The organism is Actinosynnema sp. ALI-1.44 (genome assembly GCF_001984155.1).
In the GTDB taxonomy this organism is placed as follows: domain Bacteria; phylum Actinomycetota; class Actinomycetes; order Mycobacteriales; family Pseudonocardiaceae; genus Kibdelosporangium.
The window spans coordinates 56128-104643 of the sequence record NZ_MTQO01000028.1; the positions used below are offsets into that span (position 1 = coordinate 56128).

44 protein-coding genes and 2 pseudogenes (1 of these 46 only partly in view) are annotated in these 48516 nt (G+C 68.9%); 10 read left to right on the forward strand and 36 right to left on the reverse strand.

Annotated elements, in window-relative coordinates:
• Together ALI144C_RS58625 and ALI144C_RS04050 are read right to left on the reverse strand one after the other, a co-directional pair.
• Positions 1 to 56, reverse strand: partial view of a ThuA domain-containing protein gene (locus ALI144C_RS58625; RefSeq protein WP_143230388.1) — the start only. It extends 1117 nt beyond the left edge of the window; 56 of the gene's 1173 nt are visible here — the first part of the coding sequence; the start codon lies at positions 54 to 56; its stop codon lies beyond the left edge, outside the window.
• Positions 49 to 2913 carry a PQQ-dependent sugar dehydrogenase gene (locus tag ALI144C_RS04050; RefSeq protein WP_076985633.1) on the reverse strand — a complete coding sequence of 955 codons (2865 nt, stop codon included), beginning with the start codon at positions 2911 to 2913 and terminating at the stop codon, positions 49 to 51. The genes ALI144C_RS58625 and ALI144C_RS04050 overlap by 8 nt, the downstream gene beginning before the upstream one ends.
• Before the next feature lie 345 nt (positions 2914 to 3258).
• Between ALI144C_RS04050 and ALI144C_RS04055 the strand changes: the two genes are divergently transcribed.
• Positions 3259 to 4455 carry a GGDEF domain-containing protein gene (locus ALI144C_RS04055; RefSeq protein ID WP_076985634.1) on the forward strand — a complete coding sequence of 399 codons (1197 nt, stop codon included), beginning with the start codon at positions 3259 to 3261 and terminating at the stop codon, positions 4453 to 4455.
• Here the strand turns inward: ALI144C_RS04055 and ALI144C_RS58885 are convergent.
• The 8 genes and pseudogenes from ALI144C_RS58885 to ALI144C_RS04085 form a co-directional block, all read right to left on the reverse strand.
• Complete coding sequence (locus ALI144C_RS58885; protein ID WP_202818845.1) at positions 4397 to 4576, reverse strand: MGMT family protein; 180 nt, start codon at positions 4574 to 4576, stop codon at positions 4397 to 4399. The genes ALI144C_RS04055 and ALI144C_RS58885 overlap by 59 nt on opposite strands.
• Before the next feature lie 149 nt (positions 4577 to 4725).
• A pseudogene (locus ALI144C_RS58890) lies at positions 4726 to 4905 on the reverse strand (hypothetical protein); the annotation flags it as partial.
• A gap of 40 nt (positions 4906 to 4945) precedes the next feature.
• Positions 4946 to 5071, reverse strand: a pseudogene (locus ALI144C_RS58630) (VOC family protein); the annotation flags it as partial.
• A 48-nt stretch (positions 5072 to 5119) separates the two neighbouring features.
• On the reverse strand, positions 5120 to 5920 hold the full coding sequence (locus ALI144C_RS04065) for a helix-turn-helix domain-containing protein (RefSeq protein ID WP_143230389.1): 801 nt from the start codon (positions 5918 to 5920) through the stop codon (positions 5120 to 5122).
• A gap of 49 nt (positions 5921 to 5969) precedes the next feature.
• Positions 5970 to 6161: a hypothetical protein gene (locus tag ALI144C_RS04070; protein ID WP_076985636.1), complete on the reverse strand. Its 192-nt coding sequence runs from the start codon at positions 6159 to 6161 to the stop codon at positions 5970 to 5972.
• Positions 6162 to 6480: 319 nt separating this feature from the next.
• The gene (locus ALI144C_RS04075) at positions 6481 to 6780 is read right to left on the reverse strand and encodes an iron-sulfur cluster biosynthesis family protein (RefSeq protein ID WP_076985637.1); all 300 of its coding nucleotides are present in this window, start codon (positions 6778 to 6780) and stop codon (positions 6481 to 6483) included.
• Positions 6781 to 6859: 79 nt separating this feature from the next.
• Entirely contained in the window at positions 6860 to 8713 is a 1854-nt protein-coding gene (locus ALI144C_RS04080; protein ID WP_143230390.1) for a SpoIIE family protein phosphatase, read from the reverse strand.
• A 149-nt stretch (positions 8714 to 8862) separates the two neighbouring features.
• On the reverse strand, positions 8863 to 10248 hold the full coding sequence (locus tag ALI144C_RS04085) for an LVIVD repeat-containing protein (protein ID WP_237773966.1): 1386 nt from the start codon (positions 10246 to 10248) through the stop codon (positions 8863 to 8865).
• An 81-nt stretch (positions 10249 to 10329) separates the two neighbouring features.
• Here ALI144C_RS04085 and ALI144C_RS04090 point away from each other — a divergent pair, with 81 nt between their 5' ends.
• The 3 genes from ALI144C_RS04090 (at position 10330) to ALI144C_RS04100 (ending at position 13194) form a co-directional block, all read left to right on the forward strand.
• Positions 10330 to 11655 (forward strand): peptide ABC transporter substrate-binding protein, encoded by a 1326-nt coding sequence (locus ALI144C_RS04090; RefSeq protein WP_076985640.1) that lies wholly within the window; start codon positions 10330 to 10332, stop codon positions 11653 to 11655.
• Positions 11656 to 11797: 142 nt separating this feature from the next.
• Entirely contained in the window at positions 11798 to 12445 is a 648-nt protein-coding gene (locus ALI144C_RS04095; RefSeq protein WP_330359564.1) for a TetR/AcrR family transcriptional regulator, read from the forward strand.
• Complete coding sequence (locus ALI144C_RS04100; protein WP_143230391.1) at positions 12442 to 13194, forward strand: thioesterase II family protein; 753 nt, start codon at positions 12442 to 12444, stop codon at positions 13192 to 13194. Before ALI144C_RS04095 ends, ALI144C_RS04100 begins: the two co-directional genes overlap by 4 nt.
• On the opposite strand, the gene ALI144C_RS04105 is transcribed toward ALI144C_RS04100, so the two are convergent.
• Positions 13176 to 13748, reverse strand: coding sequence for a hypothetical protein (locus ALI144C_RS04105; protein ID WP_237773967.1), 573 nt, complete (start codon positions 13746 to 13748; stop codon positions 13176 to 13178). The genes ALI144C_RS04100 and ALI144C_RS04105 overlap by 19 nt on opposite strands.
• Positions 13749 to 14100: 352 nt before the next feature.
• Here ALI144C_RS04105 and ALI144C_RS04110 point away from each other — a divergent pair, with 352 nt between their 5' ends.
• Together ALI144C_RS04110 and ALI144C_RS04115 are read left to right on the forward strand one after the other, a co-directional pair.
• Complete coding sequence (locus ALI144C_RS04110) at positions 14101 to 15186, forward strand: helix-turn-helix domain-containing protein (RefSeq protein ID WP_076985644.1); 1086 nt, start codon at positions 14101 to 14103, stop codon at positions 15184 to 15186.
• Entirely contained in the window at positions 15183 to 16322 is a 1140-nt protein-coding gene (locus tag ALI144C_RS04115) for a hypothetical protein (protein ID WP_076985645.1), read from the forward strand. Before ALI144C_RS04110 ends, ALI144C_RS04115 begins: the two co-directional genes overlap by 4 nt.
• Here the strand turns inward: ALI144C_RS04115 and ALI144C_RS04120 are convergent.
• Entirely contained in the window at positions 16294 to 16806 is a 513-nt protein-coding gene (locus ALI144C_RS04120; protein ID WP_076985646.1) for a GNAT family N-acetyltransferase, read from the reverse strand. The two genes, ALI144C_RS04115 and ALI144C_RS04120, sit on opposite strands and share 29 nt — an antisense overlap.
• Before the next feature lie 56 nt (positions 16807 to 16862).
• Here ALI144C_RS04120 and ALI144C_RS04125 point away from each other — a divergent pair, with 56 nt between their 5' ends.
• Positions 16863 to 17930, forward strand: coding sequence for a GDSL-type esterase/lipase family protein (locus tag ALI144C_RS04125; RefSeq protein WP_076985647.1), 1068 nt, complete (start codon positions 16863 to 16865; stop codon positions 17928 to 17930).
• 10 nt (positions 17931 to 17940) lie between these two features.
• On the opposite strand, the gene ALI144C_RS04130 is transcribed toward ALI144C_RS04125, so the two are convergent.
• From ALI144C_RS04130 to ALI144C_RS04145, 4 genes are all read right to left on the reverse strand, one after another.
• Complete coding sequence (locus ALI144C_RS04130; protein WP_076985648.1) at positions 17941 to 19263, reverse strand: nucleobase:cation symporter-2 family protein; 1323 nt, start codon at positions 19261 to 19263, stop codon at positions 17941 to 17943.
• Between the two features lie 65 nt (positions 19264 to 19328).
• Positions 19329 to 19787 carry an Lrp/AsnC family transcriptional regulator gene (locus tag ALI144C_RS04135; RefSeq protein WP_076985649.1) on the reverse strand — a complete coding sequence of 153 codons (459 nt, stop codon included), beginning with the start codon at positions 19785 to 19787 and terminating at the stop codon, positions 19329 to 19331.
• Entirely contained in the window at positions 19784 to 20920 is a 1137-nt protein-coding gene (locus tag ALI144C_RS04140) for a M24 family metallopeptidase (RefSeq protein ID WP_076985650.1), read from the reverse strand. Before ALI144C_RS04140 ends, ALI144C_RS04135 begins: the two co-directional genes overlap by 4 nt.
• A gap of 9 nt (positions 20921 to 20929) precedes the next feature.
• Complete coding sequence (locus ALI144C_RS04145) at positions 20930 to 22171, reverse strand: MFS transporter (RefSeq protein WP_076985651.1); 1242 nt, start codon at positions 22169 to 22171, stop codon at positions 20930 to 20932.
• A gap of 495 nt (positions 22172 to 22666) precedes the next feature.
• Between ALI144C_RS04145 and ALI144C_RS04150 the strand changes: the two genes are divergently transcribed.
• Positions 22667 to 23656, forward strand: a complete 990-nt coding sequence (locus tag ALI144C_RS04150; protein ID WP_330359565.1) for a LacI family DNA-binding transcriptional regulator — start codon at positions 22667 to 22669, stop codon at positions 23654 to 23656.
• Positions 23653 to 24582 (forward strand): 5'-3' exonuclease, encoded by a 930-nt coding sequence (locus ALI144C_RS04155; RefSeq protein ID WP_076985652.1) that lies wholly within the window; start codon positions 23653 to 23655, stop codon positions 24580 to 24582. The genes ALI144C_RS04150 and ALI144C_RS04155 overlap by 4 nt, the downstream gene beginning before the upstream one ends.
• Before the next feature lie 59 nt (positions 24583 to 24641).
• On the opposite strand, the gene ALI144C_RS04160 is transcribed toward ALI144C_RS04155, so the two are convergent.
• The 13 genes from ALI144C_RS04160 to pafA form a co-directional block, all read right to left on the reverse strand.
• Positions 24642 to 25118, reverse strand: a complete 477-nt coding sequence (locus tag ALI144C_RS04160) for a hypothetical protein (RefSeq protein ID WP_076985653.1) — start codon at positions 25116 to 25118, stop codon at positions 24642 to 24644.
• Complete coding sequence (locus ALI144C_RS04165; RefSeq protein WP_076985685.1) at positions 25115 to 25723, reverse strand: RNA polymerase sigma factor; 609 nt, start codon at positions 25721 to 25723, stop codon at positions 25115 to 25117. Before ALI144C_RS04165 ends, ALI144C_RS04160 begins: the two co-directional genes overlap by 4 nt.
• A 131-nt stretch (positions 25724 to 25854) precedes the next feature.
• Entirely contained in the window at positions 25855 to 26661 is an 807-nt protein-coding gene (locus tag ALI144C_RS04170) for an SAM-dependent methyltransferase (protein WP_237773968.1), read from the reverse strand.
• Positions 26662 to 26778: 117 nt separating this feature from the next.
• Positions 26779 to 27996, reverse strand: a complete 1218-nt coding sequence (locus tag ALI144C_RS04175) for a GNAT family N-acetyltransferase (RefSeq protein WP_076985655.1) — start codon at positions 27994 to 27996, stop codon at positions 26779 to 26781.
• A gap of 45 nt (positions 27997 to 28041) precedes the next feature.
• Positions 28042 to 28758 (reverse strand): DUF4333 domain-containing protein, encoded by a 717-nt coding sequence (locus tag ALI144C_RS04180; protein ID WP_076985656.1) that lies wholly within the window; start codon positions 28756 to 28758, stop codon positions 28042 to 28044.
• A 155-nt stretch (positions 28759 to 28913) separates the two neighbouring features.
• Complete coding sequence (locus tag ALI144C_RS04185) at positions 28914 to 31664, reverse strand: DEAD/DEAH box helicase (protein WP_076985657.1); 2751 nt, start codon at positions 31662 to 31664, stop codon at positions 28914 to 28916.
• 45 nt (positions 31665 to 31709) lie between these two features.
• On the reverse strand, positions 31710 to 32603 hold the full coding sequence (locus tag ALI144C_RS04190) for a diacylglycerol/lipid kinase family protein (protein WP_076985658.1): 894 nt from the start codon (positions 32601 to 32603) through the stop codon (positions 31710 to 31712).
• On the reverse strand, positions 32603 to 33517 hold the full coding sequence (gene tatC / locus ALI144C_RS04195) for a twin-arginine translocase subunit TatC (RefSeq protein WP_083752698.1): 915 nt from the start codon (positions 33515 to 33517) through the stop codon (positions 32603 to 32605). The genes ALI144C_RS04190 and tatC overlap by 1 nt, the downstream gene beginning before the upstream one ends.
• Positions 33518 to 33611: 94 nt before the next feature.
• Positions 33612 to 33980, reverse strand: a complete 369-nt coding sequence (gene tatA / locus ALI144C_RS04200) for a Sec-independent protein translocase subunit TatA (protein ID WP_076985660.1) — start codon at positions 33978 to 33980, stop codon at positions 33612 to 33614.
• A 48-nt stretch (positions 33981 to 34028) separates the two neighbouring features.
• On the reverse strand, positions 34029 to 34256 hold the full coding sequence (locus tag ALI144C_RS04205; protein ID WP_143230392.1) for a bacteriophage holin: 228 nt from the start codon (positions 34254 to 34256) through the stop codon (positions 34029 to 34031).
• Positions 34257 to 34275: 19 nt separating this feature from the next.
• A complete protein-coding gene (locus tag ALI144C_RS04210; protein ID WP_076985662.1) occupies positions 34276 to 35235 on the reverse strand; it encodes a helix-turn-helix transcriptional regulator in 960 nt (319 codons plus the stop codon).
• Positions 35232 to 36206, reverse strand: coding sequence for a helix-turn-helix transcriptional regulator (locus ALI144C_RS04215; RefSeq protein ID WP_076985663.1), 975 nt, complete (start codon positions 36204 to 36206; stop codon positions 35232 to 35234). The genes ALI144C_RS04210 and ALI144C_RS04215 overlap by 4 nt, the downstream gene beginning before the upstream one ends.
• A gap of 551 nt (positions 36207 to 36757) precedes the next feature.
• Positions 36758 to 38116 carry a Pup--protein ligase gene (pafA, locus tag ALI144C_RS04220; protein WP_076985664.1) on the reverse strand — a complete coding sequence of 453 codons (1359 nt, stop codon included), beginning with the start codon at positions 38114 to 38116 and terminating at the stop codon, positions 36758 to 36760.
• A 121-nt stretch (positions 38117 to 38237) separates the two neighbouring features.
• Between pafA and ALI144C_RS04225 the strand changes: the two genes are divergently transcribed.
• The gene (locus ALI144C_RS04225; RefSeq protein WP_076985665.1) at positions 38238 to 39704 is read left to right on the forward strand and encodes a bifunctional phosphatase PAP2/diacylglycerol kinase family protein; all 1467 of its coding nucleotides are present in this window, start codon (positions 38238 to 38240) and stop codon (positions 39702 to 39704) included.
• Here the strand turns inward: ALI144C_RS04225 and eccCb are convergent.
• From eccCb to ALI144C_RS04260, 7 genes are all read right to left on the reverse strand, one after another.
• Entirely contained in the window at positions 39695 to 43006 is a 3312-nt protein-coding gene (eccCb, locus tag ALI144C_RS04230; RefSeq protein ID WP_076985666.1) for a type VII secretion protein EccCb, read from the reverse strand. The two genes, ALI144C_RS04225 and eccCb, sit on opposite strands and share 10 nt — an antisense overlap.
• Positions 43007 to 43092: 86 nt before the next feature.
• On the reverse strand, positions 43093 to 43872 hold the full coding sequence (gene prcA, locus ALI144C_RS04235; RefSeq protein ID WP_076985667.1) for a proteasome subunit alpha: 780 nt from the start codon (positions 43870 to 43872) through the stop codon (positions 43093 to 43095).
• 45 nt (positions 43873 to 43917) lie between these two features.
• Positions 43918 to 44772: a proteasome subunit beta gene (prcB, locus tag ALI144C_RS04240; RefSeq protein WP_076985668.1), complete on the reverse strand. Its 855-nt coding sequence runs from the start codon at positions 44770 to 44772 to the stop codon at positions 43918 to 43920.
• Between the two features lie 62 nt (positions 44773 to 44834).
• Positions 44835 to 45029: a ubiquitin-like protein Pup gene (locus ALI144C_RS04245; protein ID WP_076985669.1), complete on the reverse strand. Its 195-nt coding sequence runs from the start codon at positions 45027 to 45029 to the stop codon at positions 44835 to 44837.
• 105 nt (positions 45030 to 45134) lie between these two features.
• Complete coding sequence (gene dop, locus ALI144C_RS04250) at positions 45135 to 46643, reverse strand: depupylase/deamidase Dop (RefSeq protein ID WP_076985670.1); 1509 nt, start codon at positions 46641 to 46643, stop codon at positions 45135 to 45137.
• A gap of 9 nt (positions 46644 to 46652) precedes the next feature.
• Entirely contained in the window at positions 46653 to 47321 is a 669-nt protein-coding gene (locus ALI144C_RS04255) for a hypothetical protein (protein ID WP_143230393.1), read from the reverse strand.
• 68 nt (positions 47322 to 47389) lie between these two features.
• Positions 47390 to 48331 carry a hypothetical protein gene (locus ALI144C_RS04260; protein WP_143230394.1) on the reverse strand — a complete coding sequence of 314 codons (942 nt, stop codon included), beginning with the start codon at positions 48329 to 48331 and terminating at the stop codon, positions 47390 to 47392.
• Between the last annotated feature and the right edge of the window lie 185 nt (positions 48332 to 48516).

Genomic DNA, 48516 nt, shown 5'->3' on the forward strand with positions numbered 1-48516 from the left:
ATCAGTGTCAGCGCCAGAACTATGGCAAGACTGACCTTGCGCACTGTGCTACGCACCGTAGACCTCCATCTCCCACAACGAGTAGCCCCATGCCGTGGCGCGGGTGGTTCCGTGGACCCGGACGTGTCTTGCGTTCGTGGCGGTGAAGCTGACGTCGTCGACCCCGCCGTCGCCGGTTGTCGTGGAGTACACGCTGTTCCACGTGTTGCCGTCGGCCGACGTCTCGATCCGGTACGCCCGGCCGTACGCGGCCTCCCAGTTCAACCGGACCCGGGACACCGACCGGGACTGGCCGAGGTCGACCGAGATCCACTGTGGATCGGCGAACTGCGAAGACCACCGCGTGGCCGCGCTGCCGTCGGTCACGTTGCCCGGCCCGTACGTGGCGTTCTCCGACGAGGACGCCGTGGCGGGTTTACCCGCCGAGAGCAGACCCGGCTGCGGCTGACCGGGTCCGCCGAGCGTGAACTGGTCCACATCGAACAGTGCGCCCGTGCCGCCGGTGAACACCAGGAACAGTTTGGTCGTCCCGGCCGGAGCGCCGGTCAGGTTCGCCGTCACGGTGACGAAGTTCTCCCAGCCGCCGGTGTTCGCCACGGTCGCCGTGCCGAGCAGCGGGCCGGTCTGCGCTCCCGCCCGCACCTGCAACTGGCCACCGCCTCCGCCGGAGGAAACCCGGGCGGTGAAGTTCGGGATCCCTTGCAGCACATACGGGTCGAACGACACCCAGTCACCGTTCTCGATGTTGCCGATGGTCTTGCCGCCGTACGCGGCAGGCTTGTCGATCAGGCCGACACCCTGCATCGCCTTGAAGTGCTCGGCCTGCCGGGTGCCCGGCTGGGTCACCGACTGCGCGTGGGTGGTGATCGGCGGCTGGCCACCCGCGCCGTTGTCGGTGTACTCCGCGTCCCAGACACCGAAGAGGTTCGCGGACGTGTCGTGCTCGCCGTCCAGCGGTGTCGCGATGCTGCCGGTGCAGCCGTTCTTCGACGTGATCGCGTGCCCGTGGCTGTCGTGGCCGAGGACGTAGGTCATCTTCACGCGGGCGCAGTCGATCGTGCCGTCCTCGGGATCGGTGACGGTCACCCGGTATGGAACGGTGTCGCCGAAGTTGAACACCTGGCCGTTGGCGGGCAACTCGACCGTGACCGTGGGCGCGGTGTTGCCGACGTTGATGATCACGCTGGCGTTGGCCGTCAGGCTCTGGTTGTCCGTGACAGTGACTTGTGCGGTGTAGGTCCCGTTGGCGGTGTACGTGTGCGACGGGTTGGCCGCGGTGGAGGTGGCGCCGTCACCGAACGTCCAGCGGTAGGTCAACGGGCCACCGTCAGGATCAGACGACCCCGCGGCGGAGAAGTTCACCGCGAGCGGCGCCGCACCGGATGTCCTGTCGGCACTGGCGGCCGCGACTGGCGGCCGGTTGCCCGACGGGCGGTACTCGATGCGGTACACCGCCGAGTTCGCGTCACCGGCGAACCAGCCGGTCCCGTAGTCCAAAATGTACAGTGCGCCGTCCGGGCCGAACTGGGCGTCCATGATCTGCGTGCCCGACCACGGGAACGGCTGGATCGTGCCGCGGGCGCCGCCGGAGAGGACCTCGACGTCCTTGATCCAGCGGCGGCCGAACTCGGTGGCGAACACGTGGCCGTCGAGCGCTTGCGGGAACTTCACCGACGACTGCAGGTTCGGGTCGAAGCGGTAGACCGGCGCACCCATCGGCGACTCGGAGCCGCCGCCGAACTCGGGCGGTGAACCGCTGTCACCGGCGTACTTGATCCACGCGGGCTGCGCGGGCGGCAGGTTCTTGATGCCGGTGTTGTTGCGCGAGTTGTTCACCGCGCCACCAGCACAGTTGTACTTCGCACCCACCGCGCTCGTGTCGTAGTTGTACTGGGCGTACGACTCGGTGGCGGTGTTGCTGCCGGTGCAGTACGGCCAGCCGAAGAAGCCGGGACCGGTGATCCGGTTGAACTCGACCTGCCCGCTGGGGCCGCGGCTGGTGGTCGTCCCGGCGTCCGGGCCGTAGTCACCGAGGTAGACCGCGCCGGTGGCCTTGTCCACGTTCATCCGGAACGGGTTGCGGAACCCCATCGCGTAGATCTCCGGGCGGGTGTTCGCCGTGCCGGGCGCGAACATGTTGCCCGCGGGGATGCCGTAGCTGCCGTCGGCGTTGACCTTGATGCGCAACAGCTTTCCCCGCAGGTCGTTGGAGTTCGCGGCGCTGCGCTGCGCGTCGACCGCCGGGTTGCGAGTCGGCCGGTCGTCCAGCGGCGCGTAACCGTCGACGAACGGGTTCGAGTCGTCGCCCGTGGTCAGGTAGAGGTTCCCGGCCGCGTCGAAGTCGATGTCCCCGCCGACGTGGCAGCACAGACCCCGACTGGTCGGGACCTCGATGACGGTGCGCGCACTGCCCGCGTTGAGGGTCAGGTCCGCGTTGAGGGTGTAGCGCGCGAGCCGGTTGACGCCGTTGAACCGGGCGAAGTCCGCGGCTGTCCCGCCCAGCGGCGCGTCACCGGCGGGCGTGGTCAGCGGCGGGGCGTAGAAGAGGTAGACGAACCGGTTGGTGGCGAAACCGGGATCGGCGGCGATCCCCTGCAGGCCTTCCTCGTCGTGGCTGTACACCGGAATCGTGCCGATGACCTTGGTGTTGCCCGCCGCGTCGGTGGCGCGAACCGTGCCGTTGCGCGCGGTGTGCAGGACGGTTCGGTCGGGCAGCACCGTCATCGACATCGGCTCGCCCATCTCCGGCTCGCCCTTGGCCAGCGTGATCTGCTGGAAGTCGGCGGGGTTGACCGGCGGTGCCGCCTGGCTGACGGCGGCCGCGGGCCCGGCCGTGACAGCGGCCGCGATGAGCAAACCGGCCGCCAGCAGGCGTTGGGGGCGCGCGGAACTGACAGAGTAACCGGAAGTCACGGTTCTCCTTCCGAGATCGGCCCGTGCGAGCAGGGTGCACGGGCGGATCCGGCCATCGCTGGCGGCGGGGCGTGGTCCGGTATCCATGCGGGAGCGCTCTCCCGGGCCTGAGTGTGACGCCGGTTACTCTCCCCTGTCAACGACCGGTTTCCATTGCGAGCACAGGACTTTGAATAGTTCAAGAACTAAACGAATAAGGGGGTCAGATCCGGTTGGCCCGGTACCGGGTTGTTCGGAGAGTGGCTAGCTCGATACGCTGTGGTGATATCCACGCTCAGGGGAGGGCAAGTGGATACATCACGAGATTGCAGGGGTGCCCGGCTACGCACCGCACCGCGCGGTGTCATGCCGTACTACCTGACGCTCGAACTCGCCGCGGTCGTCCTGCCTTGGCTGCTGCCAGGACGTGCTTCGACAGCACAGGACTGGACATGGTTCGCGGTGCTGCTGGCCACGGCCGTGGCACAGGCCGAGCTGTCCGCCCAGGTCGAACGGATGCGGCGGTTCTTCGCCAGCTACCCGCACGTGAACATGACGTCGGTCTGGCTGTTCGCCGCGGCGTTGTTGCTCCCGGTGCACCTGGCTTGCGTGTTGGCCGTGCTGCTGTACGCGCACCTGTGGTTCCGGGTATGGCGAACGGTGCCGCGCGTCCACCTCTACCGGGTGGTGTGCTCGGCCGCCACCGTGGTCCTGACCGTCATCGCCACTGCCCACGCCGCGTTGTCGCTGCCGTTCGGGCTGCTGTCGATCGTCGTCGGCGGTTTGACGTTCATGGTCGTCAACACCGGGTTGGTCGCGATCGGTTTCCGGCTGCACCACCCATCCAGAACAGTCGTCCAGCTGACCGGGGCGTGGGCCGAGAACGTCCTCGACGCCACGACGCTGTGCCTCGGCGGGATCACCGCCGTGCTGCTCATCGAGCACCCGGCCATGATCGCCCTGATGCTGCTGCCCGTGGTGCTGCTGCCACGCGGTGAACTCGGGCGGGAACTGCAACTGGTCTCCGAGCACGACCACAAAACCGGTGTGCTGACTGTCGGCGAATGGCACAAGCGCGCGGAAACCGAACTCGCGCGGGCCGAGAACCCCTGCGGTGTCCTGATGATCGACGTGGACCACTTCAAGCGGATCAACGACACGTACGGCCACCTCACCGGGGACGCCGTGCTGTCCGCCGTCGCCGGTACCGTCACCAGAGAGGTGCGCAGCTACGACCTTGTCGGCCGGTTCGGCGGCGAGGAGTTCGTGGTGCTGATGCCCCTGGCCTCGCCGAGGCACTCCACCGACGTGGCCGAACGCGTCCGGCACGCGGTGGAACAGCTGGAGGTCGCGCACTCCGGCACGGTCGTGAAAGGCATCACCGTGTCCATCGGCGTCGCCGTGCACCCGCACGCGGGCTCGAGCCTCGAACACGTCCTCGCCGTGGCGGACAAGGCCATGTACCGCGCGAAGAACCGGGGACGCAACCAGGTCTGCACCGCGCTCAGAGAGCCAGGCGATCAGGGTCCCAGCCGAGGGTGGGCGGCAGCGCCCCCTCCATGATCAGCAGCCATTGCTTGACCGCGAGGCCGTCCCCGCCCGTGCCACCGCTGTAGCCGCCGAGACCGCCGGAGGCCACCACCCGGTGGCACGGCACGACGATCGGGACCGGATTCGAGCCCATGATCGAGCCGATCCCCGTGCCGGTACCCGATCGCCGCTTCGGGAGGCGAGTTCGCCGTAGGTGACGGACTCGCCGTAGTCCACTGTGGAGTAGAGGGTGTCCAGCACGTCCCGCTGCGCCGGACCCGTCCGCCGCCAGTCGATCGGCACGTCGAAACTCCTGCGGGCGCCGCGGAAGTACTCGGCCAGCTGGGCGAGCACCGGTGCGACCCGGCCGGGGTCGTCGACGGCGGGCAACGCGATTCTCGTGCGCCCCCAGCTCACATCGGCGAGCCCCACGTCGGTCACCGCGATGTGCAGCGCGCCGACAGGTGTTTCGAGCCACCCCACGGCGACGTCGGTCAAGTCCGGTCCCCCTCGATCGTCCGTGTCACGCGGAATCGCGTGGCACCAGGCAGAAGACGTGGCCCTCCGGGTCGCGCAGCACGGTCCAGTCCGCGCCGCCCGGCTGGAAGTCCGGCTTCGTCACCCCGCGTCCACGAGCTCCTGCACCGCCGTGCCGCCGGTGTCGCGCTGTCGATCACGACCGTTGTCAACGTCCTGCTCATACCGTGCAGTCTTGGGCAGTGGCCTTCGCCGGTCTTGAAGATCCTTGCAGCAACGCCCGCAGCGCACCCGGTGTCCGGCCGACCTGCGTTCTGACCACGCGGGACAGGTGCGCCTGGTCGGCGTAGCCCAGTTCGACCGCGAGAGCGGCGAGATCCCTTTCCCCACCGGCGATCCTGTCGATCGCCTTGCCGACTCTGACCCGGTTGCGGTACTGCGTCACCGTGACGCCGAGCTCACGCGGGAACGCCCGGCTCAGCCGGTACGGCGAGACGCCGAGCCGATCGGCCAACGGCAGCAACCCACCGGGGTCCTCGGCCAGGATCGCCGCGCGGGCGGCCGCGAGCATCGCCCCGTCCCGTGCCCCGGCCAGTACCGGCGCGCGACTCGCCGCCACGAGCAACCCGAGCAACTCGTCCGCTACCGCGTAGCCGACATCCCCGCCACGGACCGCTGCCAGCAAACGACTGTGCGCCAGGTCCACTCGCGCGTCGACGTACAACGCCGGGCCCGCCGCGCCGCGCCACAACTCCGGGGCGACCTCGACCGACGTGCACACGTCGCCGCCCGCCGGGTGGGAGAACCGTTCCTCCACACCGGGAGCGCTGACATACCCGACCGTCGCGTCCACGTCGACCACACGCCCGTCCGCCGACCAGCGGAACCGGCCGCGCCGGGCCAGCACGAAGCCGAACCCGTCCCTGGGCTCGGGCCCGGACCAGCCGGTGTGGTCATCCCGGCAGGTCACGGCGAGGATCCTGAACCCACCGTGCCGCGCCAGCACTGTCGTCGTCCGCACACGGGCAACGCTAGACCGGGGGTCTGACAGTTTCCCCGGTTGCCGGACCTCAACTGCCGGACTGGGCCCGTTTCTTGGCGGCGTCGCTGACGCTGCCCGCGACCACGACCACCGCGCCGACCGGGAGGAACACCCACCACATGCCGAGGAAGATCGTCAGCAGGATCGCGCCGGGGATGCCGAGGATGAACGCGACCCCGGCGATGGCGTCCATCGCCGCGGTCGTCGGGGTCTCCGCCACGCCCTTGCCGGTCGGCCTGCTGACCAGTTGGCCGATCAGACGCGGATCAGGCAGCGCGCGGGTGGCTTGGCACGTCAGGGCGGCCGCACCGCACAGTCCTTTGTGGATGAAGGATTGTCGCGTCCCGGAACCACTAGGTGTTCCGCGCCATACCTAGGTCTTATTCGTCATGGCCGCGATGCGGGCGTGGACATACCTTGATCACAGCCGATGCAAACGTGTGCGAAGAGGGGGACCCGAGTGGCCGGGCTGAAGGCGACCGCCACGCCCGCCTTCAGCCCGACCTCCTACGGTCGGCGAGCCGAATCCCGGCCCACCGTCAGACCCCTTGCGGGGCCAGGGCGAACGCGATCTCGCCCTCGTTGTTCTGCTGCACGTCGAGCACCTTGTCGTCAAGGAACTCGGCGGCCGCGTGCTCCAGGTACACGCTGGCGCCGTTGTCGGCGGTGACGACCTTGTCGCCCTGTTCGGGCTGCTTGGTCACCGCGAGCGCCAGCTGCGCGCCGGCGTCGTCGCTGGACCGCAGGCTGAACCGGAGCCCGCCTTCGGCTTCCTGCTGGCCGTTCTGGCTGGTCAGCGCTCCGATCGCCTGCGCGGCGGCATCTGTGACAGCGAGCATTTCCGCTCCTCCCGGTTTGGTGTGTCTCGCGTGCCCCAACCTATGGGCTGTGGCCGAGCTCCGCAGATCAGTACCGGGATCAGGCGTGTGACCGCACGTCCAGCAGCATGTCGACGCCGCTGATGGACAGCACGTTGCCCGCCGGACTGCTCGGCGCGGCGACCACGCGCAACAGACGGCCCGCGTCCCCGAGCCGTCTGCCCTGCTCGGTGAGGACGCGCAGGCCCGCGCTGCCGAGCGCGGTCACGTCGTCCAGCACGAGCGTGATCGGCAAACGACTGCCACCCCGCGCGGCCTCGAGCAGCGCGCTGCGCAACCGGGCCGCCGAACTGCCGTCGAGCGCGCCGGACACCGTCAGCCACAACGAGTCCGGCAACGACATGCGATCGATGTGCAGATCGTCGGCTTCCTCGTCACGAGCGGGCGCCACCCGGGTCGCGCCGGTCCGCACCGGGCGGCGCACCAGCTTGGACATCTCCACCACGGTCCCCTTCGACGTGGTGGACAGCCGCATCTGGTCCATGGACTCGCGCATCATCAGCATGCCCCGGCCGCGGAAACCCGGTTCGGCGTCCGGCTTCTTCCACGCGCCGGTGTCGGCCACCCGGACGTGCAGTCTGCCGACCTCGTCGAGCGAGGCCTCGATGTGCACCAACCCACCGGGGTCGGTGTACGCGTGCTCGATGCTGTTGGTCACGGCCTCGATCACGCTCAGCTCGACCGCGACCAGGTCGTCCTCCATCAGCCGCAGGTCACCCAGCCACCCGCCGAGGCCCCGGCGGACCTCGGTGAGCTTCTGCGGCAACGCGGGCACCGCCATCATCAGCGGCTCCACGACCGGCAGCAGCACGGTCACCGCGAGCAGGCTCGCGTCGTCGTGCGGCGCGTGGCCTTCCTCGATCAGACGCATGCCGCCCTGGCAGATCCGGTCGGCGAGCGACCGCTGGCCGGTCCCGTTGACCCGCACGACCTGCGCGGAGCACGCGGCGAGCTCACCGATGCCTTCCACGATCGTGCGGCCGGGGCGTTCCACCGCGCCGTCGGAGTACAGCACGATCGTCTCCCCCGGCCACATCATGTCCTCGGCGAACATGAACTCGCCGTCGCCGAACGCCAGCGGCGGGCCGCTGGGCTGCGGAAGCACTCGCGTCTCCCCGTTCGCGCTGACCACGAGAGGCGGCGGGTGGCCGCGCGTGCAGTACTCCAGCGAACCGCTCTGCCGGTCGAGAACCGCGACGCACACCGTCGTGCCCCGCGCCTCCGGGGCGCTGCGCGCGAACGTGTCCAGCGCGTTCACCACGTCCCTGAGCTCGGCGCCGAGCAGCATCCGCTCGGCCACGATCGCCCTAAGCTGGCCCATGATCGCCGAGGCCCTCGGGCCGTGCCCGACGACGTCGCCGACGATCAGGCCGAGCCGCCTGCCCGGCATCGGGACCACCTCGAACCAGTCGCCGCCCGCCGCGTCGTTGGCGCCCGCGGGCAGGTACGCCGCGGCCATGCTGATCTCCGGCAACACCGGCAACCCGTGCGGCAGGACCGCGAGTTGCAGGTCGAGCGCGACCTCGTGTTCGTCACGGCGAAAAGGCGGCGGCTGGTCGGACAGCACCACGACCTGCGCGATCAACCCGGTCACGACGTCGTAGCCGTCGATCACCGGACGCACGGTCACCAGCGCGTCCGGTTCCTGCACCGAGAGCGTCCTGGCCTCCCGGTAGACCTCGTCGAGCATGTCGAGCAGCCTGGTGCCCGGCAGGGCCTTGCCCGCCAGCCTGATCGGCATCCCGATCAGGTCGAGGTCGCCGACACTCGCCCGAGCGGCCCGATTGGCGGCGACCACGATGTGTTCTGGCCCTTCGAGCAGCCACACCACAGCCGGCAGATGCTCAAAGGCGCGAGCCACATCGGCCGGATCGCCCCCGATCGCACGTCCCACGAGAGGATCACTCCCTCTTGCCTGGGCGATGCCCACGCCCCAGGGCGGACTACCCCATCGTCGGGTGCGCTAAACCTGTACTGCCCCACGGCTTTTGACCGCCTGACAGCACGGCGCCCCGGTCGCTCGACCGGGGCGCCACTGGACCACTAGCGTGACAGCTTCAGCACGTCGACTCCACGCACGTTGTCGGCGACGAAGGCGTAGCCCTTGTGCCACGCCGGGTACCAGGACCGGCCGTCGGCCGGGCGGTGGTACGCGATCTGGCGCGGGTTGGTCGGGTCGCTGATGTCGAGGAAACGGGTGCCCTGCGCGTAGAACGATTGCACCAGGATCTTGCCGTCGACGTCGAAGTAGTGCGCCGAGCAGTCGCCGCTCGCCGGGTCGCTGCCCTCCTGGCCCGCCACGCTCCAGCTGCCGATGGTCTTGAGCCGGAACGGCTTGTCCGGCGTCGACCGCCAGCCCTCGCCGTTGTACGAGCCCTTCAGCGAAGCGATCACCAGCACGCCGTCACCGGCGCACCCGTCCAAGAAGATCTCCTCGGTCGCGTAGATCAGGTCGCCGGTGCGGCCCCAGCGCTCGTGGTCGCCGCCGTCCTTCTGGCGCCAGCCCACCGGGCGGTAGCTGTTGTGCATGAACCTCGACGGCGCCGCCAGCTCGTTGATGCCACCACCGGCGTACGGCACCGGATCGAGCGCTGTCGCCCGGCGGAACTTCCCGCTGACCGGGTCGCGGTGCCAGCCCTCGGTCCAGTAGCCGCGCACACCGCCACGGCCGGACGACCACGCGATGCCCATGGAGTCGACCTGGACGTCATGGGCGTAGTCGGTCTTGCCGTCGTTGCGGTACAGGTCGATCGGGGTGGGGAAGACCTTGGGTTTGCGCGGGTTGGACATGTCGGTCACCCAGATCGGGCGACCGCCCCACTCGGCGGGCTGGTTCTCGGCCTTGGCCGGGCCGCCGGTCCAGACGTACCGGCAGTCGTTGACACAGCTCGTCGTGTGCCCCGCCGGGACCTGCACGTAGCTGATGATCTCCAGTTTGCCCGGGTGCCTGGCGTCCACGGTGTAGATGCCGGACTCGCCGGTCCGCGTGTTGCCACCGAAGGCACGGGGGTCACGGGCGAGGAAGACGAGCTTGCGCTTCTCGTCGACCTCCGTGTCCTCCCCCTGCCAGAATCCCGGCAGCTTGACCTCCCCGAGCAGCTTGGGCTTGCGCGGGTTGTCGACGTCATAGGACTTCAGGCCGAACGTGCCGGAGACGAACAGCACGTCTTTGCTGCCGTACTTCACGAACCGGAGCGAGGTGGCGCCGGCGGCGTCGGGCACGTTCGCCACGAGGTCGACGTTCTTGACCGCGCTCGACGCGGCAGGCGCCTCCGCCTTGGGTCCGGTATGTCCGGTGTGTGCGGCACTGGACGAGGTGCCGGGGTTGCCGAAAACCTCGTCACCGCAAGCTTGGGCGGGCACCGTGCTGACGAACATCAGCGCGACCGCGGACATTGCGACTGTGGAACCGAATAACACCCTACGCACCCGCGTCACACTAGGCGCCTTACTCGATCGGGGACAACGGCCGTTCGTCGTTCACAGGACCTCATCTGCTAGGAACTTGCCATGCGCGTCACCACGATCCTGCTCGCCGCGGCCCTGATGATCACCGGCTGTAGCAGCGGTCCCGACGCCGGTCCCAGGCCGGAACCAGGTGTGCTGACTGTCGGTGTCGGAGAGGTCGAAAACCTGCCGCGCAACCGGATGGTCGCCCACGCGCTGTACACCCCGCTGATCGACTACGACCCGGCGACTGGCAAGATCACGCCACGCGCGGCCGAGTCGGCGACGAGCACCGACCAGATCACGTGGACGATCAAGCTGCGCCCAGGCCAGTACCACGACGGCACGAAGGTGACCGCGACCTCGTATGTGGACGCGTGGGCCGCGGTGGTCGAGAAACCGATCCCGTACAAGAACGCCGCCGCGGTCGACGATTCGACCATCCAGCTGGTCATGGAACGGCCCGCGAGCTACGTGCCCGCGTTCCTCGCCTCGGTGTGGGCTTTGCCCGTCCGGCCGGGCAAACCGCTGGACGGCAACGGCCCGTTCAAGCTCGGGCAGCCGTGGGACCAGCGGAAGGGCGGCCGCCTGATCCGGGCGAACCCGGTGGGCGCCAAGGCACAGCGGATCGACCTGAAGGTCTACCCCGACCTCGCCGTCGCGTTCGACGAAGTCAAGGCGGGCAAGCTGGACCTGGTGGTCGACTTCCCCGGCAGCAGGCACGCCTCGATGCACCAGGACTTCCCCGCGCGCAACGTCGTCTGGCCGAAACCGGACGCCAGTTACCTCCTCTTCGGACCCGACATGCCGGATCCGGCCGCCAGGTACGCGATCGCGCTGTCGATCAACCGCAAGGCGGTGGCCGAGGGGCCGTTGGACAACCAGTACGACCCCGCGACCCGGCTGTTCACACCGGCCGTCGCGCCGGGTGAGCGGTCCGGCAGCTGCCGCGCCTGCACCTTCGACCAGGCCGCGGCCAAGAGCCTGCGCACCCAGGCCGACCTCGGCGCGGCGCGGTTCACGAACGGCGGCGACGGGGAACTGCGTGCCGTGACCGGGCAGGTCCAGGCCAACCTCGGGCTGAAGACCGACACCGGGCCCGCGGTGGCGTTGCACAGGGCGCACGGCGGCATCGACAGCCCGCATGAGCTGTTCGACGGGCTCGACCTGCCGTCGATCAGGCCTTTCCTGGACGCGGCCGCGGCGTCCGGCGACCCGGTCGTCCAGGCGGAGAACTACCGGCTGGTGGAGAACGAGGTCCTGCGCGAGCTGCCGCTCGTTCCACTGTGGACGAGGCACGGGCACGCGGTGTGGGCTGAGCGGGTGCGGGACGTGGTCGCGACGGCCGCGCACGACGTCGACCTGACCGCGATCACCCTGGGGTCCTGAATCCGGGTTCGTGCCGGAACCTCGCCGATCCGCCCAGGTCCAACCGCCGGAAACGCTACTGTGTAGTGGTATGGGGGTTCCACAACAGCGGTCGCGGTCGCGCCATGGCGCAGGGTTGCCCGCTGTCACGGTTGAGCGGATCGTGGCCGAAGCTGTCGAGCTGACCGCGGCGGACGGCCTGGACAACTGGACGTTGCGGCAGCTCGCGGGGCGGATCGAGGCGTCACCGGCGGTGGTGTACCACCATGTGGGCGACCGGGAGGCGGTGGTCTGGCTCGTGCTGGACCACGTGGTGCGCCAGTTGGCCATCCCCCCGGAGACGTTGCCGTGGCGCGAGTGGTTCGGCCTGCTGCTCGAAGACCACAGGGACGTGCTGCGCCGCTACCCCGGTGTCGCCAGGCGGCTGGCCATGCACGGCCCGCCCGCATCGTGCGGCGGCCCGATCATCGACCTGGGTGTGCGGTTGCTGCAGGAAGCCGGGTTCGGCGAGGACAGCGTGCTGGCCTACAACGTCATCATGACCACAGCGTGCCAGTACATCGCGCTCGAGGACGACCAGCGCGGTATCGCGGCCATGCGCACAGCGCACGCACGGGAGTACCAAGCGTTCTGTGACCGCGCCGACCTCCCGGGGCTCGCCGCTGTCGGTACTTTTGTAGCGGGAATGGTCGGCAGGCCCGAACGGGTCGCGGACTTCTTCACGGACTTGTTCCAGTACGCCGTCCACCGCTGCCTCGACGGTCTGGAACAGCGACTGGGGCGGTTGAGAGAATGGGAAACGAAGTCATGACCGACGACCGGTGGATCCGACGCTTCGTCCAGGTGCCGGAGGCGTCCGCCCGGTTGGTGTGCCTGCCGCACGCGGGCGGATCGGCCAGCTACTACCTGCCGGTGGCCAAGGCGCTGGCGCCGAAGGTGGAAGTGCTGGCGATCCAGTACCCGGGCAGGCAGGACAGGCGCACGGAGCCGTGTCTGGAGTCGTGCCAGGAGATGGCCGAGGGGGTGTTCGCCGCACTCCAGCCGTACCTGGACAAGCCGTTGACGCTGTTCGGTCACAGCATGGGCGCCTCGGTGTCGTACGAACTGCTGCGCAAGCTGGAGTCGGCCGGTGTGTGGCCGACCGCGCTGTTCGCCTCCGGCAGGCGCGCCCCCGGCCTCAACCGGGACGAAGGCACCCACCGGCTCGACGACAGAGGCCTGATCGCGGAGGTGCAGAAGCTCGGCGGCGCGGGCTCCCACCTGCTCGACGACAAGGACATCCTCGGCATGGTGCTGCCGTCGATCCGCGGCGACTACCGCGCGGCGGAGACCTACACCTGGACGCCGGGGCCGAAGCTGAAGACCCCGATCCACGCCTTCGTCGGCGATGCCGACCCGAAGGTGACCGAGGACGAGGCGCGTGCGTGGAGCGAGTACACCGAGGGCGCGTCCGAACTGCGGGTCTTCCCCGGCGACCACTTCTACATCGACACCAACGCCGACGCGGTGATCGACGCCATCGCCAGGCACATCGAGGCCAGTCAGGCTGTCAGGCCGTGACCGCCGTACCCGGCCGCGCCGGGGATCCGCACCCACCCGCGCCTGCGGCGCCCGCCGACGCGGATGCGGACGGTCGGCTCGTACTCGGTGTCGTCGATCCCGACGTAACCGTGGCGGACCACTGACTCGTAGATGTCCTCCGACACGACGAGGACGAGGGGCGCTGTGGTCTGCCGGAGCGTGCGCTTGAGCACCGGTGCGTCCACCAGTCGCGCGGTGACGTCGAGGTCCTCGCCGTACCACCCTCGGCCGTCGTTGTGCACCTCCCCCGCGTGGACGGCGGCGCGTAGCCGGAAACGGTGGTCGGGCTGTTCGGGGTCGTACTCCCCGAGCAGTTCGGCCAGCGTCGGGACGACCATGGTCAGCAGGACGGTCTTCGGTGCCTGGTCGACCGGGTGGATGAGGATGAACGCGCCGTCTCCCCGGTCGATCACATCGCGGTGCTGCTCGCCGATCCCGCCGCGCCGCAGCGCCTCCTCGATCAGCTCGTACATCACTTTGCGCAGCAGCGCGCGTTCCCAGTTCGTCCTGGTCGTGGACCCTTCGATGTCCACGGCGAAGATCGTTCGGTGGCGGGGTAGTACAGGGGTGGGTGGCGATGACGTCGTCATGACGACCCCTTCCGGTTCGTTGCAACGCCTTGGCGGCGTGTCTCCTGGTTTCCTCCGTCCCTGCCTGCGAAGGTGAGCGGGTCGAGTCCTTCGGCCACTTCACTGAAATTCCTGAAATCTACTGAAGTTAGCTCAACTTTGCTAAGCTTCAGCGTAGGGCCTGTACTGGTAAACCACAACGCTCACAGGTATCTACAACCGCATGGCAACAGCGAATAGGGGTTCCCTTTGCCTGCACAGCCGGATGTACACTTCGCCTCCTAATGCTTGACTGAAATTCACTGAAGGGTGACCAGTGTCCGCCGACGACCCGCGCCAAGCACTGGCGGCCAGGCTGCGGTCGCTGCGCGAACAGCACTGGCCGGGGCACGGCGTCATCACCCAGCTCCAGCTCGCGAAGGCACTCGGCGGACGCAAGGGCCTGAGCGTCTCCCTGATCTCCTCGTGGGAAAGCACCACCAACCCCCACGTCCCCCCGGTGAACCGCCTTGAGGCGTACGCGACCTTCTTCGCGACCCGGCGTTCGCTGGAGAACGAGCCGTACCGGATCCTGCCCGCCAGCGAGCTCACCGACGCGGAGCGCACCGCCCAGGCCGCGTTGCGGGACGAACTGCTCCACCTGCGCATGAAGGCAACCGCCGAACCGCAGGAAACCGCGTCGGCGCAGGAACCGTCGTTGCCGGGATTCTGGCATTTCGGCGACAACAACATCGTCACCATCGTCTGCGCGCAACTGCCGGACTCGCTGCGGCAGACCGCCTACGCCGACCCGGACAGCCCGGACTACGCGGCGCTCTACACATACGCCGACCCCGACGCGTTGATCGAGTTGTACGGTCACATCCGCGCGGCCAACCCGACCACTCGCGTGCACTTCAAGCCTGCGCCCGAACTCGAGCGGGACGACTACTCGTCCCACCTGGTGCTGCTCGGCGGAGTCGACTGGAACTTCGTCACCCGCGACCTGCTTGACCGCGTGGAACTGCCCGTGCGACAGGTCGCCAGGGACGGTGAGGGCGACATCGGAGGCTTCGAAGTGCGACGCGAGGACACGGTCGACCTGATCGCTCCTCAGCTGACCCGCGACGACCGGCTGATCGAGGACGTCGGGCACTTCTACCGCGGTGTCAACCCGTTCAACGCCTTGCGCACCGTCACCATCTGCAACGGCATGTTCGGCAAAGGCACGTACGGCGTGGTCCGCGCGCTGACCGACAGCCGCTTCCGCGACCGCAACGGCGAGTTCCTCGCCCAGCGCTTCGCGGGCGCCCACGCGTTCAGCGTGATCACGCGCGTCCAGGTGGTGGGCGGCGAGGTCATCACGCCGGACTGGACCCTGCCGGAAACCCGCCTGCACGAGTGGTCTGAGAGCCCCGGATGACAACCGTCCCCTCGGGACGGCGGGGCCAGTCGCGCAACCACATCCCTTCCCACCAGAAGCTGATCACCCGCGATCCCGTCGCGGAGCCTGCCGAGATCGACGCCATCGTCGTACCTACCGCCCGGCCCGCGCGATACCTGTCGGAGGCGATCAGGCTGGCCCAGGAACAGGACTGCGTCCTGGTCGTGTTGTGCAGCAAGCGCGCCAGGGCGGAGTCCGCGCTCTGGATGGCCCGGCCGACGGGGATCAGGATCCTCGCCGTCGACGTCGACCTGCTCGCTCCCGACCTGCTGCCGGATCTGACCACGTCGGCGGTGATCCGCGGCAGCAAGTTCGACCGGCCGACCGACACCAGCATGAAGCGCAACTTCGGCCTGCTGCTCGCGCAGGTGGCCGGCTGGAAGCGGATCGTGTTCCTCGACGACGACATCGAAGTGCCCCGCCCGCGTGACCTGGAGGACGCCGTCGGCCTGCTGGACGACTACGCGGGCGCCGGACTGTCGATCGGCGGGTTCTCGGACAATTCCGTTGTGTGCCACGCGTTTCGCGACGCGGGCGGCGACCAGGACACCTTCATCGGCGGCGGGGCGCTGGCGGTCGGCCACGACTCGTACACGTCCTTCTTCCCGAAGATCTACAACGAGGACTGGTTCTTCCTGCTCGACGAGCAGGGGCTGCGGCCGTCCGCCATCACCGGCGAAGTGGTCCAGGCGCGGTACGACCCGTACCGGGACGACCGGCGGGCCAGGTCGGAGGAACTGGGAGACAGCCTGGCCGAAGGGCTTTTCGCACTGCTGACCACCGGACGGGAACTGGCCGAGGCCGACAAACCCCGGTACTGGCGGACGTTTCTGACCAAGCGCAGGTCGTTCATCGAAGAAGTGATCGGGATGGTGGGCGCCGCGCAGCTGCACTCGGCGCAGAAAGCACGCATGATCGTCGCGCTGAAGGCGGCTCGCGGGCGCAACTGGCTGATCGAGCCCGAGTTGTGCGTGGCCTACCTGCGCGCCTGGCGTGCCGATCGTGTGGTCTGGCGCCGGTTCGTCGAAGAGTACGAAGCGGAGCACGCCGCGGGCGGACTGGAGAAACTGCTGGCGGACATCGGTCTCATGCACTGCTACGGCGGAGCGGTTTGACCATCATGTGGCAGATCTCCACGCAGCGCTTGCGTGTGCCGTCCGGTAGTCGGACGTAGTACTGGCATTCGACAGGCGGGTGTGGCCACTGCTTGTAGCCGAGCCGCTCGTACAGGCGGTACGCGTCCGGGTTGTCGGTCCGCACCGCCAGCGCGACGCGGGAGTGGCCGTCGTCGACCAGCAGCTTTTCGGCCGCTATGACCAGTTCGGTGCCGATGCGCCTGTTGCGGTAGTCGGAGTGGACCTGCACGTGGTTGAGCAGCGGCACGCCTGGCAGGTGTTGGCGTACCTCCACTTCCTCGGCCGCCTGCTTCCAGACGTAGACGGCTCCGATCGGGGTGTCGTGGTCCCACGCCGTCAATAGGACGCCGTGCTCGCCCGCCTGCCTGACCAGCCGGTCGGCGAAGAAGTCCGCCTCGCCGAAGGTGCCGATCAGCACGGCTAAGTCGACGTCCCTCGCAGGCCTTATCTCGACGCCGCTCATGGGCTCCCCTCCCAGTTGGGCGAACGACCATCACGTGACCACTAGACTTACCAGCAATGCGAAAGTGGCGCTGGCACCTGATGGCACTCGCGGGGTTGCTCGCGGTCGCACTCGTCGCGGTCTTCGTCATCGGCGGCGACCAGCAACAACAGCCCGAACCCGGCCTGCGGCCACCGGAGAACGCCCCCCGTGTGCTGGTCGCGATGGGCGACAGCACGATCTCCGGTGAGGGCGCCGGTGACTACGAACCGGGCACCAACGGCGAGAAAGGTGACTGGTGTCACCGTTCACGCAACGCCTCCATCCACAAGACCGGCATGGCCGACATCGCGATGACCATCAGCCTCGCCTGTTCCGGTGCGTCCAGCGCACAGGTCGGTCTGGGTGAGGCCAAGCAGTACACCGAGCCGTCGCAGGCGGGCAGGCTCGCGGTGGTCGCACGGCAGCAGCGGGTCGTCGCCGTCGTGGTCGCCGTCGGCGCCAACGACGACCCGTCGTTCGCCAACTCGCTCAACAGTTGCGTCGAGGCGTGGTTCGACAGCGGCAAACCCTCGTGCGGCCAGGGTGTCGGCCGGGAGTGGCAGCGCCGGATCGACGCGATGACCCCGAAGGTCACCCGTGTCCTGCAGGACATCAAGAAGGTCATGACCGGCGCCGGGTACCAAGACAGCGACTACCAACTCGTGCTGCAGTCGTACGCCGCTCCGGTCGCCCCCAACGTGCTGGACGACCTCCAGGACCTGTCCGGCTGTCCCTTCCGCACCGAGGACCTGGAGTGGGTGCGGGACAAGGCGGTGCCGACGCTCACCGCCGGATTGCGCAAGGCCGCTCAGGACGGGGGCGCACGGTTCCTCGACCTGTCGCGGGCGGGCATCGGGCGTGAGGCGTGCTCACAGCGTGACGCGAGCAAGGAGTGGTTCCGGCGGTTGTCGGTGCAGTGGACGGACCTGCGCGCGCAGGAACGGGCCAACCACGCGCTGCAGGAGTCGTTCCACCCCAACGCCGCGGGCTACGAACAGGTCGGCAAGTGCGTCGGTGAGTTCCTGAACATCGCCGCGCGCGCGGCCAGTTGCCTCGCCGGTCCGGACGGCGACCTGCACGCCGCCCCGACCGTCGGGTCGTGATCTGGGTGGTTCATGACCCGGCTGGTGCCCGTTTGCCGCGGAAGTGGTTGAACAGCAGGTTCAACACCACCGCCGACACCGCGCCCGCGCTGATCCCGGACTCCATGACGGTGCGGAACCAGTTCGGGAACTGGCTGTAGATGGTCGGCACGGCTGTCGGGATCAGGCCGATGCCCAGTGACACCGCCACGACCATCATGTTGCCGCTGTTGTCGAAGGCGACCTTGGCCAGCATCTTCACGCCGATCGCCGCCACCGTCCCGAACATCACGATGCCCGCGCCGCCGAGCACGGGCGCCGGGATCCTGGCGACGACCTCGCCGAGCACCGGGAACAGACCGAGGATCACCAGTATCACGCCGCCTGCCGCGACGACGAACCTGCTGTACACCTTCGTCAACCCGACAAGTCCGGCGTTCTGCCCGAAAGCCGTGTACGGGAACGTGTTGAACACCCCGCCGAGCACAGTGGACAGTCCATCCGCGCGCAGCCCGTCGGCCAGCCGCCTGCCGTCGACCGGCCGACCGGCCATCTCGCCGACCGCGAGGATGTCACCGGTCGTCTCGGTCATCGTGACCAGCATGACCACCACCATCGCGATGACGGCGGCGACGTCGAAACTCGGCAGTCCGAAGTGGAACGGCGTGCTGACGCCGAAGACCGGCGCGTCGGCGACACCGGAGAAGTCCGTGAACCCCAACGGGATCGCGACGACGGTACCGACCGCGATCGCGACGAGCACCGAGATCCGGCTCAGCGCCGGTGGCGCGAATCGTTGCACGACGAGGACGAGCAGCAGCACACCGAGCGCGAGCGCCAGGTTGCGCGGCGCCCCGAAGCTCGGCGAGCCGGCCCCGCCGGCAGCCCAGTTCACCGACACGGGAATCAACGCGAGGCCGATGATCGTGATCACCGTGCCGGTCACCAGCGGCGGGAAGAACCGCAGCAGCCTGCCCCACAGCGGCGCCAGCAGGACCGTGACCACCCCGGCGACGATCACCGCGCCGTAGATCGCGGTGATCCCCTCGCTCTTGCCGATCAGCACCATCGGGGTGACGGCGGCGAACGTGCAGCCCTGCATCAGCGGCAGCCGCGCGCCGAACCGCCAGAACCCGAGGCACTGGATCAGCGTGGCCACGCCGCACACCAGCAGGTCGGCGTTGATCAGGTAACCGATGTCGGCTTTGGACAGGCCCAGCGCGCCGCCAACGATCAGCGGGACGGCGACGGCGCCCGCGTACATCGCCAGCACGTGCTGCAGCCCCAGCGCGACCGTCTGGCCGAGCGGTGGCACCTGGTCCACCGGGTGCTCGCCGCGTTTGATTCCGAACATCGGCGCATCCTGCCAGTCCGGTACCCGGTTGGGGAATCACCGATGAGGCAGACGCCCGGTTTTCCCTAGAGGGACGGCGGGCGCGCCTCGTAGGGCGTGGAAAGCACGACCGTGGTGCGGGTGGACACTTTCGCGGCTTCCCGGACCTGGCGCAGCAGGTCCTCCAGGTCCGCGGGCGTGCCGACGCGGACGAGGAGGATGTACGACTCGTCACCGGCGACCGAATAGCACGATTCGATCGCGGAGATGTGCGCGAGCCGTTGCGGGTAGTCGTCCGGCGCGGCGGGGTCGATCGGCGTCAACGACACGAACGCCGTCAGCGGCAAACCTATCGCGTCGGCGTCCAGCCGCGCGGTGTAGCCGCGGATGACGTCGCGCTGCTCCAGCCGTCTGACCCGCTGGTGCACCGCGGACACGCTCAGGCCCACCCGCTCGGCCAGGTCGGTGAAGCTGCAGCGGCCGTCCGCCGCCAGCTCGCGCACGATGGCCTGGTCGAGCGGTTCCAGGTGCTGGGGTGTGCTCACTCGCCGAGCACCACCAGTTCGTGCGGGCGGGTGTTGAGCGACTCGACGCCGCCGGCCGTGACGACCACGATGTCCTCGATCCGGGCGCCCCACCGGCCGGACTGGTAGATGCCCGGCTCGACGCTGAAGGCCATGCCTTCCTCGAGCACCAGGTCGTTGCCTTCGACGATGTACGGCTCCTCGTGCACGTCCAGGCCGATGCCGTGGCCGGTGCGGTGGATGAAGTACTCGCCGAAACCGGCGTCGGCGATCACCGCGCGGGCGGCGCGGTCGATGTCCTGCGCGGTCACGCCCGGCCGGACCGCGTCGACGGCGGCCTGCTGGGCCTGCTGGAGCACGGCGTAGGTCGTGGCGACGTCCTCGTCGCGGGGCGTGCCGATGGCGTACGTCCTGGTGGAGTCCGAGTTGTAGCCCTCGGCGACGGGTCCGCCGATGTCGATCACGACGACGTCACCCTGCTCGATCACGCGGTCGGACGAGCCGTGGTGCGGGCTGGCGCCGTTCGGGCCGGAGCCGACGATGACGAACTCGGCCAGCGTGTGCCCCTCGGCGACGATGGCGTCGGCGATGTCGGCGGCCACCTCGTTCTCGGTGCGGCCCGCGCGCAGGAACTCCCCCATCCGGGCGTGCACGCGGTCGATCGCGGCACCGGCCTCGCGCAGCGAGTCGATCTCGCTGACGTCCTTGCGCATCCGCAGCTCACGGATGACCGGCCCGGCCAGCTGCTGCTCGACGCCTGCCAGCGCGTCGCGCAGGCCGAGCACGTGCAGCGCCGGGGTGAAGTCGCTGACCGCCACCCGCTTCGGGGACTTCAGCAGCCCGGCGGCCAGCTCGGCCGGGTTCACGCCGTCCACCCACGTGGCCGCGTCCACGCCGAGCTCGTCGACCAGCAGGTGCTCGTAGCCCGGCAGCTCCAGCTTCGGCACGACCAGGGTCGCCTGCCCCGACACCGGCAGCACCAGGCAGGTCAGCCGCTCGAACGAGCCACCGACCGCGCCGATCAGGTAGCGCAGGTCCGATCCCGGCGTCACGAGCAGTGCGTCGAAGCCCGCGTCGGCGGCGGCTTGCTGGGCGCGCTCCAGTCGGCTGCGGAGGATCTTGGGGGCAGGCACAGGCGCGGTGGAGGACGACATGCCCAAAGCCTAAACCGCGACCGGTTGCCGCGCGGGGGCTGGGATGCGGTGGTCGTCCATCTGCCGCCATACGCGGAACGCGACCGGGCTCAACGTCGTGAGTGCGTAGACGGCGGCGAACGTGAGCAACGTCGCCCCCAGCCCGATCGCGTCCAGCATGACGCCCGCGACCAGTGCGCCGACCGGCATCATCGCCAGCACGCCCGCCTCCCCCGCGCCGAGCACCCTGGCCCGCAGGTGCGGCGGGATCCGCATCAGCTCGACGGTGACCAGCACCGGGTTGAGGCTGCCTGCGGCAAGCCCGCACACGAAGAACCCGAACAGCAGCAACGGCACCGACGGTTCCATCCACAGCAGCAGGAACCGGGGCGCGCCTGCGAGCAGTGCGCAGACCGCGAAGGTCGTCCACCGGCCCCACCGCGATCCCCACCAGCCGTAGACGACGCTGCCCGCCGCCGCGCCGAGCCCGAACACACCCATCAGTTCGCCGAGCAGCAGGCTGCTGTCCATCACCCGTGCGGCGAACGCGGGTTGCAGGACCGCGTTCATGCCCGCGTCGAGTGCGTTCATCATCGTGACCGTGGCGATGATGGCGAGGATCAGCCGGTCGCGGCGGACGTAGCGCAGGCCGCTGGCCAGCCAGCCGAAGTACCCGCCCGGTTCGGTGAGCAGAGCTTCCTCCCGCACCCGGACGAACAGCGCGGTCAGCAACGCGACGACCAGGAACGTGGCCGCGTCCAGCAACAGCACGCCGGGCGCGCCGATCACGACGATCATCGTGCCCGCGAGCGGTGCGCCGAGGGTGCGCCCGATGCGGATCATCGCGTCGGCGGCGCCGGATCCCCGTTCGAGCGACATGCCCGCGAGGAAGATCGCACCGGGCAGTAACACTCGTTTGGCGGTGTCGCCCGGTGCCCTGGTGAGTCCCGCGAGTCCGGCTAGGACAGTCAGTAGTGGAAGCGATAGGCCGACAGTGGCGTCCGCGAGCGGGATGGTACCGACCGCGACCGCCGCGGCGACATCCGCGAGAACACTGATTCCACGGGCGCCGAACCGGTCGATCACCGGTCCGGACAGAATGGACGACGCGAGGAGACCGACCGTCTCCGCCGCCGTCACCACACCGGTCTGCAGCCCGCTTCCCGTTGTCTGCAGGACAAACCACGGAATCGCGAGCAGCGTCATGACCGATCCGGTGTGCGAGATCCCGAACGCACCGAGCAAGGCAAGCAGCGGCAGGCGCCGTCTCATTTCCCTCCGTTCAGTTCCCGACGCACCACTGCACCATGGCGTTAGGACTTCGGCAATGGTCGTTCGTCACGCAACTATGTGCTGCGAGGGAAACCGCCGCTCATGAGTAGTTCTACGCTGGGCTCGTGTTCGGCACGCCGATAGTGTTCTTTCCGGGGCGGGTGGTCCGCCGCACCGGGGGGCACGGCGGACCACTCACCTCAGTCTCTTCGCCGCCACAGTTTCGTCCTGGCGGCGCATCTCCAGCCACGCCAACGCTTTCCTGACCGCATGCACACTGAAAGTGTTGCCGCGCTTGGCTCGTGGCGAATCGCGTCGGCCCGCGTTTACTTTCACTGACAGATGTAAACGTTTTCGCTACTTTGCATCCATGGGCGCCGGCCGGTCGACGCGCCGCACGTCACAACCGCCGCGCCGACGCCCCGGTACCGGTCCCGCGTTACATCGGCCGGTACGATCCGTGCAAAGCGACGAGTGGAGGTGTACCCGTTGGCGGTGACCATCCGCGACGTCGCACGGGAGGCGCAGGTCTCTGTCGCCACCGTCTCGCGAGCGTTGTCCTCGCCCGATCTGGTGAGGCCCGCGACGCGTGATCGCGTCCTCAGCGCCGCGGCACAACTGGGTTATCAGCCCAACCGCGCCGCCCGTGGGTTGATCACCGGGCGCACAGGCAATCTCGGCATCGTCGTGCCGGACCTGAACAACCCCTTCTTCACCGGTGTGCTCAAAGGCGTGCAGGCACGCGCACGGCAGGCCGACTACGCCGTGTTCGTCGCGGACAGCGACGAGGACCGGACAACCGAGGAACAACTCGTCCGTGCGATGGCCAAACAGGTGGACGGCGTCATCGTCTGCTCGCCCGGCATCGACGACACCCTGCTCTACGAAGCAGCGGGCATCACGTCGCTGGTGATGCTCAACCGGCGACTGCGCGGCGTGCCCGCGGCGCTGATGAACAGCGCGTCGGGCATGCGCCAGGTCGTCGACCACCTCGTCGCGCTCGGCCACCGCAAGCTGGTGTACCTCAACGGTCCCCGAACCTCGTGGTCGAACAAGGAACGCAGGCGCGGGCTACGACTGGCGACGCAGCAGCACGGCGTCGACCTGGTCGAGCTCGGTCCGTTCCCGCCGCGCTACGAAGGCGGCCTGCAGGCGTGTGACCTCGCGCTGGCGACCGGACCGACGGCGATCATGGCGTACAACGACATCATGGCGCTCGGTGTGCTCGCGCGGCTGCGTGACCGGGGAATCAGCGTGCCCGGTGACGTCAGCGTGACGGGTTTCGACGACCTGATGTTCGCCGAGCTGTGTTCACCGCCGCTGACGACGGTGGCCATGCCGCTGGCGCCTGCCGGAACGCTCGCGGTCGACCTGTTGCTCGACGGCCTGAACACCGACTCGGCCGACGTCCGCCAGGTCGACCTCGACACGCAACTCATCGTCCGCGCCACGACAGCACCGCCGCCCCCTAAGCTGCACCCGTGACGCTCGCGCTGCTCGACTCCGCCAGCCTGTACTTCCGCGCGTTCTACGCCCTGCCCGACTCGATGCGGGCACCGGACGGCACAGCGGTGAACGCCGTGCGCGGCTTCACCGACACCATCGCGCGCATCCTCACCGACCGCCGCCCGACCCGGCTCGTGGCCTGTTTGGACGCCGACTGGCGCCCGGCGTTCCGCGTGGAGGCGCTGCCGACGTACAAGGCGCACCGGGTGGCCGAGGAAGGCGACGGCATCGAGGAGGACGTGCCGGACCTGCTGTCGCCGCAGGTCCCGATCATCCTGGACCTGCTGGACGCGTTCGGCCTGTGCACGGCGGAAGCCGTCGGCTACGAGGCGGACGACGTGATGGGCGCACTGACCCACCGCGAGCGGACCGATCCCGTCGAGGTCATCTCCGGCGACCGCGACATGTTCCAGGTGGTCCGCCACACCCCCACCCCGGCCACGGTCTGGTACGTCGGCCGCGGCTGGAACAAGGTCGAGGTGATCGGGCCCGCGGAACTGGCGGAGAAGTACGACCTGCCCACCGAGGACACCGGCCCGCGCTACGCCGACATGGCGGTGCTGCGCGGCGACCCGTCGGACGGCCTGCCCGGCGTGCCGGGAATCGGCGAGAAGACAGCAGCCAAGCTGATCCGCGAGTTCGGCACGCTGGCGGCCCTGCGCGAAGGCGCCGCGGCGGGCGACAAGCGCATCCCGAAGCGCGCGCAGACGAATTTGCTCGCGTCGGCTGAATACCTCGATGCGGCACCGACAGTGGTCGCGGTCGCGGTGGACGCTCCGGTGGTGCTGGATCGCGAGGACCGGGTGCCGTCCGCGCCCGCCGATCTCGACCGGGTGATGGCGCTCAAGGAGAAGTGGGATCTGGGCGCTTCGGTGGATCGTCTGCTCAAGGCGATCAGCGGGTAACTCGGCTAGGACAGTCCAGAGCGGTCCCTCGCCGGGTGGCTGACCTCTGGGCAGGAGGGTCAGAGCAGGACTGTCGGCGTGATGACCGTCCTGCCGGGTGGGCCGCCGAACTGGATGACGATCTGCGTTGTTCCTCTTGGCACGCAGTCGAGGACGAATCTGCCGTCTTCGTCCGACCGGGTGTCGTGTGAGCCGTAGCCCGCCACTCGGACCTCGACGGTGTGCTCGCCCGGGGGGACCAGCCAGCCGTCGATCTGGTTGTTCTCGCCGATCCTGGTCAGGTTGATCATCACCATCAGGTCTCCGACGGTGAACGTGATCGTGCCCTGGTCGCCGCTGCTTCGCACGCCTGCCAGCGCGTCCGCGCGCTCCCAGCGGGCCACCTCGACGTCCAGGTCTTCCAGTTCGATCGCGAACTGCACCCGCTCGATCAGGCCTGCCGGTGGCGGGTCGAACTCGTCCATCAGCCGGTCGAGGTCGGAGAGGATCTCGTCGTCGGGATACACCTGGCCCCCCGTCGGGTCGATCTTCGTCATCCGCCGCCCCCTTCGGTGTCCAACAGTTTCCGCAGCGTGTTCAGGCAGCGGCCCCTCGTCGGGCCGATGGCGCCACGCTTCATGCCCGTGGCCTCCGCCACCAGGCGATATTCGGCCCGGCCACCGAGCACGGTCAGCCGCAGCAACTCCTGGCACTTCTGTGACAGCTCGTTGAACGCACGCCACAGCCTGACGTCGCGGTCCGCGCGGACCGCCTCGTCCTCCGGCTGCGGCTGGGTGCTGCGCAACTGCCCGGCCATCTCGTCGGTCAGCGGTACGTCGTTCGCGCTCTTGGTCGTGCGTACGCGCTGCGCTTCGCGGCGGGTCGTGGTGATCAACCAGCTCGCCAGCGCCTTCGGCTCCGCGAGGGAGTCGATGTGGCTGAAGAGGGCGAGCCAGACTGTCTGCACGACATCCTCAGCGAGCGTGCGGTCCAATCCGTTACCTCTCGCCACGTGCCAGACCAACGGGGTGAGGTCCTTGACCAGGGTCGCCCGCGCGATCCGGTTCCCGGCTCTTGCCGCGCGCATGCATGCCGCATACCGCTCGGCGCCTTGCAAGCCGTCCCACGCGGGATCGTCGTCCGCGGTTTGAACGCTGGTCACCACTCTGCCCCTCGTCGCCTGGCACGCAATGCCACCCGCCGCCAGGAATTTCCCCACCGGCGGCGACCACCCACCGAGTCTAATGCGACGGCGTTGTCAAGCAATAAACAACGACAAAAAGGCGGCCGCGGTCAGTTCTTGACCGCGACACCCGCGTAGAGGTTCGAGCGGGGCGCTTCCGAACTGTCGGCCTCCCGCTCCGGCCGCCACTCCGGTGTGTAGACCAGGCCCGGTTCGATGAGCGGCCAATCACCGAACAGCCGCCGGATCTGGTCGCGGGTACGGGGGTGCAGCGGGTCACGGCTGTTGGCGTACACGTCGATCGCCGCACGCATGGCGTCGGGGTCGTTGTCCCAGGTGAACGCGGACAGGGCCAGGTGGCTGCCGGGGGCGAGGGCGGTTTGGTAGCGCCGCGTCATCGTCCACGGGTCGTCCGCGTCCGCGATGAACTGCGTGGCGGCGACCATCAGCAGGCCAACCGGCTCGGTGAAGTCGATCAGGCGCCGGACCTGTTCGTGCCCCAGAACGCTCTCCGGTTCGCGCATGTCGGCCGCGATCGCCGCGGCGTCCGGGTTGTCGCGCAGGATCATCTGGCTGTGCGCGACCGCGACTGCCTCGTTGTCCACATAGACCACACGAGCACCGGGCTTGAGCCGCTGGGCCACCTCGTGCACGTTGCCGGCCGTGGGAATGCCCGAGCCGAGGTCGAGGAACTGGGTGATGCCCTGGCTGACCAGGAAACGCACAGCGCGGTCGAGGTACTGCCGGTTCATCCGCGCCATGTCGCGGGCGGGCATCACCTTCACGAGTTCCTCGGCAAGCACGCGGTCTGCGCTGAAGTTGTGCCCGCCGCCGAGCAGGTAGTCGTAGACGCGCGCCGCGCTCGGCACCTCCTCGTCGATGCCGGTCGGTACCCATTCGGCGGTCGCGTCGGTCACCCTCGGAACCTCACCCGTGTTCGTGTGCTGCGTCATCGTGAGGCTAACCGCGCGGCGACGAGTTCATCCCGACCCGGGTTGGGATTAACTCGATCGCGCTACGCGAGCGTAGGATTCTCAGAAACCGGTGCCGCACCACGGGATGGAGTCAGTCCGGAACAGCAGATCCGCCCGGGCGACAGCGGCGGGGTCGTGCACGTCGATCCGGCCCGCCGCGGCGAGCGCCGACGGCGGCCACGCACCGAAGTAGAGCGACCCCAGTGTCGCGACGTCCAGTGTCAACTGGGGCTGCGCGGACGTCTTCGTGACACCGTCACGGGAAACCAGGTATGTCCCTGAGTTCCGCGGCAGGAACGCGTCCTTCACAGCCACCGCAACGGGATCAGCGTCACCGTAGGTCCTCGCGTCCAACGCGGCGAGGACGTCGACCAGCCGGACCCACGCCTCGTCGTCGATGTTGCGGGTCATACACGATCGGGGGTCCTCCAGCAGGAGTTCGACCGGCTCGTCCACCGGCCGCGCGTGCGCGTGGATCTCCTTGATCAGGTCGATCTCCACCAGGAACCGCCACAGATCGTTGCGCGCCCCCTGGTTCGCGCCGACGAGGTCGAAGACCTCGAGCGTCGACCCGAAATCCGTGGCCACATAGGACTCGTCCGGGATCGCCTTGTACACGACGTACCCGTCGTCCTCGCCGTCCGGCCCGGTGTGCACAGCCACGAGGTACGGCTCGTCGCCGCGCACAACGCGGTCGACCTGAACCGCCCACCAGTCGCGGCCGCGACTCATCATCCCGTTGCGGTACAAACCGATCCGCTTGTACAACGGCTGGATCTGAGCCAGCACTTCCGCACTCGTCAGCATCCGCACGTGCCCCGAACGCGGTACGTCCACACGGAACTTCGGCCTGGTCAGCTGGAGTTCCCGCGACCGGGTGCCGATGCCGTAGCCGAACCGGCCGTAGATCCCGGACTCGCTGGCGTGCAAAAAGGACAGTACCTGCCCGTTGGCCGCCGCGTCGGCGAACTGGAACCGCATCAGGTCCGTCATCACCCCGCGCCTGCGGAAGTCCGCCCGCACCCCGACCCGCGCCAGCCCGGACATCGGCAGCGTCCCGCCGCCGGGAACCGCGACCTCGGAATCGTAGATGTACGCCGAACCCACGGCGACACCGTCGGCGAACGCGCCGAAGTACCGCTTCGGCGCGTACGTGGGTTTGGTGTCCGCCCAGTCCGAATCGCTCATCGGCGGGGAATGCAGCGCCACGCGCAGCACGGAATGGGCTGCTCGTATCTCAGCGTCTTCGGTCAGCACACGAACAGCGAAGTCGGACATGACAGCCGATGGTGTCATGTCCGACTTCGCGGTACGACCGATTTTCTACTTGGACTGCGGCTGGCCGACCTCGTACTCCGGCTTGTCGGAGTCGGTCTTGACGGTGATGGTCACCGTGCTGTCCTTGCCGTCGGCCTTCAGCGTGCATTCGAACGAGTTGCCGACCTTGACCTCTTTGTCGGCCGGGCACGACACGTTGGTGGCCTCGGACTGGTAGCGCTCCTTGAGGATCTTCACGACACCCGCTTCGACGCCGGCCTTGTCGAGGACCCGCTTGTTGAAGAAACCTGGCGTCACGAACCCGAGCACGACCACGGCGCCGATGACGACCACCGCGACCGCGACGATGATCCACAGCATCGCGCCCGACTTCTTCTTCGGCGGCTGCTGTCCCGGATACTGCTGCTGCTGGTAGCCGCCGTACTGCTGCTGTTGATCACCGTACGGCTGCTGTTGCTGGCCGTAACCCGGGTACTGCTGTTGCTGCTGGCCGTACGGCGGTTGCTGAGCCGGGAAGCCGCCGCTGCCCGGCGTGTTGGGGTCCTGCGGCTGGCCGTAGGGCGACTGCTCCTGCGGCTGGCCGTAGGGTGCCGTGGGCTGCTGCTGCGGGTAACCACCGTGCTGCGGAGGTTGCCCCGGCTGCTGGGGATAACCGCCTGGTTGCTGGGCTGGGAAACCACCCGAAGGTGTGCCGTAGGGCTGCTGAGGTTGCTGCCCCCACTGCTGCGGGTCGTTCCCGCCGGGCCCGTACGGGCTGCTCATGCTTTGCCTCCGGTGTCCTTATGCAGCATTCGGCGCGATCCAACCACAGGTCGCGGTGATTTCCCCACTCGACCCGGCAGGTGTTTCCGAGCCGTGGCCGAACGCACGCCGTGGCTGCCACGCCGTGACTGCGCCGTCTTGCGTCCTGGTACCGCTCACGTCGTACCGGCCGCGACCACACCGCGCCGGATGTCCGACACGGCCTGCGCCGCCGTCGCGCCGAGGTCGGAGTCGCCACCGACCACGTCCTTGACCTGGTCGAGCAGGTCGATCACCTGGCGGCACCACCGGACGAAGTCGCCCGCGGTGAGCTCCTGGCCCGCGGACTCGGCCGCGGTGAGCACCCGCTCCAGCGATTCGCCGCGCGCCCACCGGTACACCGGCCACGCGAACCCGGCGTCCGGCTGGCGGGTGCGGTCGAGCTTGTGCCGCCGCTCGTCCTCGTTCAGGTCCGACCACAGCTGCGCGGTCTGCGCCAGCGCCTCGGTCACCGCGCCCTGCGGCACCCTGGCCTCGAAGGGCGTGTCCCGGCGGGCCTCGAACACCAGCGCCGAGACGACCGCGGCCAGTTCGGCCGGGGTGAGCCCTTCCCACACGCCGTTGCGCAGGCACTCCGCCGCGAGCAGGTCCGACTCGCCGTAGAGCCTGGCCAGCCTGCGGCCGTGCGCCGTGACCTCCCGAGTCCCGCTGTCGGCCAGGTAGTCCCGTTCGGTGAGCAGCTTGCGGATCCGGTCGAAGTTGCGGGCCAGCGAGTGCGTGGTCGCCGCGACCTTCTGTTCCAGCTGCTGGGTTTCCGACACCAGCCGGTGGTAGCGCTCGGCCCAGCGGGCGTGGCTTTCCCTGTCCTGGCAGCCGTGGCACGGGTGCGCCCGCAGCGCCCTGCGCAACGCGGCCAGGTCCGCGTCGTCGTCGGGACCCGAGCGCCGCTTGCCACGGGTGGGCACGCTGATCCCGGTGCTGCGCAACGTCGACGCGAGGTCACGCCGGGACCGGGGTGAGCGGATGTCGACCTGTTTGGGCAACCGCACGCGCCCGAGCGACTCGACCGGGTGCGGGAAGTCCGCCACCGACAGCCGCCCGGCCCACCGGTCCTCGGTGATCACCAGCGGGCGCGGCTCGCCCATCGGGTCGAGACCGGGGTCGATCACGATCGCCAGGCCCGACCTGCGGCCGCTCGGCACGGCGATCACGTCGCCCTTGCGCAGCCGTTCCAGCGACGCCGCCGCCTCGGCCCTGCGCGCCGACGAGTTCTGCCGCGCCAGCGACTTCTCCCGGTCGGTGAGTTTGCGCCGCAGTTCGGCGTATTCGGTGAAGTCACCGAGGTGGCACGTCATCGACTCGGCGTACCCGTCGAGCGCCTCCCGGTTGCGCTCGATCCGGCGCGACACGCCGACCACCGAGCGGTCCGCCTGGAACTGGGCGAAGGACTGCTCCAGCAGGCCGCGTGCGGCCTCGGCGCCGAGCCGGGCGACCAGGTTGACCGCCATGTTGTATCCGGGCCTGAACGACGATTTGAGGGGGTATGTCCGGGTCGAGGCGAGCCCGGCGACCTGCTTGGGGTCCACACCCGGCTGCCAGAGCACGACCGCGTGCCCCTCGATGTCGATCCCCCGCCGCCCGGCGCGGCCGGTGAGCTGCGTGTACTCCCCAGCCGTGAGATCGACGTGCGCTTCGCCGTTGTACTTCACGAGCCGTTCGAGCACGACCGTGCGCGCGGGCATGTTGATCCCCAGCGCCAGGGTCTCCGTCGCGAACACGACCTTGACCAGGCCGCGGACGAACAACTCCTCGACGGTCTCCTTGAACGCGGGCAGCAGACCGGCGTGGTGGCTGGCGAAGCCGCGCTCCAGCGCGTCGCGCCACTCCCAGTAGCCCAGCACGGCGAGGTCACCTTCGGGCAGGTCACGGGTCCTGGCGTTGATGATCCGGCGGATCTCGACGACCTCGGCGTCGTTGTTGAGCCGCACCCCGGACCGGGCGCACTGCATCACCGCGGCGTCGCAGCCCGCCCGGCTGAACACGAACACGATCGCGGGCAGCAGCCCGGCGCCGTCCAGCCGCTGGATCGTGTCGATCCGCGACGGCGGCTTGAACCGCGAACGGTTGATCGGCGGGCGTCGCTTGCCGCGGCCGACCGACTGCCACGCGTGCATCCGCGTGGTCTCCTCGATGCGGCGCAGCAGATGCGGGTTGATCCGCGCGTCGCCCTGCGGGTCCTCGCCGATGAACAGGTCCATCATCCGCGGACCGACCAGCATGTGCTGCCACAGCGGGACCGGCCTGTGCTCGTCGACGACGACGGTGGTGTCACCGCGGACCGCGACCAGCCACTCGCCGAACTCCTCGGCGTTGCTGACCGTCGCGGACAGGCTGACCAGCCGGACGTCGTCGGGCAGGTGCAGGATGACTTCCTCCCACACCGCGCCGCGGAACCGGTCCGCCAGGTAGTGCACCTCGTCCATGACTACGTACTGCAGGCCTTTGAGCGCGTTCGAGCCCGCGTAGAGCATGTTGCGCAGGACCTCGGTGGTCATCACGACGATCGGAGCGTCGCCGTTGACCGAGGTGTCCCCGGTCAGCAGGCCCACCTTGCCCGCTCCGTAGCGGGCGGTCAGGTCCGCGAACTTCTGGTTCGACAGCGCCTTGATGGGCGTCGTGTAGAAGCACTTGCGGCCCTCGGCCAGCGCGAGGTGCACGGCGAACTCGCCGACCACGGTCTTGCCCGCGCCGGTCGGGGCGCAGACGAGCACGGCATGCCCCGCTTCGAGCGCCTCGCACGCCTCAGCCTGGAACGGATCGAGCTCGAAGGAGAGCACGGAAGTGAATTCGGCCAGCTCGGGGCTTGCGGAGCGACGTTTGGACGCCTGGAAAGCCTCAGCTGGCGTACGCGAAGGGCGTGCGGCCACACCACTACAGTAACGAATATCTACAAGGGTCGGCGCATCTCTTCACTACTGGCCCTGACCTGGGACGATGCTGAGCGCACCGGGGACGCACCGGATGTCGAGGGGCAACTCGCGGACCCGCTCGCCGTCGGCGTAGCCGATCCACCCGCCGCCGGTGCGCAGCGTGATCGACTTCGCCCGCAGCGTGGTCACCGCCGGGTGGTCGACGTGCGAGCCCGTTCGCAGGCTCGGCAGGATCCGCACGAGGTCACGGCGGTGGGCCTGGCCGACGACGGTCACGTCGAACCAGCCGTCGGACGGGTCGGCGTCCGGGCAGACCGGGATGCCGCCGCCGTAGAAGGGCGTGTTGCCGACCGCGACGGAGTTCGCCGGGAGTTCCAAGGTCTCCGACTCGGTCTCGACCACGAGCCGGGACGACCGCAGCGCCGCCAGTTCGGCGACGATCGCGACGTCGTAGCGGCGCGGGCCGCGTGGCCAGCGCATCCGGTTGACCCGTTCGTTCACCGCGGAGTCGAACCCCGCGCACAACACGGTGGCGAACCACGCGCCACCTTCGACTTTGCCCAGGTCGAAGCGTTTCCTGCGGCCTTCGGCGAGGGACGTGGCGACGTGCGCGGCCGCCGCGACGGGATCCTTGGGCAGGCCGAGGGCACGAGCGAGGTCGTTGCCCGTACCCGCGGGCACGATGCCCAGCGTGGTCTCGGTCCCGGCGCAGGCCTGTACTCCCGCGTGCGCGGCACCGTCGCCGCCGACGATGACGACCGCCTCTGCCCCGTCCGCGACCAGGCGGCGCAGGACCGCGTTGGTTTCGTCAGGGGATGACGGCATGTACTGGTCGAGGTGCTCGACCGAACCACGCAACGTCGCCGCGACTGTGCCCGCGACACGACCGGCGGCGCCCAGCCCCGATGCCGGGATGACGACGAGAGCTGCTCGCATTACGTCACGTCGTCATAGCCAGGCTTGTCGTCCTTGGGCGGAGACGTTGGCGGAGATGTCGGCGTCGGGCTCGGCTGGTTGTCCTCGACCTTGTGCGTCTCCAGGTTCAGCGGCGACACGTCGTCGTCGCTGAGGTTGGAGTAGTCCTCTTCGGCACCGGCGAGGCGCCTGGCCTTGCGTTTGTCGTGGATCCGGGCGAACTGCACGGACAGCTCGAACAGGATGCACATCGCGACGGACAGGGCGAGCATCGAGAACGGGTCCGTTCCCGGTGTCGCGATCGCGGCGAAGACGAACAGGCCGAAGAAGAAGCCACGGCGCCAGCGCTTGAGCTTCTCGTACGACAGCACCCCGGTCTGGTTGAGCATGATGATCACCAGCGGAAGCTCGAAGCTCACGCCGAAGATCAGCAGCATCACCAGGATGAACGAGAAGTAGTCGTTGGCCCGCAGCGCCGTGGCGAACTGGTCACCACCGAAGCTGACCAGCACGTCCAGGCCCTGCGGCACGACGTAGTAGGCCAGGAAGGCGCCCGCGACGAACAGCAGCGACGCGAACAGCACGAAGGTGCGCGCGAACTTGCGCTCCTTGTCGTACAGACCTGGAGCGACGAACGCCCAGATCTGGTACAGCCACAACGGGCTGGTGAGCACGGCGCCCGCGCCGAGGCCGACCTTCAACCGGACGAGGAACGCCTCGAACGGCGTGCTCTGGATCAGCGCGCACCTGTCGTTGGGCAGCCGCAGGTTCGCGGGCAGCTCGCAGTAAGGCGCGATCATGATGTTGCCGAGCGACCCGCCCTTCCAGATCTCCCAGCTCCACCAGATGTAGCCGAAGATGGCTCCGATGGCCAGGAACATCAGGGCGAGGGTCAACCGGTGCCTGAGGTCGTACAGGTGATCTCTCAGGCTCATCGTGCCGTCGGGATTGTGTTTGCGGCTTCGGGAACGCCGCGACTCCCGGCGGTGCGGATCACGCGCCACCGTGCGAACCGTCTCTCTGTGGTTGTCAGGCGTTCTTGGGCGCCTGGGTGGGAGCGGCCTGGTTGGTCTTCAGCTGCGACTGCAGGTCGTCGATCTGCTTCTGCATCTTCTCGACGTCCGACTGCGCGGCGGGCGTGGCCTGCGGCAGCTGGGCCGGAGCGGGCACGGCAGGCGCCGGGGTCGCCGTCGCGGCAGTGGTCGTGGCAGTGGTGGTGGTGTCCGCCTGAGCGGTGCCTTCCGCCTGGTCGTCCTGCTTCATGCCTTTGGTCTCAGCCTTGATGATGCGCATGGAGCGGCCGAGCGAACGGGCCATGTCCGGCATCTTCTTCGCTCCGAAGAGCAGGATGATCACCACCGCGATGATGATCAACTCGGTCGGTCCGAGGTTACCCACGGGACTCCTCCTGACGCGTCGCACAACTCATTTGCATGTTACCTGTCATCACGCTTCCGTGGACTTATCGATCTCCGCGCGCCGGAAGTGGTCACGGACAGCGATACGCAATGCCGCCTTCCGGGCCTTCAACATGCCCGTCGAGGCGCCCACCTCGGCGTTCACGTGACCACGCGTCACCGCGAACCTCCGTGCCGCCCTGGCTGCCTTCCGCAGCGCCAGCACGAGGATCACCAGGCCGACGGCCAAAAGCACTACGGCCGGTATGTATTGCACGTTCGGCAGCCTAACCGCATCAGGTTGACGCGAGGTTGCCGGCCAGTTCCAGCGCCTGACGGGCACGTGTCCGCAGTTGGTCGGCCAGATCCGGTGGTGACTCGACGTGTACCTCGCCGCCCTGGCCCAGCAGCAGCCTGATCATCCATGACCGATCGGAGTAACGCATCCGGACCCGCAGCCGGCCGCCTTCCAGCTCTTCGACGGCATCGACCGGGTAGTACTCGGCCAGCCACCGCGCGTCCGGTTCGAGCACGAGCGTGGCCACGAGTTGGTCGGGCTGTGGTGTGAACAGGCCACTCGACACGTCGGTCGGCTCGGCGTAGGGCGGCGGTGCGGCTGGTTCGTCGAGCCGCGTGACCTCGTCGACGCGGTCGAGCCGGAACAAGCGCACGGCGTCGGCGCGACGGCACCATGCTTCCAGGTACGAACGGCCTTCGACGATGAGCAGCCGCATCGGGTCGACGGTTCGCTCGGTGATCTCGTCCTTGGACGCGGTGTAATAGGTGATCCGCAGTGCTTTGCGGGCGGTCAAAGCGCTCTGCACGATCCGGCGCACCTCGGCGGTGTCCTCACCTTCGCGCACACCGAGGCCGACGACGACACCAGCGGGCTGCGCCAGCCCGGCCGCGGCTTCGATCTTCGCGACCGCGCGCCGGACGGCCTCGCCGTCCACGCCGGGTGTCTCCCCCAGCGCACGCAACGCGACGAGCAGCGCTGTCGCCTCGGCGCCGGTCAGCCGCAACGGCCTGCTCATGCCCGCGTCGAACGCGACCGTGATCGTCTCGCCCTCGAACGACAGGTCGATCAGGTCACCGGGACCGTACCCGGGCAGGCCGCACATCCACAGCAGTTCGAGGTCCTTGCGCAGCTGCTTCTCGGTCACGCCGAAGTCCTCGGCCGCCTCGTCGACCCGGATCCCCGGGCGGGCGAGCAGGTACGGCACCAGGGCGAGCAGCCTGGGCAGGCGATCGGTCATCTCGCCGCCTCCAGCAGCCGCTCGTACACCGACTTGCGCAGCACTTCCGGTTCGAGGACGAGGACGTCCGGGCCGAACCCGGCCAGCCACGACGCCGCGGACTCGGGGAACCGCAGCTCCAACTCGACCTCGTCCCCGGTGACCCCGCCGACCTGGCGCGTGCCGAGCACCTTGGCCCTGCGCCGGACACCGGCGGCCTTGCCCCGGGCGACCCACACCTTGGCCGTCGACGCGGGCGCGGGTTCGCTGCCGGTCGTGGCGACGAAGTCCAGCAGGTTGATGTTCTCCGGGCGAGGTACGGAATCGGCGGGACCGGCGACCTTGACATCACCGACTATGCGCGACAACCGGAAACACCGCGGCGCACCCCGGTCACGGTCATGCCCGACCACGTACCAACGGCCGCGCCACGAAACGACGCCCCACGGCTCGATCGTGCGCGTCCTGAGCTCGGCCGGGGTCGGGCGGCGGTAGGAGAACGTGACGGCCTTGCCCTCCTGGACCGCCGCGAGCAACGGGCTGAACGAGGGTTCCGCCGTGCGGACCTTCGGTTCGACGATCGCGGGTGACGACTGGTCCACGTCGACACCGGCGGCCCGCAGCTTGATGATCGCTCCGTGCGCGGCCCCGGTCAGCTCGGGGGAATCCCAGAGGCGGGCGGCGAGGGCGACGGCCGCGGCCTCATCCGGTTCGAGGTCGATGTCGCCGAGTTCGTAGTCCCGGCGGGCGATGCGGTAGCCGTCGACGGCGTCGAACCCGTCGAAGCCCGTGTTGCGCCCGGTTTCCAGCGGAATGCCCAGCTCACGCAGCTCGGTCTTGTCCCGCTCGAACATCCGGGAGAAGGCATCGGAACTGGGCGCGTCGGCGTAACCCGGCACGATCGAGCGGATGCGCTCAGCGGACAGGAACTGCCGGGTGGACAACAAGCAGAGCACCAGGTTCACCAGGCGTTCCGCGCGGGCGATGGACACGGGCACGACCTTAACGCCACCCGGACAACCCCTGACACCCAACGCGCCAACCAGTGCGTGCGAATGGGCCGTCGGTACGGTGTCGCGCAGGTCGGCGCGGACTCGTGACACGTTCGGGTGGCATCCAGCGCGAAACGAGCCGCTCTGATCCAGGCTACTGCGCGTGTGGATCTGCCTCCTGCTTGTGCTCTGCCTCGCCGCTTACGTCACCAGCCGGTGGGGTGTGCCGTCCGCTGTGGGGACGGCCGAGTACGTGCGACCGGCGGCTTCCCCGTGCGTGGGCGTTCGAGCTCGTTGCGCTCCCTACGGACCACGACGACCAGCCGGGCGGCGGCAACGGGTTCGCTATGCCGCTCCGCGTCGCTGACTGACGCGTTCTCGGTGGGCTGCGCACGCCCGGGATCTTGCGCCTCGGTGGGCTGGGGCGGCCGACGGGCAGGAGGCACCCGCGCCCCGTAACCCCGGGGCATAAAAGCATGCGCAGGGAAGAACACCCCGCGAAAACCTCCTGCCCAGAGGTCAGCCCCCGGCGAGAGCCCAAAGCCCAAAGCTCAAAGAGAAGCGATCAACCGCTCGACCCGCTCATCCACAGCCCGGAAAGGATCCTTGCACAGCACGGTCCGCTGAGCCTGGTCGTTGAGCTTGAGATGAACCCAGTCCACGGTGAAGTCCCGGCCCGCTTCCTGCGCCGCCGCGATGAAGTCCCCGCGCAGTTTCGCGCGAGTGGTCTGCGGCGGGGTGTCCTTGGCCGCCTCGATCTCGCCGTCGTCGGTCACGCGCTGGACCAGGTCCTTGCGCTGCAGCAGGTCGAAGATCCCCCGGCCGCGCCGGATGTCGTGGTACGCGAGGTCCAGTTGGGCCACGCGGGCGCTGGAGAGCTCCAGGTTGTGCTTGGCCTGGTAGCGCTCGACCAGGCGGTGCTTGATCGCCCAGTCGATCTCGCGGTCGATCCGGGACAGGTCCTCCTGCTCGACCGCTTCCAGGGTGCGGCCCCACAGCTCCATCACGCGGTCGGTGATCGGGTTCTTGTCCTTGCGGGCGACGTGCTCGACGGCCTTGGCGTAGTACTCGCGCTGGATGTCCAGCGCCGAGGCCTCGCGCCCACCCGCCAGCCGGACCAGGCGGCGGCCGGTCAGGTCGTGGCTGATCTCGCGGATCGCCCTGATCGGGTTGTCCAGGCTGAAGTCGCGGAACTGGACGCCCTCCTCGATCATCTCCAGCACCAGGTTGGCGCTGCCGACCTTCAGCAGGGTGGTCGACTCCGACATGTTCGAGTCGCCGACGATCACGTGCAGCCTGCGGTAGCGCTCCGCGTCCGCGTGCGGCTCGTCGCGGGTGTTGATGATCGGCCGGGACCTGGTCGTGGCGCTGGAGACGCCTTCCCAGATGTGCTCCGCGCGCTGGGACAGGCAGTACACGGCGCCGCGCGGCGTCTGCAGCACCTTGCCCGCGCCGCAGATCAGCTGCCGGGTGACCAGGAACGGCAGGAGCACGTCGGCGATCCGCGAGAACTCGCCCGCTCGCGTGACGCAGTAGTTCTCATGGCAGCCGTAGGAGTTGCCCGCCGAGTCCGTGTTGTTCTTGAACAGGAAGATGTCGCCGCCGATGCCCTCGTCGGCCAGCCGCCGCTCGGCGTCGACGAGCAGGTCCTCCAGGATCCGCTCACCGGCCTTGTCGTGCGTGACCAGCTGCACCAGGTCGTCGCACTCGGCCGTGGCGTACTCCGGATGCGACCCGACGTCCAGGTAGAGGCGCGAGCCGTTGCGCAGGAAGACGTTCGATGAACGCCCCCATGACACGACCCGCCGGAACAGGTACCTGGCCACCTCGTCGGGGCTCAGCCTGCGCTGGCCGTGAAAGGTGCAGGTCACACCGAACTCGGTTTCGATGCCGAAGATCCGCCGCTGCATCCCTTCAGCCTAGGCGGTCTTGGCCCCGACTACCGTGCGCCGTTCGGGGCGACATAGGTCAACTACCCGAAATGAGACATCCGATCAGCGCCCGGTCGGCTCTGTCGCTAACGTTCGAAGCGTGTTCCGACGGGTACGAAGATCATTGCGCGACGCGAGTCAGGTCGACAAACGCCTAGTCCGCCGTAGTGCGGAGCTGCCCGAGACCACGGTCGACCGGGCGATGAAAAGCCTCACCAAATCCGCCAACCACGGCGTGTTGTGGTTCAGCGTGGCCGGCACGCTGGCGTTGCGGAAGGGCAAGACACGCCGAGCGGCGCTACGGGGCGTGGTCGCGATCGGCTTCGCGAGCGCCAGCGCCAACCTCATCGGCAAGCGCCTGTTCCCCCGGCGGAGACCCGCCGCTGAGTTGTTGCCCACATACCGCCGGCTGACCAAGCGGCCGACGTCATCTTCCTTCCCGTCCGGGCACTCGGCGTCCGCCGTGGCGTTCACCACCGCGTTGGCGATGGAGAGCCCCGCCTTGGGCGCCGCCGTGTTGCCGCTTGCGGCAGCGGTCGCATATTCGCGTGTCCACACCGGTGTGCACTGGCCGACGGACGTGGCCGCGGGCGCCGCGATCGGCGTCGCCGCGGGTCTGGCGACCCGCCGGTGGTGGCCGATGGGCGCGGACGAACCAGCCAGTGCGCACCCGCACTCGGCGTTACCGGCGATCGAGGACGGCGAAGGTGTTCTCGCGCTGGTGAACCCCGGGTCGGGCGTGGACGGGCAGGACCCGACCGAGCAGATCCAGGTGCACTGGCCGAAGGCGACCGTGATCTACCCGGACGGCGACCTGATCGACCAGCTGCACAAGGCGATCGACGAGGCCGAGGTCCCGCCGAAGGCCCTCGCGGTCGCGGGCGGTGACGGCACGGTCGCGGCGGTCGCCGCGGTCGCCGCGGAACGGCACCTGCCGCTGGTCCTCGTCCCGGCAGGCACCCTGAACCACTTCGCCCGCGACGTCGGTATCGACGGCATCCAGAGCGTGGACAACGCACTGGCCGCCGGTAACGGCGTGCGTGTCGACCTCAGCCACGTCGACGTCGACGACCACGCGCCGCGCTGGTTCCTCAACACGGCCAGCCTCGGCGGGTACCCGGACATGGTGCGGTTGCGTGAAAAGCTGACCCGGCGCTGGGGCAAGTGGCCTGCCGGGGCGATCGCGCTGGTGCGCGTGCTGGCGAAGTCGATGCCGTTGCGGTTGACGATCAACGGCCAGCCGCAGCTGGTGTGGATGGTGTTCGTCGGCAACGGCTCGTACCGGCCGAAGGGGTTCGCCCCGACCACACGGCCCGAGTTGGACAAGGGCCTGATGGACGTCCGGTACATCCGCGCCGACGTGTCGTTCTCGCGCCTGCGGTTCGTGTTCGGCGCCGTGCTCGGCGCGTTGCACCGCAGCCGGACCTACTGCCACCGGGAGGTCAAGGACCTGGACGTGGTCGTGCACGGCCAGCCGATCAGGATCGCCACCGACGGCGAGGTCGGCCCGCTGGGCACCAGGTTCCGCTTCAGCGCCCAGCCCGCCGCCCTGTCGGTCTACCGCTGAGAGGTCCCCTTCTCGGGATCGGAGAACGTCACCTGGATCCCCCGCGTGCCGGACCGGTCGGTCAACACGGCATGCGGGGGTGGGAGCACCGCCTTTTCGCCGTCGTCCACGCTCGCGCCCAACCACACGACCGGGGTCTTCATCGCTTCGAGGGTGTCGAGGACCGAGTCGAGGATCCGCTGCTGGCCGGGCACCCGGCGCCGGGCGACGATCAGGTGCAGACCGATCAGACCGCCGTGCGGCACCAGTTCACGCAGCGGCTCCAGCGGGTTGTTGTGCGGCGGTGAGACCTCTTCGAGGTCGTCGACGACCAGGTAGAGGTCCGGCCCCGTCCACCATGACCTGGTCCGCAGCTGCTCCGGGGTGACGTCCGGGCCCGGCAGGCGCCTGCGCATGGACGTGACGACGTCCTTGAGGGCCTCCGTGAGCTGCCCCCTGGCCATCGAGTACGCCAGCAGGTGCGGGGGGTGGATGTACCCGAGCATCGAGTGGTTGTAGTCGACGAGCATGAACAGCGCTTCCTTCTCGGTGCTGCGCTGTGCGATGGCGCGGACGACGGTCCGCAGCAGGTTCGTCTTGCCCGACTCGCCGCCACCGAACACCACCAGGTGCGGGTCGGTGCCGAAGTCGACGTGCACGGGCGTCTGATCGGCCTGCACCCCGATCTGGAACCTCTTGCCGACGCTCACGAACTCGGTCGCACGCACCAATGGCGGCACCTGCCCGTGCCAGTGCTGGCGGATCTTGTCCACCGCGTCGCGCAGGCCCGCTGCCACGTCCTCGGCCTGCGCCGACCCGTCGATCCTCGGCAGACCGGCGGCGAAGTGCAGGCTGTCCCCGGTCAGTCCCGACCCCGGCCTGCCGGGCACGTTCGCCGCGTTCTGGGCGTTCGTGTCGGAGGTGGCCGGGTCGTCCAGCCGCAACTCGAACCTGGAGCCGATCAGCTCCTTCGTGGCCGCGGTGATGTCGGCCCAGCGTTCGGCGGACAGGATCACGTGCACGCCGTAGGCAAGCCCGCGCCCGAACAGGTCGGCCACCCGGGCCGCCAACTCGGGGAACTGCTCGCCGAACGCCTGCCAGCCGTCCACGACCAGGAACACGTCACCGAACGGGTCGTTCGCGACCCGCTTTTCCCGTTTGCGCTCACGGAACACCGCCATCGAGTCGATGGCCTGCTCGCGGAAGCGAACCTCCCGGTCGGTCACCAGCGACGTGAGTTCGTCGACGACCCGCTGGGCGAGTTCCTTGTCCGACGCGGAAACCACGGCACCGACATGGGGCAGTTCGGCGAGGGTTGCGAGGGTGCCGCCGCCGAGGTCGAAGCAGTGGAACTGCACTTCCCACGGGGTGTGCGTCAACGCCATCGACAGCACCAGCGTGCGCAACAGCATCGACTTGCCCGCGCCGGACGCGCCGACCACGGCACCATGGCCCGCGGTGCCGGAGAAGTCCGCCCACAACAGCTCACGTCGTTGCTCGTACGGCTTGTCGACGATGCCCACAGGTGTTTGCAGCCCGCCCACCCATGGCGAGTTCACCGGTGACAGACCGCGCTCCGGGACGGGGTTCAGCGGAGCCATCATCGTGTCCAGCGGATACGACGAGTCCAGCGGCGGCAGCCACACCTCGTGTGCGGGCGGGCCTTGACCGACCGTTTTCGCCACCATGGCGCCGAGCACCGACGCGCCGAACGGCGTGTCGTCCACCGGGCCGGCGGCGGACACCGTCTGGAAACGGACCAAAGCGTTGTCCGTCTTCAGGTACGCGGCACCCGCTTCGTCCGGCAGTTCGTGGGCGTCCGGGACACCGATCACCCGGCGGGACTGCTCCGCGGTGGCCGTGCGCAGCGCGATCCGGTACGTCAGCCGCGCGTCGAGCACGCCGAGGATGTCCTCGTCGGGATTCTCCGACGCCAGCAGCATGTGGATCCCCAGCGAACCACCGACCCGGCCGAGCAGGATCAACACGTCCCGGAAGGCCGGTTTGGCGTTGATCAGCGCGGACACATCGTCGACCACGATCACCAACGCGGGCAACGGATCCAGGTCGGCCCCGTTCTCCCTGGCGCGCTCGTAGTCCCAGAAGTTGCGGAAGTTGCCCGCGCTGCGCAGCAGTTCCTGGCGCCTGCTGGTCTCACCGGCGAGCGCGTCCTGCAGCCGGGCGAGCAGCCGTTGGTCGTCGGCGAGACCGGTGAGCGCCGCCGAGACGTGCGGCAGCGCGTCCAGTTCCTGGAACGTGCCGCCCGCGCCGAAGTCGAGCAGGACGAAGTTGACCGTGTACGACCCGTGCGTCGCGCCGAGCCCCAGCACGATGGTGCGCAGCAGCTCCGACTTGCCCGAACCCGGCGCGCCGACGAGCAGGCCGTGCGGGCCCATCCCGTTCATCGGGCCCATCTTCAGGTCGAGCACGACCGGCTGACCGTTCTCGTCGACACCGATCGGGGTGCGGAACCGGTCGTTCTCCTGGCGTCGCCGCCATGCCTGCCGCGGATCGAAGTCGTGCACGGACCGCAACCCGAGCAGCTTGAGCATCCGCTGGTCGCCGACCTGCTGCTCGGCAACCACCTCTACGGGGACGACCTCGGCCGGGGCGTCCGTGGCGACAGCGGCAGGGACAGCGGCAGGGGCGTCGGCGAGGTCGCCGGTGACCGGCTGGATCGAGCGGACACGGGCCTTGGCGATCGGGGCGTCGACGTCGAACTGCCCGGCACGCGCGCTCCACGAGCCCTGCAGCTCCCTGCCCAGGTACTGCGACAGGTTGGCGACCGAGATCCGGCCGTCGCCGTCCGTGTCCGCCGCGCCGGTCTCCAGCCCCCGCACCAGGGTCACGGTCAACTGGTTCGCCGCCGAGAACGTGTACGCGCTGTCGCCGAAGTACTCGTCGAGGTTCAGCTGGAAGTCGATGGCGCAGTCGAGCAGGAGCAGCTTCACCCCGGCCTGGCACTGGAACAGCAAGTGCCACAACACCAAGGACGGGACAGCGGTCGAGTACGGCAACGACGAGTCCGTGCCCACAGTGGCGAAGAACAGGTGGTTGTAGTGGTTGAGGAAGGCACGACCGGTCAGGTGGATCACCACCGTGTCCTCCGGCGCGCACCCACGCATCAGGCGTTCGGCCTCGCGCTCGATCCCCGACTTGGACTCGTTCGACACGAGGACCACCTCGTCGAACCCGCCCACCTCCGGGTCGAGCAGCAGGTCCCGCAGCCGCCTGCCGTCCCCGGACGGCACGCGCGGCTCGCGCAGGCTCGGATCGATGTGCTCACTCGTTGCGACCAGCAACGCGATACGGCGGCCTGTCAACGCCTTCCACTCCCCCTGTGACAACGGACAGAACTGGACCCGGGGAACGTGCCCCGGGCCCAGTGTGGTGCTTGCTTCGCCTTGGACTACTTGTCGGTCGCCGGAGGGGCTTCCTCGGCTGCCGGTGGCTCGTCGGTGGGCAGCAACGCGGTCAGCGCCTCACCGGAGATCCGGCGGAAGGCGCGGCGCGAGTGAGCCCGGTCCAGCCGAGTCCGGTCGAGCACGGCGACTTCGAGGTTCTCGGCCGTGAGCAGCCCACCGCCGTTGCCGTTGCTGCTCGCGTTGCCCGGCGTGTTCGACTTGCTCAGCGCACGCACGGCCACGCCGACAGCCGCGGACAGCTCCAGACCCTCGCTGTAGGACTCCTTCAGCGCCGCGACGATCGGGTCGACGTTCCCGCCCATCACCATGTAACGGGACTCGTCGACGATCGAGCCGTCGTAGGTGAGCCGGAACATCTGGTCCTGCTCGGCCGACGCGCCGACCTCGGCGACGCAGAGCTCGACCTCGAACGGCTTGAGCTGCTCGGTGAAGATCTGCCCGAGGGACTGCGCGTAGACGTTCGCGAGTTGGCGCGCGGACACGTCCCTGCGGTCGTAGGCGAAACCCCACAGCTCGGCGTGCCTGATCCCGCCGCGGCGCAGGCCCTCGAACTCGCTGTAGCGGCCCGCGGCGGCGAACCCGATGCGGTCGTAGAGCTCGGAGACCTTGCGCAGGGTGCTCTTCGCCGGGATCTCAGCGACGAACAGCACCCCGCCGGCGTACTTCAACACGACGACACTGCGGCCCCGCGCGATGCCCTTGCGGGCGATCTCGGACTTCTCCCGCATCAACTGCTCGGGCGAGGCGAACAGCGGCATACTCACAGCAGTGGCTCCTGGATCTCGTGCGGACGGGACTCGACGTCAGCCTCAGCCACGCGGCCGTTGACTGCGGTCGGCGACGACCGCCTCGGCCACCGCACTCGTTTGTTCCTCGGGCAGCCGGACCGCGCCGTCCGCCCCGGTGATCGTGATGACCGACGGGAAGATCCGCCGGTGGATGTCCGGGCCGCCCGTGGCCGTGTCGTCCTCGGACGCGTCGTACAGCGCCTCGACCGCCCACCGGACCGCCGCGTCCTGGTCGCCGTCCGGGTCGTAGAGCTTCTTCAGCGCCGAGCGCGCGAACAGCGAGCCGGAGCCGACCGCGTGGAAACCCGCTCGCTCCTCGTAGCGGCCGCCGACCACGTCGTAGGACACGATCCGGCCGCGTGGCGAGTCCGCGTCGACGTCGTAGCCGACGAACAGCGGCACCACCGCGAGGCCGTTCATGGCCATGGTGAGGTTCTCGCGCACGGTCGTGGCCAGCTTGTTCGCCTTACCGTCCAGCGACAGCGGCACGCCCTCGATCTTCTCGTAGTACGCGAGCTCGACGGTGTACAGGCGGACCATCTCGATCGCGAGACCGGCGGTGCCCGCGATGCCGACGGCCGAGTAGTCGTCGGTGACGTACACCTTCTCCATGTCACGCTGGGCGATCAGGTTTCCCGACGTGGCACGCCGGTCGCCGGCCAGCAGCACGCCGCCCTGGTACGTGACCGCCACGATGGTCGTGCCGTGCGGCACGTCAGCCAACGCGGCCTGGTTGTTCAGCTCCGCCGCGCGGGCGCCCGGAAGCAGATCGGGCGCCTGCGAGCGCAGGAAGTCGCTGAATGACAATGACGCGGCCGAGAGATAGGCAGCCGGTAGCCCGGTGCCCACCCCCTGGCGGGAGAAGGTGTTTTCCATGCCCTGCTTTCGTCGCTCCGCTGGTTCCTGCCTAGCTTGCCCGTTCGCACGGGGCGGGAAGGTTACTCGCCGCCCTTTTGCACGTAGGCGCGGACGAAGTCCTCCGCGTTTTCCTCAAGCACGTCGTCGATCTCGTCGAGGATGGTGTCCACGTCCTCGCCGAGCTTCTCCCTGCGCTCCTGGCCGGCAGGCGCACCGTCGACGGCATCGTCGTCGTTGTCGCCGCCACCCTGGTGCTGGACCTTTTCCTGGGACATCTGGCCTCCCGGTTTTCGACTGGCCTACATGAACACTACCCAGGGGGACCGACATGTGTCCCACAGGTTGACCCGTGTTTCTCCACGAGTGAACCGAAACCACCCTCAACCCCGGGGCGCCCCGGTGAGCGCGTCGACCAGTTCCTCGGCCGTCGAAGCCGCCTCCAACAGGGCTCCGACGTGCGCTTTCGTCCCGCGCAGCGGCTCGAGGGTCGGGATCCGGACCAGCGACTCACGGCCGAGATCGAAGATCACCGAGTCCCACGACGCCGCGGCGATCGAGTTCGGGTACTTCTCCAGGCAGCGGCCGCGGAAGAAGGCACGGGTGTCGCTCGGCGGCTCGGTGATCGCCGCCCGCACCTCCTCCTCGGTGACCAGCCGCTTCATCGAGCCGCGGGCGACCAGGCGGTTGTAGAGGCCCTTGTCCAGCCGCACGTCGGAGTACTGGAGGTCGATCAGCGACAACCGGGGCGAGGACCACTGGAGGTTGTCGCGGGCCATGAAGCCCTCCATCAGCCGCAGCTTGGCGGGCCAGTCCAGCCGGTCGGCGCACTCGAGCGGGTCGCGGCGCAGCGCGTCGATGATCTCCGCCCACGTCTGCAGCACGTGCCGGGACACGGCGTCCTGGTCGGTCTTCTCGATGTGCTCGGCGGCCAGCTCCATGTACGCCGACTGGATGTCCAACCCGGTGAACTTGCGGCCGTTGGTCAGTTCGACCGTGGTCCTGAGCGTCGGGTCGTGGCTGATGTGGTGCACCGCCCGAACCGGGTCGGCGAGCTTGAGGTGGTCGAACCGGACCCCGGACTCGATCATGTCGATGACCAGCGCCGCCGTGCCGACCTTGAGGTAGGTGGAGTACTCGGCGAGGTTCGCGTCGCCGATGATCACGTGCAGCCGCCGGTACTTGTCGGCGTCGGCGTGCGGCTCGTCGCGGGTGTTGATGATGCCGCGCTTGAGCGTGGTCTCCAGGCCGACCTCGACCTCGATGTAGTCCGAGCGCTGGGAGAGCTGGAACCCGGCTTCCTCACCGGCGACGCCGATGCCGACCCGGCCGGAGCCGCAGATCACCTGGCGGGACACGAAGAACGGCGTCAGCCCGGAGATCACGGACGTGAACGGCGTGCTCCGGCTCATCAGGTAGTTCTCGTGCGTGCCGTAGCTCGCGCCCTTGCCGTCGACGTTGTTCTTGTACAGCTGCAACCGGGGCTGGCCGGGGACGGTGGCGGCCTTGAGCGCCGCCTCCTCCATCACGCGCTCCCCCGCCTTGTCCCAGATCACCGCGTCACGCGCGTTGGTGACCTCCGGCGCGGAGTACTCGGGGTGCGCGTGGTCGACGTACAGCCGGGCACCGTTGGTCAGGATGACGTTCGCCGCGCCGAGGTCCTCCACGTCCGGGTCGGACGGCGCCATGCTGGGCGCGCCGAGGTCGAACCCGCGCGCGTCCCGCAACGGTGACTCGACCTCGTAGTCCCAGCGGGCCCGACGGGCCCTCGGGATGTCGGCGGCCGCCGCGTAGGCGAGCACGACCTGGGTCGATGTCAGTACGGGATTGGCTGTCGCGTCGCCGGGAACGGCAATGCCGTACTCGACCTCGGTACCCATGATCCGCCGCATGGGACAAGCCTAGGAGTTCCGTCCAAGGGCCGTTGCGGCGAGTGGTGCGATCCGGGTCACCGCGGACTTCGCCTTGGCCTCGGTCACGGCCGTCACGACCACGACCGACAGCACGGTGCCGTTGTCGTCGAGCACCGTGCACGCGGACTGCCTCGAACTGGTGGCACACCAGCTGACCTGGCCGTTCGCGGCTACCGGCGCGCTGACGCGCACTTCCGACCCGGCCGCGGGGTACGTCCCGCACGTGAGCTTGGCGCGCACAGCGGTGATCACGTCCGCCGCGTTTTCCCGGTATTCCGCCAAGTACTGCCGGATCGTCGAGCCGGTCGGGTAGGTCCAAGCGGTCTGGTACGCGGCGTCGGCCTCGCCGAGCGGGGCCTGGCAGTCCGGCAGCGTCGGCTGGACGGTGCGCGTGGGGCTGCCGGACGGTTGGACGCCCTCTTCGGCGAGATCCTTGGCGGTCATCGCGAGACGGTCGAGTTCGACGGTCTTCTGGCGCGTTGCCGGTGCGGCCGCGGGCGTCGGGGCCTGAGTCGGCGCCGACGGGGGCGACGCGCTTGTCGTGGTGGGGTCCGGGTTCCGGTAGTACCGGTTGTCCACGAGGTCGTTCGGCCGATCCGAGCAGCCCGCCAGCAGCAGCGCCGCACCGACGCCGACGAGCACGTGCACACGACGCAAGATGTGTCGTCCCTCTAGGTTTGTGATCTTGGTCAGGGCCCCCGCGCCAAGACCTTAGCCGTGCCGCCTCAGCCCACCGTCGGCGGCACGCACCCCGTGACGATGCCGCCCTGCACGTTCACTCCGGGCTTGGCGTGGTGGTCCTCGGTCTGCTTGAGCTCCACCACCAGCGCGGCCCGCACGCCGCCGACTTCCCGCTCCAGCTCGTAGGACACGCGTTTGGTGACGTCGTCCTTGCGCCCGATGGCCTTCCACCGCTTGCCCGCCACGGCCTGGATGCGGTCCTCGACGACCTTGAAGTCGGTCGTGTCGGTGTGGAACCCCGCGACCAGCCCGGAACTGACCCACTGCGCGCCCTGGGCACCGGTGGCCGCGTCGACGTCGCAGGTCTTCAGGTCGGTCCGCGGGTAGTCGTCCGGGATCGGCGGCGGCGACGGCGTCTTCGCCGGGTCGACCCGGCCGGGATCCAGCTCCTGCGTGATGGCGACGCCCAGTTGGTGCACGGCGTCGTAGGCACTGGCCAGCAACTGCCGCTGCCGTGGGGCGAGGTCAGGATCGGCGTTGTCCCCCAGGACGAGGTTGAGCAGCGGGTCGCGGGGAACGTCACCGCCGCAGTTGTCCTCGGTGAACGCCGACACCTTGGTGTTCTGGCCGTCGGCGACGGCACTGAGCACGACCTCGCGTTTGTTCAGCGAACGGATGAGCACGAACTCGCCGTCCTTGGTGCGGTGCGGCTGCCAGCCGTGTCCAACTGCCGAACCGCGCAGTTGGCGGCTGACCTCGGCCAGGGTGCCCGGCGCGGTGAACTCGGCGCGGTAGCGGTACGACTGCCGTTCCTCCAGCGGCTTGGAGAAGCAGGTCTTGCCGCTGAAGACCGGCTGGCCGCCGACGGCGACGTCCCGGATGAGCCGCTGGAAGTCCCCCGGCACGTCGAGGTCCTTGATGGATTGCCCGCACCCGCTCACGAGCAGGCCGATCACGACGAGCAGCGCTCCCCCGGTCTTTCGCACGGGCGGATGATAGTCGTCACGCACTGTCCTCTGTGACCGGTTCGGCGCGCATCCGGCCACCCGCGTTCGCAACCAATGTGGCCTTTGTTGCGTTTTTGGCAACGAAGGCCACTTGAGTTCAGAGGGTCGTCGCAACACCGGTGATCGGAGGTTGTGATGGTGGGTCGTGTTCCGTTGGGGCGTGG

Excerpts from the sequence above, each read along its gene's own strand:
- ALI144C_RS04055 (WP_076985634.1), top strand. The coding sequence starts at position 3,259 with ATGCCGTACTACCTGACGCTCGAACTCGCCGCGGTCGTCCTGCCTTGG.
- ALI144C_RS58885 (WP_202818845.1), bottom strand. The coding sequence starts at position 4,576 with ATGGGCTCGAATCCGGTCCCGATCGTCGTGCCGTGCCACCGGGTGGTG.
- ALI144C_RS04075 (WP_076985637.1), bottom strand. The coding sequence starts at position 6,780 with ATGCTCGCTGTCACAGATGCCGCCGCGCAGGCGATCGGAGCGCTGACC.
- ALI144C_RS04090 (WP_076985640.1), top strand. The coding sequence starts at position 10,330 with ATGCGCGTCACCACGATCCTGCTCGCCGCGGCCCTGATGATCACCGGC.
- ALI144C_RS04100 (WP_143230391.1), top strand. The coding sequence starts at position 12,442 with ATGACCGACGACCGGTGGATCCGACGCTTCGTCCAGGTGCCGGAGGCG.
- ALI144C_RS04115 (WP_076985645.1), top strand. The coding sequence starts at position 15,183 with ATGACAACCGTCCCCTCGGGACGGCGGGGCCAGTCGCGCAACCACATC.
- ALI144C_RS04120 (WP_076985646.1), bottom strand. The coding sequence starts at position 16,806 with ATGAGCGGCGTCGAGATAAGGCCTGCGAGGGACGTCGACTTAGCCGTG.
- ALI144C_RS04125 (WP_076985647.1), top strand. The coding sequence starts at position 16,863 with ATGCGAAAGTGGCGCTGGCACCTGATGGCACTCGCGGGGTTGCTCGCG.
- ALI144C_RS04130 (WP_076985648.1), bottom strand. The coding sequence starts at position 19,263 with ATGTTCGGAATCAAACGCGGCGAGCACCCGGTGGACCAGGTGCCACCG.
- ALI144C_RS04140 (WP_076985650.1), bottom strand. The coding sequence starts at position 20,920 with ATGTCGTCCTCCACCGCGCCTGTGCCTGCCCCCAAGATCCTCCGCAGC.
- ALI144C_RS04145 (WP_076985651.1), bottom strand. The coding sequence starts at position 22,171 with ATGAGACGGCGCCTGCCGCTGCTTGCCTTGCTCGGTGCGTTCGGGATC.
- ALI144C_RS04160 (WP_076985653.1), bottom strand. The coding sequence starts at position 25,118 with ATGACGAAGATCGACCCGACGGGGGGCCAGGTGTATCCCGACGACGAG.
- ALI144C_RS04175 (WP_076985655.1), bottom strand. The coding sequence starts at position 27,996 with ATGTCCGACTTCGCTGTTCGTGTGCTGACCGAAGACGCTGAGATACGA.
- ALI144C_RS04180 (WP_076985656.1), bottom strand. The coding sequence starts at position 28,758 with ATGAGCAGCCCGTACGGGCCCGGCGGGAACGACCCGCAGCAGTGGGGG.
- ALI144C_RS04190 (WP_076985658.1), bottom strand. The coding sequence starts at position 32,603 with ATGCGAGCAGCTCTCGTCGTCATCCCGGCATCGGGGCTGGGCGCCGCC.
- tatC (WP_083752698.1), bottom strand. The coding sequence starts at position 33,517 with ATGAGCCTGAGAGATCACCTGTACGACCTCAGGCACCGGTTGACCCTC.
- ALI144C_RS04210 (WP_076985662.1), bottom strand. The coding sequence starts at position 35,235 with ATGACCGATCGCCTGCCCAGGCTGCTCGCCCTGGTGCCGTACCTGCTC.
- pafA (WP_076985664.1), bottom strand. The coding sequence starts at position 38,116 with ATGCAGCGGCGGATCTTCGGCATCGAAACCGAGTTCGGTGTGACCTGC.
- prcB (WP_076985668.1), bottom strand. The coding sequence starts at position 44,772 with ATGGAAAACACCTTCTCCCGCCAGGGGGTGGGCACCGGGCTACCGGCT.
- ALI144C_RS04245 (WP_076985669.1), bottom strand. The coding sequence starts at position 45,029 with ATGTCCCAGGAAAAGGTCCAGCACCAGGGTGGCGGCGACAACGACGAC.
- dop (WP_076985670.1), bottom strand. The coding sequence starts at position 46,643 with ATGCGGCGGATCATGGGTACCGAGGTCGAGTACGGCATTGCCGTTCCC.